Annotated in this window: 46 protein-coding genes and 1 pseudogene; 21 read left to right on the forward strand and 26 right to left on the reverse strand. The window is 44.2% G+C overall.

Translation table 11 applies throughout. The annotated features are described in order from the left end of the window. Positions 1–130: 130 nt before the first annotated feature. Complete coding sequence (locus VHA01S_RS11015) at positions 131–769, reverse strand: 3'-5' exonuclease (protein ID WP_023404453.1); 639 nt, start codon at positions 767–769, stop codon at positions 131–133. A 2-nt stretch (positions 770–771) separates the two neighbouring features. After that, a pseudogene (locus tag VHA01S_RS11020) lies at positions 772–2,582 on the reverse strand (DUF294 nucleotidyltransferase-like domain-containing protein). A 190-nt stretch (positions 2,583–2,772) separates the two neighbouring features. Here VHA01S_RS11020 and VHA01S_RS11025 point away from each other — a divergent pair. Together VHA01S_RS11025 and VHA01S_RS11030 are read left to right on the forward strand one after the other, a co-directional pair. Then, positions 2,773–3,957: a 3-phenylpropionate MFS transporter gene (locus VHA01S_RS11025; RefSeq protein ID WP_023404456.1), complete on the forward strand. Its 1,185-nt coding sequence runs from the start codon at positions 2,773–2,775 to the stop codon at positions 3,955–3,957. 124 nt (positions 3,958–4,081) lie between these two features. Continuing rightward, positions 4,082–7,549, forward strand: coding sequence for a PAS domain-containing hybrid sensor histidine kinase/response regulator (locus VHA01S_RS11030; RefSeq protein WP_023404457.1), 3,468 nt, complete (start codon positions 4,082–4,084; stop codon positions 7,547–7,549). Here VHA01S_RS11030 and VHA01S_RS11035 read toward each other — a convergent pair. The 7 genes from VHA01S_RS11035 to aspA form a co-directional block, all read right to left on the reverse strand. Beyond that, the gene (locus VHA01S_RS11035) at positions 7,519–8,001 is read right to left on the reverse strand and encodes a hypothetical protein (RefSeq protein ID WP_023404458.1); all 483 of its coding nucleotides are present in this window, start codon (positions 7,999–8,001) and stop codon (positions 7,519–7,521) included. The genes VHA01S_RS11030 and VHA01S_RS11035 overlap by 31 nt on opposite strands. Before the next feature lie 141 nt (positions 8,002–8,142). Further along, a complete protein-coding gene (locus VHA01S_RS11040; protein ID WP_023404459.1) occupies positions 8,143–9,870 on the reverse strand; it encodes a sodium:solute symporter family protein in 1,728 nt (575 codons plus the stop codon). Positions 9,871–9,883: 13 nt separating this feature from the next. Further along, positions 9,884–10,147, reverse strand: coding sequence for a DUF4212 domain-containing protein (locus tag VHA01S_RS11045; protein ID WP_023404460.1), 264 nt, complete (start codon positions 10,145–10,147; stop codon positions 9,884–9,886). Between the two features lie 240 nt (positions 10,148–10,387). Further along, positions 10,388–11,023, reverse strand: coding sequence for a response regulator transcription factor (locus VHA01S_RS11050; protein ID WP_023404461.1), 636 nt, complete (start codon positions 11,021–11,023; stop codon positions 10,388–10,390). Positions 11,024–11,211: 188 nt separating this feature from the next. Beyond that, positions 11,212–13,029 (reverse strand): protein-disulfide reductase DsbD, encoded by a 1,818-nt coding sequence (locus VHA01S_RS11055; RefSeq protein ID WP_039970738.1) that lies wholly within the window; start codon positions 13,027–13,029, stop codon positions 11,212–11,214. Between the two features lie 187 nt (positions 13,030–13,216). Continuing rightward, positions 13,217–14,527, reverse strand: a complete 1,311-nt coding sequence (locus VHA01S_RS11060) for an anaerobic C4-dicarboxylate transporter (RefSeq protein ID WP_023404463.1) — start codon at positions 14,525–14,527, stop codon at positions 13,217–13,219. Positions 14,528–14,686: 159 nt separating this feature from the next. Beyond that, positions 14,687–16,123 carry an aspartate ammonia-lyase gene (gene aspA / locus VHA01S_RS11065; RefSeq protein WP_023404464.1) on the reverse strand — a complete coding sequence of 479 codons (1,437 nt, stop codon included), beginning with the start codon at positions 16,121–16,123 and terminating at the stop codon, positions 14,687–14,689. A 329-nt stretch (positions 16,124–16,452) separates the two neighbouring features. Between aspA and VHA01S_RS11070 the strand changes: the two genes are divergently transcribed. Continuing rightward, the gene (locus VHA01S_RS11070) at positions 16,453–16,941 is read left to right on the forward strand and encodes an FxsA family protein (protein ID WP_023404465.1); all 489 of its coding nucleotides are present in this window, start codon (positions 16,453–16,455) and stop codon (positions 16,939–16,941) included. A 21-nt stretch (positions 16,942–16,962) separates the two neighbouring features. Here the strand turns inward: VHA01S_RS11070 and VHA01S_RS11075 are convergent, their stop codons facing one another. The 3 genes from VHA01S_RS11075 to VHA01S_RS11085 form a co-directional block, all read right to left on the reverse strand. Further along, on the reverse strand, positions 16,963–17,439 hold the full coding sequence (locus tag VHA01S_RS11075; protein ID WP_023404466.1) for a tRNA (cytidine(34)-2'-O)-methyltransferase: 477 nt from the start codon (positions 17,437–17,439) through the stop codon (positions 16,963–16,965). 93 nt (positions 17,440–17,532) lie between these two features. Beyond that, positions 17,533–18,903 (reverse strand): envelope stress sensor histidine kinase CpxA, encoded by a 1,371-nt coding sequence (cpxA, locus tag VHA01S_RS11080; RefSeq protein WP_023404467.1) that lies wholly within the window; start codon positions 18,901–18,903, stop codon positions 17,533–17,535. Further along, the gene (locus VHA01S_RS11085) at positions 18,900–19,586 is read right to left on the reverse strand and encodes a response regulator (RefSeq protein ID WP_023404468.1); all 687 of its coding nucleotides are present in this window, start codon (positions 19,584–19,586) and stop codon (positions 18,900–18,902) included. The genes cpxA and VHA01S_RS11085 overlap by 4 nt, the downstream gene beginning before the upstream one ends. A 182-nt stretch (positions 19,587–19,768) precedes the next feature. On the opposite strand from VHA01S_RS11085, the gene VHA01S_RS11090 reads away from it, so the two are divergent. Further along, positions 19,769–20,281, forward strand: a complete 513-nt coding sequence (locus tag VHA01S_RS11090; protein ID WP_023404469.1) for a Spy/CpxP family protein refolding chaperone — start codon at positions 19,769–19,771, stop codon at positions 20,279–20,281. Positions 20,282–20,346: 65 nt separating this feature from the next. Here the strand turns inward: VHA01S_RS11090 and VHA01S_RS18485 are convergent, their stop codons facing one another. Continuing rightward, entirely contained in the window at positions 20,347–20,499 is a 153-nt protein-coding gene (locus VHA01S_RS18485) for a DUF5363 family protein (protein WP_023404470.1), read from the reverse strand. Positions 20,500–20,589: 90 nt separating this feature from the next. Between VHA01S_RS18485 and fieF the strand changes: the two genes are divergently transcribed. Together fieF and pfkA are read left to right on the forward strand one after the other, a co-directional pair. Beyond that, positions 20,590–21,486: a CDF family cation-efflux transporter FieF gene (fieF, locus tag VHA01S_RS11095; protein ID WP_039970742.1), complete on the forward strand. Its 897-nt coding sequence runs from the start codon at positions 20,590–20,592 to the stop codon at positions 21,484–21,486. Positions 21,487–21,747: 261 nt separating this feature from the next. Continuing rightward, positions 21,748–22,710 carry a 6-phosphofructokinase gene (gene pfkA / locus VHA01S_RS11100; protein ID WP_023404472.1) on the forward strand — a complete coding sequence of 321 codons (963 nt, stop codon included), beginning with the start codon at positions 21,748–21,750 and terminating at the stop codon, positions 22,708–22,710. A 152-nt stretch (positions 22,711–22,862) separates the two neighbouring features. Here pfkA and tpiA read toward each other — a convergent pair whose 3' ends face one another. Next, the gene (gene tpiA, locus VHA01S_RS11105) at positions 22,863–23,636 is read right to left on the reverse strand and encodes a triose-phosphate isomerase (RefSeq protein ID WP_023404473.1); all 774 of its coding nucleotides are present in this window, start codon (positions 23,634–23,636) and stop codon (positions 22,863–22,865) included. A gap of 228 nt (positions 23,637–23,864) precedes the next feature. On the opposite strand from tpiA, the gene VHA01S_RS11110 reads away from it, so the two are divergent. Continuing rightward, positions 23,865–24,215 carry a 5-carboxymethyl-2-hydroxymuconate Delta-isomerase gene (locus VHA01S_RS11110; RefSeq protein WP_023404474.1) on the forward strand — a complete coding sequence of 117 codons (351 nt, stop codon included), beginning with the start codon at positions 23,865–23,867 and terminating at the stop codon, positions 24,213–24,215. A 9-nt stretch (positions 24,216–24,224) separates the two neighbouring features. Then, entirely contained in the window at positions 24,225–24,644 is a 420-nt protein-coding gene (locus VHA01S_RS11115) for a DUF805 domain-containing protein (protein WP_023404475.1), read from the forward strand. Positions 24,645–24,688: 44 nt separating this feature from the next. Here the strand turns inward: VHA01S_RS11115 and glpX are convergent, their stop codons facing one another. Beyond that, a complete protein-coding gene (glpX, locus tag VHA01S_RS11120; protein WP_023404476.1) occupies positions 24,689–25,696 on the reverse strand; it encodes a class II fructose-bisphosphatase in 1,008 nt (335 codons plus the stop codon). A gap of 311 nt (positions 25,697–26,007) precedes the next feature. On the opposite strand from glpX, the gene zapB reads away from it, so the two are divergent. Continuing rightward, on the forward strand, positions 26,008–26,250 hold the full coding sequence (gene zapB, locus VHA01S_RS11125; protein ID WP_021714597.1) for a cell division protein ZapB: 243 nt from the start codon (positions 26,008–26,010) through the stop codon (positions 26,248–26,250). 59 nt (positions 26,251–26,309) lie between these two features. Here zapB and VHA01S_RS11130 read toward each other — a convergent pair whose 3' ends face one another. Together VHA01S_RS11130 and gpmM are read right to left on the reverse strand one after the other, a co-directional pair. Next, the gene (locus VHA01S_RS11130; protein ID WP_023404477.1) at positions 26,310–27,470 is read right to left on the reverse strand and encodes a murein hydrolase activator EnvC family protein; all 1,161 of its coding nucleotides are present in this window, start codon (positions 27,468–27,470) and stop codon (positions 26,310–26,312) included. Between the two features lie 65 nt (positions 27,471–27,535). Beyond that, on the reverse strand, positions 27,536–29,074 hold the full coding sequence (gene gpmM / locus VHA01S_RS11135; RefSeq protein WP_023404478.1) for a 2,3-bisphosphoglycerate-independent phosphoglycerate mutase: 1,539 nt from the start codon (positions 29,072–29,074) through the stop codon (positions 27,536–27,538). Positions 29,075–29,431: 357 nt separating this feature from the next. On the opposite strand from gpmM, the gene VHA01S_RS11140 reads away from it, so the two are divergent. The 4 genes from VHA01S_RS11140 (at position 29,432) to cysE (ending at position 32,488) form a co-directional block, all read left to right on the forward strand. Beyond that, complete coding sequence (locus VHA01S_RS11140; protein ID WP_023404479.1) at positions 29,432–29,905, forward strand: rhodanese-like domain-containing protein; 474 nt, start codon at positions 29,432–29,434, stop codon at positions 29,903–29,905. A gap of 62 nt (positions 29,906–29,967) precedes the next feature. Beyond that, positions 29,968–30,444 carry a protein-export chaperone SecB gene (gene secB, locus VHA01S_RS11145; RefSeq protein WP_023404480.1) on the forward strand — a complete coding sequence of 159 codons (477 nt, stop codon included), beginning with the start codon at positions 29,968–29,970 and terminating at the stop codon, positions 30,442–30,444. A gap of 169 nt (positions 30,445–30,613) precedes the next feature. Next, positions 30,614–31,639 carry an NAD(P)H-dependent glycerol-3-phosphate dehydrogenase gene (gene gpsA, locus VHA01S_RS11150; protein ID WP_023404481.1) on the forward strand — a complete coding sequence of 342 codons (1,026 nt, stop codon included), beginning with the start codon at positions 30,614–30,616 and terminating at the stop codon, positions 31,637–31,639. Positions 31,640–31,666: 27 nt separating this feature from the next. Then, a complete protein-coding gene (cysE, locus tag VHA01S_RS11155; RefSeq protein ID WP_023404482.1) occupies positions 31,667–32,488 on the forward strand; it encodes a serine O-acetyltransferase in 822 nt (273 codons plus the stop codon). Between the two features lie 42 nt (positions 32,489–32,530). On the opposite strand, the gene VHA01S_RS11160 is transcribed toward cysE, so the two are convergent. Then, positions 32,531–33,886, reverse strand: coding sequence for an MATE family efflux transporter (locus VHA01S_RS11160; RefSeq protein ID WP_023404483.1), 1,356 nt, complete (start codon positions 33,884–33,886; stop codon positions 32,531–32,533). A gap of 228 nt (positions 33,887–34,114) precedes the next feature. Here VHA01S_RS11160 and VHA01S_RS11165 point away from each other — a divergent pair, with 228 nt between their 5' ends. The 6 genes from VHA01S_RS11165 to VHA01S_RS11190 all read left to right on the forward strand — a co-directional run bounded on the left by VHA01S_RS11165 (position 34,115) and on the right by VHA01S_RS11190 (position 44,525). Beyond that, a complete protein-coding gene (locus VHA01S_RS11165) occupies positions 34,115–34,405 on the forward strand; it encodes a co-chaperone GroES (protein ID WP_021714589.1) in 291 nt (96 codons plus the stop codon). Positions 34,406–34,465: 60 nt separating this feature from the next. After that, positions 34,466–36,112, forward strand: coding sequence for a chaperonin GroEL (groL, locus tag VHA01S_RS11170; RefSeq protein WP_023404484.1), 1,647 nt, complete (start codon positions 34,466–34,468; stop codon positions 36,110–36,112). Between the two features lie 361 nt (positions 36,113–36,473). Further along, positions 36,474–40,385, forward strand: coding sequence for a pullulanase-type alpha-1,6-glucosidase (gene pulA, locus VHA01S_RS11175; protein WP_023404485.1), 3,912 nt, complete (start codon positions 36,474–36,476; stop codon positions 40,383–40,385). A gap of 145 nt (positions 40,386–40,530) precedes the next feature. After that, positions 40,531–41,967: an ATP-binding cassette domain-containing protein gene (locus VHA01S_RS11180; protein WP_023404486.1), complete on the forward strand. Its 1,437-nt coding sequence runs from the start codon at positions 40,531–40,533 to the stop codon at positions 41,965–41,967. Positions 41,968–42,182: 215 nt separating this feature from the next. Continuing rightward, positions 42,183–43,775: an ABC-F family ATPase gene (locus tag VHA01S_RS11185; RefSeq protein WP_023404487.1), complete on the forward strand. Its 1,593-nt coding sequence runs from the start codon at positions 42,183–42,185 to the stop codon at positions 43,773–43,775. A gap of 186 nt (positions 43,776–43,961) precedes the next feature. Further along, a complete protein-coding gene (locus VHA01S_RS11190; RefSeq protein ID WP_039970747.1) occupies positions 43,962–44,525 on the forward strand; it encodes a VC2662 family protein in 564 nt (187 codons plus the stop codon). Between the two features lie 69 nt (positions 44,526–44,594). On the opposite strand, the gene epmB is transcribed toward VHA01S_RS11190, so the two are convergent. Further along, positions 44,595–45,617: an EF-P beta-lysylation protein EpmB gene (gene epmB, locus VHA01S_RS11195; RefSeq protein WP_023404489.1), complete on the reverse strand. Its 1,023-nt coding sequence runs from the start codon at positions 45,615–45,617 to the stop codon at positions 44,595–44,597. Positions 45,618–45,650: 33 nt separating this feature from the next. Here epmB and efp point away from each other — a divergent pair, with 33 nt between their 5' ends. Next, positions 45,651–46,217, forward strand: coding sequence for an elongation factor P (efp, locus tag VHA01S_RS11200; RefSeq protein WP_023404490.1), 567 nt, complete (start codon positions 45,651–45,653; stop codon positions 46,215–46,217). A gap of 76 nt (positions 46,218–46,293) precedes the next feature. Here the strand turns inward: efp and frdD are convergent, their stop codons facing one another. From frdD to frdA, 4 genes are read right to left on the reverse strand one after another with little or no spacing between them, the layout of a single operon-like run. After that, positions 46,294–46,656, reverse strand: coding sequence for a fumarate reductase subunit FrdD (frdD, locus tag VHA01S_RS11205; protein ID WP_023404491.1), 363 nt, complete (start codon positions 46,654–46,656; stop codon positions 46,294–46,296). A gap of 10 nt (positions 46,657–46,666) precedes the next feature. Further along, a complete protein-coding gene (frdC, locus tag VHA01S_RS11210; RefSeq protein WP_023404492.1) occupies positions 46,667–47,050 on the reverse strand; it encodes a fumarate reductase subunit FrdC in 384 nt (127 codons plus the stop codon). Further along, the gene (locus VHA01S_RS11215; RefSeq protein ID WP_023404493.1) at positions 47,050–47,787 is read right to left on the reverse strand and encodes a succinate dehydrogenase/fumarate reductase iron-sulfur subunit; all 738 of its coding nucleotides are present in this window, start codon (positions 47,785–47,787) and stop codon (positions 47,050–47,052) included. Before VHA01S_RS11215 ends, frdC begins: the two co-directional genes overlap by 1 nt. Beyond that, positions 47,787–49,610, reverse strand: a complete 1,824-nt coding sequence (gene frdA / locus VHA01S_RS11220; protein ID WP_023404494.1) for a fumarate reductase (quinol) flavoprotein subunit — start codon at positions 49,608–49,610, stop codon at positions 47,787–47,789. Before frdA ends, VHA01S_RS11215 begins: the two co-directional genes overlap by 1 nt. Before the next feature lie 227 nt (positions 49,611–49,837). Here frdA and epmA point away from each other — a divergent pair, with 227 nt between their 5' ends. Then, positions 49,838–50,812 (forward strand): elongation factor P--(R)-beta-lysine ligase, encoded by a 975-nt coding sequence (epmA, locus tag VHA01S_RS11225; protein ID WP_023404496.1) that lies wholly within the window; start codon positions 49,838–49,840, stop codon positions 50,810–50,812. A gap of 7 nt (positions 50,813–50,819) precedes the next feature. Here the strand turns inward: epmA and VHA01S_RS11230 are convergent, their stop codons facing one another. The 3 genes from VHA01S_RS11230 to VHA01S_RS11240 all read right to left on the reverse strand — a co-directional run. Further along, a complete protein-coding gene (locus tag VHA01S_RS11230) occupies positions 50,820–51,707 on the reverse strand; it encodes a DMT family transporter (protein ID WP_039970751.1) in 888 nt (295 codons plus the stop codon). Positions 51,708–51,797: 90 nt separating this feature from the next. After that, a complete protein-coding gene (locus VHA01S_RS11235; RefSeq protein ID WP_023404498.1) occupies positions 51,798–52,517 on the reverse strand; it encodes a glycerophosphodiester phosphodiesterase in 720 nt (239 codons plus the stop codon). A gap of 12 nt (positions 52,518–52,529) precedes the next feature. Next, the coding region (locus tag VHA01S_RS11240; protein WP_023404499.1) for an SLC13 family permease at positions 52,530–53,011 on the reverse strand (482 nt) is incomplete at its 5' end.

Below are 53,011 nucleotides of genomic sequence, written 5' to 3' on the forward strand. Positions count from 1 at the left end.
AGTGTGATTGGTATAAGTAATAGATATCACTTTCTATCACCTAGGCTATTTCCACAATTAGACTTTAGGATGAGATGGCCGTTATCACCGTGAAAATTAACCGTTATTTTGTAAGTTGAGAGGCTGATCTTTACTTGATATGAGGCATGTTGAGGCTAGGTAGATCACCTTTGGTGAGGCGCACAAAAACCAAGGCGGCGGTGATCGCATCTTGCAGTGCATTGTGATGATCTCGTATAGGCAATTCTAAATGACGGCAAATGGCTTCAAGGCTTAAATCGAAGTAGGCGTTTTGCAGGTGTCGTTCGAGCTTTTGTTGGTAGATGTGGCTGACTTCAATAATGTTGTTGGGCAACGGAAAGCCAAAATGCTTTTTAAACGCGATATCCAGAATGCGTTTATCGTAACGAATGTGATAGCCCACAATAGGGCGCTGGCCAATAAAATCGAGCAACTGCTGTAGCGCTTCTTTTTCGTCTAAGCCATCACCAAGGTCTTGGTGGCGTATTTGATGCACCTTTATTGAACTTTCGTCTAATGACTGCGGGGCTTTGAGTTTGATGTGTAAAGGGGCGCTAGTGATGACTCGATTATCAATGATCTTAGTGGCGGCAATAGTGACAAGCTCCGCTCGGGTGGGCTCTAAGCTGGTGGTCTCACAATCAATGGAGACATATTCGTTATTGTCACTATCGCTGTGTGCAAATAATGACTGAAAAGGGGAGCCTTGCAGTTTCCAATGCCAGTATTGTTTCAGTAAGCAGTTCATAATTAATCCCTTATCTGATAGTGGTAGCTAAGGAATTGCTTAAATTTTTTCACCACATGCAAGCTGTGCCTGAGCAGGTCTCGCTCGGTTCTATCTAAGGCGTTAAGGTCGAGGTTATTTGACGCATCTTGATGTGCCAGTTGTTGAGCTAGACGCAGTTTACAAAAGAGTTTTAGGGCTTCACTGAGGTTATCGGCAGTGTCACTTTCAAGGCAACCGAGTTGGTGCAGAGCTTGGATCCGGTCAAAGGTATTACGCTGACGAATATCATGTTCTAACGCTAGCGCTCGAATGCCATGCACAATAGAAAAAATGCCACCTTGCTTGATATCTAAGCCATCTTTGCGTGCTTTTACTTTGCCAAATAAGGTTAGTGGAACTGAGAATTGCAGTGCCGGTCTGACAAAGTCTGACAGGGTGAGCATTCGCCCTTTTAGGCTAGTATGTAAGGCGTCTAAAACTGGCTCAACAAGCTGTTTATTGCCTGCTACAGGCAGAGCATCGGAGAATATGGCAAGCTGCATCACCGAGTCGGCATTACTCATTGCTATCCATTGCGTTACTTTGTGTTGCCATTGGCTTTGGGTTGCCACCCAAAGCGGGTTATTCACCATGACTTGACCGGGGCACAGTGGGTAGCCAAGTTGTAATAAGGTTTCGGTGAGTTCATTCATTATCGATTGGCACTGCGGCCATTCATAACCCTCTTCTATAATCAGAGCATTGTCTTGATCAGTTTTTAGCACCTGTTCACCGCGCCCCTCAGAGCCTAATACCAGTAGACAGCAGTGAGGCTGAATTTCTTTAGGCACAATGAGCTGAAAGGCTTTCTCAATAATCTGCTCATTGAGTACTGAAATAAGCTCCATGATGAATCGAGTGCGTATGCCATTCACCAATAAGCTTTTTACAAAGTCATTTTGGCGTTGCGAAGTTTGCGCCAGCTCTGCGATGCTTTTTGCTCGGGCAATACTCAGGCTTAAAACGTGAGAGTGCGAAGAGAATGAGCTGAGTATTTGGGTTAAATCCAACATGCCAACCGCTTGTTTGTCTTTAACCACCATCACTCGCTTCATTTTGTGACGAGTCATGGTGAGCATAGCGTTAAATACAAAGTCACCTTGCTTGATTTCATAAACCGGGAAGGTAGAGATATCCGCCACCGGCGTGCTCATCGTTAGCTGTTGTAACACAACAGATTGGTGCGGGTAACTATGGCATACGGAGAGGCGCTAGGTGCTTGCTGCACGCGGGGATCGTCTGCGGCAAGTTCAACTAATGCGGCATCAATATCATCATTGTTGAGTAGCATCGTCGCCTGTTGGATACTGGTGTCTGGCGTTAAAATTAACGGAGGATGATAGATAGATTCATCCACTTTAGTCAGAATAAATTCGGCAAGGTTTTGCTGTTTTTTTGCTTCGGTAATGAGTTGTTGGCGCTTAGATAAACGGCTATCAAAATAGTCAGCAAAGGATTGGTTCTTGTTGAACAGCTCAAGAAAAACCTCACTGGGTAGTAGGTAACACAATACATCTTCGAGGGCGACGTATTGATGGCGAACTTTACCCTCGAACAGTGAGCGCACATCAAAGAGATCATCGTGCCCGTAGTGAGCAAACACTTCGCTTTGCTGCCTTTCTTCTACTGCGCCCTTAATTAGCACATATAAGTGGGTGCTGGATTGCCCGCTGTCTATCAAAATATCGCCAGCGCGAAAGTAGGCAATGTCTAACGAAGCCTTCAACTGCTTTATTTGCTGCGAGTTGAGGCGGTCAAAAGGGGGATGTTGGGTATTAAATTTCTCAGGCATGCAGACTTCATCCTTTGGCGACAAACCTTAATAGTGACTAGTGTGCCAAATTTTCCAATAAGCTCCAGACGACTTTGGTCTAATAGGAGATTGTCCTAATAGGGAAAAGGTGAAATAACAGTTATCCCTTTTTATTCCACAAGGTTCACTTCATAATTGCGCCCTAAATCAGTTTATTGTTGGATTATGAATGTTGAAGCCGTCACCTTATGCGTGGATTTCCCAGTATTTCTTGGGGTTCTTTTTTGCCTATGGCGTGTATCTGCCTTTTTGGGCGCTATGGTTTAAAGACCAAGGTATCTCTGCATCTGACATTGGCTTGTTGCTCGGTGTTGCTTTTGCTACGCGCTGTGTTGCCAACCTAGTGATTACGCCTCGTATCCATAAGGTTGAACATTTAATTCCGACCTTGCGTGTATTGAGTCTGGCCTCGCTGGCATTTATCGCCTTTCACTTTTTTACCGGTGGCAGTTTTTGGCTCATGGCGGTGGCGACCATTTTGTTTAACCTATGTTGCGGGCCGATAGTGCCGCTGTCTGATGCGATGGCGAATCACTATGCACGCTTAAAAATGCTCGACTATGGTCGAACTCGTCTGTGGGGTTCGATTGCCTTTATTGTCGGTTCGACGGTGGTGGGTTTTTTGGTGGCGCACTTTGGCGTAGATTTCATTGTGTATACCGCTTTAGCCGGGATCGCATTTTCTATCCTAGTGTCGATGCGTAATCCTACGCCGATGCCAGTGACACAAGGCAATACTGAATCGAAGCGACCAAAGCTGAGCCAGTTATTGCGTGAGTGGCCAGTGATTAAGTTCATTGCTTTGATTGCGCTGATTCAGGGCAGTCACGCTGCTTACTATGGATTTAGCTCTATTCACTGGAAAGAAGCCGGCTACACTGCTGACATTATTGGTTATCTGTGGAGCTTAGGCGTGATTGCCGAGGTAGCGATTTTTGCCTTTAGCAATCGTTGGTTTGGTAAGTGGTCACTGCGCGCTCTGTTTTTAGTCGCTTCGGCCGGTGTGATCGTGCGTTGGGGCTTAACCGCTTCGACCACTATGTTGTTTGCGCTAGTGTTAATACAACTACTCCACGGCATCACTTTTGCTTTGGCGCATATTGCCGCTATTCGTTATATCCAAAACTCGCCAACAAACAAAATGGTGGCGCTGCAGGCGTTATACAATGCGATTCCGCTTGGGGTGGTAATGGCTGCCATGACCGCCTTGAGTGGTTGGGGTTATGAGTTGTGGGGAGCGAATGTATTTTGGGCGATGTCGGCGATGGGGCTTCTGGCGATGTTCATCAAACTGGATGCACCAGCGAGCAATATTGAAGAAGTGAGCATTGAACCACAAAAACAAGCTAACTAACTGAACTATAAAGCGATCCTTGACTAGTCTTATAGCAATAAATCTACTTGCCGACGTTGTCGGTATTATTCAATGCAGTGGATTTGCTGATGAGATGAACGTTGATACGAGTTAAGGATGACTTATGCAAGGATGGGTGATTGTCCCCGCATCACTGCTTTATTTGGTGTTGCTCTTTTTAATCGCATGGTATGGGGATAAGCGACCACAATGGCTAGCCAATTGGCGTCCGTGGATTTATAGCCTGTCGATTGCGGTTTACTGCACCTCTTGGACCTTTTTTGGTACGGTAGGCCAAGCCGCCAATAACCCTTGGGCATTCCTGCCTGTTTATCTCGCTCCTATCATCGTCTTTGTGTTTTTCTGGCGCGTATTAGCGCGCATGATTTTGGTGGCAAAGCGAGAACACATCAGTTCCATTGCCGATTTTATCGCAGCTCGCTATGGCAAAGCGCAAGGCTTAGCCGTCTTTGTTACCTTGATTTCTGTAGTTGGTATCTTGCCTTATATCGCCTTACAAATGCGCGGTATTATGATGGGCATTGAGTTGGCAGTACCTGAAATACTGGGTGAAGACGGTGCGAATAAATTCTATGTTTCTTGGTTAATGGTGATTGCATTAGCTGCGTTTACTGCCTTGTTTGGTACGCGCCATATTGATAATACTGAGCATCACCGCGGCATGATGATGGCGATTGCGTTTGAGTCTATCGTCAAGTTAGTGGCTTTTTTGTTTGTCGGTTTGTTTGTGGTGATGGTGGTACTGCAACGCACAGACATTCAACTGTGGGAGGTGGCAAAGCAAACCTACGCTGCCCCCAATATTCCTACCTTATTGATTCACACCTTACTGACCATGATGGCGATTTTTTGTTTGCCTAGACAGTTTCATACCATGGTGGTGGAAAACGAAAGAGCGCACGATTTACACACCGCGCGCCGCGTATTTCCGGCTTACTTAGGTCTGATGGGCTTGTTTGTATTGCCGATTGCGTGGGTTGGCTCCAGTTTGTTGCCGGGCAGTTCAGCCGACAGTTATGTGATTAGTCTCCCCCTTGCCATGGGCGCAGATGGGGTGGCGTTACTGGCGTTTATTGGTGGTGTGTCGGCGGCCAGTGGCATGGTGATTGTATCGACTATTGCACTGGCGATTATGGTGTCTAATGATTTAGTCATGCCACTGCTATTGCGCAGAATGAAACTGTCGCAACATAACTTCCGCCATTTCTCTGGGCGCCTCTTGGTGATTCGCCGCATCTTGATTGTGCTACTGATTGTTGGGGCGTGGTTCTTTTATCAGGTGCTCGATAGCATTGGTAGTTTGTCGGCGATTGGCTTTCTCTCTTTTGCCGCCGTGACTCAATTTGCTCCGGCATTGCTCGGGGGTATGTATTGGCGACACGGCAATCGCAATGGTGTGTATGTGGGCCTAGTGGTGGGTTTTGTATTGTGGCTAGTAACGCTGATGAGCCAAACCGGTATTTTGGCCGGAGATGCACAAACCAATATCCTGATTTGGATTATTTCCCCGCCAGAGTTATTGGCGAATTTGCAGATCAAAAACTCCGATTGGGGCATGTTGCTCAGCATTAGCGCCAATAGTGCCTGCTATGTGTTGGTCTCGATATTAACCCGCTCAAACATTAGTGAGCGCTTACAATCGGCGGCTTTTGTCGGTTCGCCACTTCCCGAATCGGATAATACCAGCCTTTACCAAAGCCGAGTCACAGTGGCAGAGCTGGAGTTGGTGGCGTCCAAATTTGTTGGCAGACAAAGAGTGCGCAGTGCCTTTAACCAATTTTGGAGTCAACAAGAACAAGTGCTGATGCCGAATCAATACGCGCCTTCAACCTTGATACGACATACCGAGCGAGTATTGGCGGGCGTATTTGGTGCCTCTTCAGCAAAGTTAGTACTCACTTCTGCTTTGCAGGGTAAGAACATGCAGTTGGAAGAAGTGGCTACCATAGTGGATGAAGCCTCCGAGCTGTACGATTTTAGCCGTAGTTTATTGCAAGGAGCGATTGAACACATAGAACAAGGCATTGCGGTAGTGGATAAGCAGCTTAGGCTGGTGGCTTGGAATCAGCGCTATATTGAGCTGTTTGATTTTCCGGTGGGCTTGATTCAGGTAGGCAGACCGATTGCCGATATTATTCGCCATAACGCCGAACAAGGGCTTTGTGGCCCCGGTGATCCCGAGGTTCATGTGCAGCGCCGAATCGAGCACTTACAGCGCGGCAGCCACCATACCTCTTCTCGTCAAAGAGCCGATGGGCGAGTGATTGAAGTACAAGGCAACCCGATGCCAAGCGGCGGTTTTGCGATGAGCTTTAGCGATATTACTGTGTATCGTCAGGCGGAGCAGGCGTTAAAAGATGCCAATGTGACTCTTGAGGAAAGAGTGCAAGAGCGAACCTATGAGCTAGAGCAATTAAACCGTCAGTTGACGATTGCCACGCAACGCTCTGAGCAAGAGTCACAATCTAAATCTCGCTTTTTAGCCGCAGTGAGTCATGACTTGATGCAACCTCTTAATGCAGCGCGATTGTTTACCTCTTCATTATCAGAAATAGCCAAAGATGATGAAACTCAGCGCGTGGCTCGGCATATTGAAAGCGCCATGGAAGCGGCGGAAGAGCTGATTAGTGATTTATTGGATATCTCACGCTTAGAGTCGGGCAAGTTACCGACCAAAGTGCAGGCTTTTGCTTTGAGCGAAATGCTATTAAATCTAGACGCCGAATTTGGCGTGATTGCAGAACAGCAAGGCATCAATTTTAGAACCATTCCTACCCAACAATTTGTCGAGTCTGACCCTAAGTTACTGCGTCGAGTGCTACAAAATTTCTTAACTAATGCCTTTCGTTATAGTCCGCAAGGTAAAGTGCTATTGGGCGTACGACGAGAAGGTAACTCTCTTTCTATTCAAGTGTGGGACAACGGCGTTGGGGTTGAAGAAGACAAACAGCAACTGATATTTGAAGAGTTTACTCGCACCAATCAAATTCGCTCAGACAAAGGGTTGGGCTTAGGGCTTGCCATCTCGAAAGGGATTGCGCAGTTATTGGGGCATCGCATCTCATTGCGCTCTTGGCCGAGCAAAGGAAGTGTCTTCTCAGTGACGGTTCCTCTTGCAGAAAAAGCACTGTTATCCACGCCCTCATCCACACCTATTGCGCCGATAGCGACTCCTTTAAGCGGTTTGCGCGTGTTATGTGTTGATGATGAAACCTCGATATTGGAAGGCATGGAAAACCTATTACAGCGTTGGGGCTGTGATGTCAGGTTAGCCACTGATTTGCAGTTGAGTTTGCTTAGATTAGAGCATGATTGGCAACCGGATGTGATTTTATCAGATTATCGATTAGAAGATGGCAAGACAGGATTACAAGTGCTGCAACGTTTTCGTCAGCTATTAGGCGGCAGTTTTCATGGGGTGATCATCAGTGCTGATCGCACCCCAGATATTATTGAACAAGTGAAAAACGAAGGCTTTGATTTTCTGGCAAAACCGGTCAAGCCATTAAAACTTCGAACTCTTTTGAATAACGCTGAACGTTATTTGTCTTCGGTAAATAACGTTTCATAAACCACGAAGGTAGTGTCGGTTTCGCCAAAGTAATAGGTGTTATCAGCTTGAGCGACTACGCGCAGCTGTTTAGTGTCGAGATCACTTGCAGGCAATGAGACAGCCCAGTTGCGTTTATCTGCACTGGTAGCGGTCATGTTTATTGGTTTAGTATCGCCGTTTTCATCTAGTGAGACTTTTATGCCTTGCAGAGGAAATTTCGCTTTTAGAGTGAGATCTAAGGTATTTTCAGTGAGCTTTTCTGAACGAAATTGAATCTTGAATTCACCGTTTTCAAAGTCACATAGACCACTGGTGTAACGGCAATTTGATTTACTGATCAGCTTGTAGCTTTCGCCTTGTTTAGCCGCGTGAGGTTTCTCACTGACGGCCATATCGATGCCAAAATAGGTAATTACAGCCAAGATGGGTGCAACTATTAAAGCAACGATAAAGTGTTTGTTTTTGAACATTTTTGCATCCTAGCGTCAATGTAAAAGAGTTGGTATAAAGTATAGGGATGATATTGCATATCCATCTTCTTACCATACTCGACTTATGCTATTAAAAAAGCCCCCTAAGGGGCTTTTGTGGACTAGATTGGATAGAATCTATTAATGGTCTTGAGCAGAGCCAGCTCCTGCTGGAACTCGTACATGCTCTACAAGGTCTTTTACCTCTTGCGGTGTTTCTGCTGTAACTTTAGACACAGCAAATGCCACGATGAAGTTAAACAGTGCACCAATCGCACCGAATGCATTTGGTTCAATACCTAGGAACCAGTTGCTTCCCCAGCTTTGCAAGTAGGTCCAATCTGCGACAAACAAGATGCCTTTGTGTTGGAATACATAGAACAAAGTAATACTGATACCTGCGATCATCCCTGCAATCGCGCCTTCTTTGTTAATGCCTTTACTAAAGATACCCATCATCAAGGCCGGGAAGATGGAGGAGGCGGCGAGACCAAAGGCTAGGGCCACCGTCCCCGCAGCAAAGCCCGGTGGATTGAGTCCCAGATACCCCGCGACCCCAATTGCCACAGCCATGGCTATCCGACTGGAAAGTAACTCTTTTTTCTCCGATATGTTGGGGTTTATGACCCCTTTGATTAAGTCATGGGATATGGCGGAGGAGATGGCCAGTAGTAACCCCGCTGCGGTAGAAAGTGCCGCTGCCAGTCCACCCGCTGCCACTAAGGCAATCACCCAGTTCGGTAGTTTCGCAATTTCAGGGTTGGCCAATACCATGATGTCTCTATCTACTTTTAACTCATTAGTTTCAGCGCTAGAGGTGTACTGAATTTGTCCATCAGCGTTTTTATCATCAAAGCCAAGTAAGCCGGTTTTTTCCCAGTTTTTAAACCATGCAGGACGTTCGTCATACACCAAGTGTTGCCCAGATGCAGGATTAACCGTGTCCATTAGATTCAAGCGAGCCATTGCCGCAACAGCAGGTGCTGTAGTGTAAAGGATTGCGATAAAGACCAGAGCCCAACCGGCTGAGGTTCGTGCATCACGCACTTTTGGTACAGTGAAGAAACGAATAATTACGTGTGGCAGACCTGCGGTACCGATCATCAGTGACATGGTGTACACGAACATATTGAGCGTATCTCCCCGCACATGGGTCGTGTATTCACTGAAACCGAGTTCGGTCACCACTTGGTCAAGCCGATCCAGTAGATAGACATCGGTTCCGGTCATGGTGCTCCCTAAGCCAATTTGCGGAAGGGCGTGACCTGTGAGTTGAAGTGAAATAAATACTGCTGGAATAGTGTATGCAAGAATGAGGACGCAGTATTGAGCTATCTGAGTGTAAGTAATGCCTTTCATTCCACCCATAACGGCGTAGATGAATACGATACACATACCTATGCCAAGCCCGGTGGCATAATCCACTTCAAGGAAACGACCAAACGCAACACCAACGCCTTTCATCTGACCTATAACATAAGTGACCGAGGCGATGATAAGACAGGCAACCGCCACCACTCGTGCTGTTTTTGAGTAGAAGCGTTCGCCAACAAACTCAGGAACAGTGAATTTACCAAACTTACGTAGGTAAGGGGCTAATAATAAGGCCAGTAGTACATAACCGCCGGTCCAACCCATTAGGAATACAGAACCGCCGTATCCCATAAAGGCGATAAGCCCTGCCATTGAGATAAATGACGCGGCAGACATCCAGTCGGCAGCGGTTGCCATACCGTTTGCGATAGGGTGTACGCCACCACCCGCGACATAAAATTCCTTGGTCGTGCCTGCGCGCGCCCAGATTGCGATACCTATGTAGAGCAAGAATGTTGCCCCCACTACTAGGTAGGTAATTGTCTTAAGTTCCATCTTTAATTACTCCCTATTCTTCTACGTTAAATTCGCGGTCGATTCGACGCATTTTCCACGCATAGTAGAAAATAATGCCCAAGAAACAGTAGATGGAACCTTGTTGTGCAAACCAGAATCCGAGTTTGTAACCACCAAGTTGAAATTGATTGAGTTCGTCTACAAATAAAATACCGCAGCCAAATGACACAACAAACCAGATCACCATTAGGCTGACCATGAGTCGAACATTCTTGCTCCAGTAGGCTTTGGCTCGTTCTTCATTTTCAAACGCCATTGCCGTCTCCTTACGTATGTTTGTTAATAAAATGTTTCAAACATACGATAGCAGTGAGGTGTTAATAACTCATTTGAACTTTGGTCTTGAGTGCGAATGATTAAAAAGCGATAAAAATCAATGGTTTGTTTTGGTGTGCTAGGAAAGTGTGAACTGGGTTTTGCTGGATATTAGCCAAAGGTCTAATAAGGGGAGAGATTAGGAAACAGATTTATTTCCTAATCAAAGAGATATAAGCGCTTAGGATTCAATTTCAGATTGTTGTAATAAGATCACCGCTTGCGTGCGGTTAGTGACACCTAGTTTGCGAAAAATAGCCGTCATGTGGGCTTTGATTGTAGCAACGGATACATCGAGTTCGTAGGCAATTTGTTTATTGAGCAGACCGTCGGCAAGCATCGCCAATACTTTATATTGTTGTGGGGTAAGCGAAGCCAGTTTATCGGTAATATCACTATAACGTTCTGCTTGCTTTGCTAATCCTTCCGGGAAAAACTGATCGCCATTTAATACTTGATTTAGGGCACTGATCAGGCTGCGCATATCGCTAGATTTTGGGATGAAACCAAAGGCGCCGTGGCTTTTTACTTGGCTCACCACTGAAGGCTCTTCACTGGCCGATATGACTACCACTGCGATGTCTGGAAATTCACTGCGCAATTGCATTAAGCCAGACATGCCATTCGCGCCTGGCATTTTTAGGTCTAACAGAATCAGATCCACATCGTCTTGTTTACGCAGTATATCGAGCAGGCTATTGAGAGAGTCCGCTTCCAGAAGGTTTGCGCCACTAATAGCCATGTGTACCGACTGAAATAATGCATTTCGGAAGAGGGGATGATCGTCAGCAATAACAATCGTGTAAGTGGCATCCATATCACTTGTACTCATGTATAAAATGGGAGTCTTAGTGATTATTGATAGTTTTATATTGTTCAACAAGAATCGGTCATTAAAACTCTGGCTTACCTCTATATTTATTTGCTGTAGAAGTAACAACGCCCACTAAATTAGTTAGTGGGCGTCTCTTTTTGAGTGGGTAGTCCGTTTATAGACTAAAGCGTTTATAGATTAAAACGTTGCAGATGACTTAGGAAAGGTTCGGCCTTAACAAAACCGGTCAATCTAGCCGCTGGTAGGTGCTGACCTTGCGCATCCCAAAACTCGATAGTTGGCAAACCTAGCACGCGCATATGTTTTAATAGCTCGATGTCTTGCGGCTGATTTTTGGTGACATCGGCTTGCAGTAGTACAAATCCGCTGAGCTTTTGTTCCACATTTGCTTCGTGGAAAGTGTATTTTTCAAATTCTTTACAGGCCACACACCAATCTGCGTAGAAGTCGAATAATACAGGCTTACCCGCCAGTTTCGCCTTGGCTAATTCTTGTTGCAGGTCTTGAACTGTGGTGACGCGAATAAACTCAATTTGCGCTTTCGGCGCTTCAACTTGGCTCTCAAGCCCTAGCAGTTTGTTCCATACCGGTTGTGCTGAGCCAACTAAGCCAAGTACCGCAATAATGCCGATAAGGCTTTGCTTCCAACTGCCAAACGGTAGATGATTTTTAGAATGATACAGCCAAGCAAAGAAGCTAATACCTAAAATAGACCAAAGTGCTGTGATCCATTGTTCAGCTAAGATTCGCTCTAAGAAAAACAGTGGCGCGGCCAATAGCACAAAGCCAAATAGCACTTTAACTTTATCCATCCATAGACCAGCTTTTGGCAAGAAGCGATTGCCAAATACCGCCAGACCAATCAGAGGTATGCCCATACCTAATGCCAGCGCATACAAGGTGATGGCTCCGGTGAACAAATCGCCCGTTTGTGCCACATACAATAGCGCACCAGAAAGCGGGGCGGTGGTGCAAGGTGAGCACACTAAGCCGGATATTACGCCCATTGCAAATGCACCCAACCAACGTCCACCCGTTTGTTTATTGCTGATTTCGTTGAGCTTGGTTTGCAGGCTACTTGGTAGTTGCAGGTTGTATAAGCCGAACATAGATAACGACAGCAATACAAACAGCACACTAATGGTGACAAGCACCGCTGGGTGTTGCAATGCCGCTTGAAACTGCATGCCAGCGGAGGCGACGACCAGCCCGAGTAAGGTATAAGTTAGAGCCATCCCTTGTACGTAAACAAAAGACAACGACAGTGCTCTGGCAGGAGACAGTTTCCCGTTGCCTAATACGATACTGGTTAAAATTGGATACATAGGCAGTACGCACGGCGTAAAGGCCAAGCCAATGCCGAGCACTAAGAAGATAAGCGGCGTCCAGATTGAGTCGCCAAGCATTGCTGCCATATCACTTTCGCTTTTAGGCTGAGCATTTTGAGAGACGCTCTGTGATGTGGCTGTTGTATTTGTCGCTAGCTTAGAAGAGTCGAGTGTTGCGAGGTTATCGATAGTTTGCAGATCGATGACTTTAGTTTCTGGCGGGTAGCAAAAACCGGCTTTGGCACAGCCTTGATATTGCACTATGAGTTGTGAGTGTTCGCCTTGCCCAGTAATAGGCACAGTGATAGTGACAGGTTCTGTGTAGATATTGACTAAGCCAAAAAATTCATCTTGGTAAGGTGTGCCGTCTCGCAGTGATAGCTCACCTAAAGTGGCATTTTCTGCGCTGACATTAAATCGAGATTGATACAGGTAGTAACCATCAGTGACTTGCCAAGTTAACTTAACTTGATTGCCTTGCTGAATAAAATCGAACGGAAAGGCTTGATCAACTCGCACAAAGCTAGGTTGCCCAAAACTGGCTTGATCGAAGTTGTTAGCTGGCGCAGGACTTGATGGCGAGTTTGATTCGCTATTGAAAGCGGCCAAGGTTGTCTGCGAGAAACAAAGTAACAAGAGTGAGATAAAAACAGCGCGCATAGTATTTGTATCAATTAGGTTCAGATAACTAGTAGACCCGATAGTAGCGGATTAAGTTTCGTTCGCCTACTGACTATCATGCGCTTGTTATTTTTCTGCGTTGTTTGGCAGGCTTTTACAATTTGCTGAGTAGGATAAAAGAAAAAGGGGCACTTAAATGTACCCCTAAATAATCCCGCTAGAGAGGTTAGATAAGCAAGCTACCAAACATAAAGCCTAACGCAACTGAGGTTGAGATTGTCGCAACGCCTGGGATAAAGAATGGGTGGTTGAAGACGTACTTACCAATGCGTGTTGAGCCAGTATCATCCATTTCTACTGCAGCTAACAGTGTTGGGTAAGTCGGCAATACAAATAGCGCACTTACTGCAGCAAAAGAGGCCACTGCGGTGAGTGGTGCGACACCAATAGCCAATGCCGCTGGCATTAACGCCACTGTGGTGGCACCTTGTGAATACAACAACATAGACGCAAAGAACAATATTAGCGCTAGCATCCATGGGTGATCAGATAGGAGAGCACTAGAGAACTCTTTGATGTCATTTACGTGCGCATTAACAAAGGTCGAGCCAAGCCACGCAACACCCAATACACAAACACAAGCTGTCATACCTGAGCGGAAGGTGGCGGCCGCAGGAATCATTGCTGCATCAATTTTAGTGGTCAGTACGATGACGGCTGCAGCGCCTAGCATTACTGCCATAATGGCTTCGTTACGCCCGATGGCTGGATTTTCAATTAAGCCGACCGAGCCAGAAATTGCCGCCGCGTATGACACAACCAGCACGATAGCACCTAAGAAAATATAGGTGGCACGTTTTGCTGTTGGCAGGATCTCACGCTTATGCTCAGCGGTATTGAGCTTAATCAGCCCTTGTTCAAGACGCTCTTGATACACAGGGTCGTCTTTAAGCGGGCAACCAATAAAGTTTGCGACAAACGCACCTACCATACAGGCAATAAAAGTAGTAGGTATGCAAATGGCGAGCAAGGTTAGGTAGTGAACGCCTTGAGGTTCTAGCATGGTAGAGAAAGCCACCACAGCCGCTGAAATAGGTGAAGCTGTGATAGCAATTTGAGAGGCGACAACGGCAATTGAAAGTGGTCTTGAAGGGCGTATGCCTTGGCCTTTTGCTACTTCAGCAATAACAGGGAGTGTGGAGAATGCGGTATGTCCAGTACCTGCCATAACGGTCATTAGGAAGGTAACGATAGGAGCATAAAACGTAATGCGCTCTGGGTTTTTGCGTAAAAAGTTTTCTGCAATTTGTACTAACCAGTCCATACCACCGGCAACCTGCATAGCTGCAATGGCGGTAATCACCGACATGATAATTAAAATAACGTCGATAGGGATATAGCTTTGGCTGGTGGGAACACCTAGCCCGATGGACAGAGCAATGACACCTAAGCCACCAGCAAGGCCGATTCCAATTCCTCCAATTCTGGCACCTAGGTATATGAATACCAAGACGACCAGAAGTTCTACTATTAACATTGTTGTTTTCCTTTGAGTGAGTTGATTGTAAGAAAGAAAAGCCCAAAGTCGAAACTTTGAGCTCTAGAAATATGTATTTGAATTGTTGTAAGTATAGAAGTGAGTGTCATCTAGACAAGCATAGGCTCACTTCTATTCACGTTGAGTGATTGTTCGGTGCTAATCGAAGCGTTTTGCTCGATACTGTGGCGTCATTAGGTTCTCTACAGAGAAAATATCTTCCAGTTCAGCTTCGGTAAGCAGTCCTCGTTCCAGTACAACTTCACGGACGTTCTTGCCTGTTTCAGCACAGATTTTGCCGACAATATCCCCTTCATGGTGCCCAATGTATGGGTTTAGATAGGTCACAATACCGATTGAATTAAATACGTGGCTTTCACACACTTCTTTGTTCACGGTAATGCCGTCAATACACTTATCGCGTAGGTTCACGCAAGCATTGCTAAGAATATCTAAAGACTCAAACATACTTTGTGCGATAACAGGTTCCATCACGTTAAGTTGTAGCTGACCGCCTTCTGCTGCAAAAGAGATGGTGTTGTCGTTACCTAATACTTTAAAGCAAACTTGGTTAACCACTTCTGGTACAACTGGATTTACTTTGGCTGGCATAATTGAAGAACCGGCTTGCAGCTCAGGTAAGTTGATTTCGTTTAGACCTGCGCGAGGGCCAGATGACAGTAAGCGTAAGTCATTACAGATTTTCGATAGTTTTACTGCTAGGCGTTTAAGTGCGCCGTGCATCATTACGTAAGCACCACAGTCGGATGTGGCTTCAATTAAATCTTCTGCAGGTACACAGTCTAGGCCAGTAACATCAGCCAATGCTTGTACAGCAAGCTCTTGATAGCCTTCAGCCGCGTTTAAGCCGGTGCCGATAGCGGTTGCGCCTAAGTTTACTTCTAACAATAATTTTGCGGTATATTGCAGGTTACGAATTTCTTCTGAAAGCGTCACAGACCAAGCTCTAAACTCTTGCCCTACTGTCATAGGCACAGCGTCTTGTAGCTGGGTGCGGCCCATTTTTAGAATGCTATTGAACTCGGTGCTTTTAGCGTCAAATGCCCCTTTAAGGTACTCAATAGAGGTAATGAGCTTGATAACACTGTTGTACACCGCAATACGGAAGCCCGTAGGGTATGAACAGTTGGTGGATTGACTTTTATTGACGTCATCATTTGGGTTGATGATGTCGTATTGACCTTTTTCTTTACCCATCAATTCCAATGCTAGGTTGGCAATTACTTCATTGGCATTCATATTTACCGAAGTGCCCGCACCGCCTTGGAATACATCGGAAGGGAATTGATCCATACAGCGCCCTGTATCAAGAATCACATCACAGGCTTTAATGATGTATTCCGCCACTTCAGGTTTAAGTACGCTAAGTTTATTGTTGGCGATAGCTGCCGCTTTTTTCGTCATGACCATACCACGAACAAACTCGGGTACATCAGAGATGGTCATACTAGAAATATTAAAGTTTTCAATCGCACGTAAAGTATGGATGCCATAATAAGCCTCGGCAGGAACATGACGTTGGCCAAGGAGATCTTCTTCTATACGAGTTGCTGACTGAGTAGGAGTTGTCGTCATAGCATGGACCTTTATTTTTCTTAGTGATATTGAATGTTTGATAGCGCGATTAGGGTGCGCTAAACAATAAGTGATGAGTCCATTCGGCAGTTTATTTTGGTGTAAAAATCAGACTAGATTTTGTGAAGCTCAATAATACTAAACTGTGTCTAAAAAACTCATGAATGGATCACCTTTGGCACCTAAAAATAGACAAGTTTATTAGAGATTGTGAGTGAAATGCTCTAGGAGTGAGGTGACTCACATATGAGATGTGCTCAGCGTTATATAACAATTGAGCTTACCCCCTTTTTGAGCTTAAACTGAGCACCTAATTTTGAGGAGGATACGTGTTTCCTATTTTATTGTTGTTATTTATATTGGTGCCAATAGTGGAAATTGGCCTATTTATTCAAGTAGGTGGATTTCTTGGTGTTTGGACGACAATATTCCTTGTCATCTTTACTGCTTTGATTGGTGCTTCTTTGGTGCGGAGTCAAGGTATTGCGACTTTGCTTTCGGTGCAATCGCGTTTACAACAAGGTGAACTACCTGCTCAGCAAATCGTTGAAGGTGTAATGTTAGCGGTCGCAGGTGTGCTTTTACTGACGCCTGGATTTATGACCGATACCTTAGGGATGATCGTTCTATTACCTAAACCAAGAGCCATTATTGCTAAGCAATTAATGAAAAGAGTGCAAGTCAATGGCATGCATTCTGGTTTTCATACTAACGCCGGACAGGGCAATCCATTTCAAAACCAAGATAAAGGTGACGGAAATGTGTTTGAGGGCGAGTTTGAGAAAAAAGACGACCAAGATAAAGATCGTCTAAATTAATGCTTTTTAAGGAGGCGCTGTTTATTCAGCGCCGCCAAAGTCCATTTGACGCCATGCTTCAAAAGCAATAATGGCAACCGCATTGGATAAGTTGAGTGAACGGCTATCTGCCATCATAGGAATGCGAATGCGCTGTTCCATCGGCATAGACTCAATTAACTCAGCAGGAAGTCCGCGAGTTTCTGGTCCAAATAACAGTACATCACCTGCTTGATACTGAGGGTCGATATGATGACCTATGGTTTTAGTCGTACAGGCAAAAATTCGGTAATCCCCATCTCTTTCATTTAAAAAATCGATAAAAGCTTGATAGTTCTTGTGGCGAGTAACGCGTGCAAGATCGTGGTAATCAAGGCCAGCACGTCTTACTTTCTTCTCTTCTAAATCAAAACCTAAAGGTTCAATTAGGTGCAAGTTGGCACCACAATTGGCACTCAGTCGAATGATGTTACCTGTGTTAGGCGCAATTTCTGGTTCGTATAAAGCGATATCAAACATAAGTGGTCACGTAGTTAAAATATATTGGGGCAGTATATACCCAAATCGGCTTTGGGTGCACCGCCTCCAATCGTCACTTATTTTGTTGCGCTGTTATGTTTGAATAGGTAGGTGTACCGTCATTTTGAGTCCACCTAAGGTTGAGCCTTTGCTAGCTTCAATCATACCGTTGTGTTGTAAAATAGCATTTTCAGTGATTGCTAAGCCTAAGCCCGTGCCACCGCTGTCTCTATCTCGCGCGGTAGAAACGCGATAGAAAGGACGGAATATGCTTTCTAGCTCATCGTTTGGTACACCGGGGCCGTCATCTTCAACGATAAAGGTCACTTGGTCAGCGGTCACTGAAAACAATACGCTCACTTGTGAGTGACCATAACGAATCGCGTTACGTACTATGTTTTCAAAGGCGCTGGTTAATAGCTTTTTATTGCCAACTAAAAATACTTCCGGCACTGCTTCAAAGGTCAGGTTAATTTGGTTTTGTTCTGCCTCAAATTGCGCATCAGATAAAATATCATCCCACAGTGAGGGCGCATCAATGCGAATACGGTTGTGGTGACTGTCAATTTGCATGCGGGATAAGTCCAAAAGATCTTTGATCATTTGTTCTAATCTTTCGGCTTCTGTTTCAATACGCTCCAGCTCTTTTGATGTGCCTTGTTTTCGGGTGGCTAGCGCATTCGCCATTCGCAGACGAGTTAATGGTGAGCGCAGTTCATGTGAGATATCCGAAAGTAACTTTTGTTGACCAGAAACCATTTGGTTGATGGATAGCACCATCTGATTAAAGCTGGCCCCAGTTTGTTTAAATTCGTTAGTTCCTTGCTCAAGGCTAGGGTCAACTTCAAATTCACCATGTGTCACGCGTTTGGCGGCATGTTCTAGTCGGCGAGCAGGTCGGCTTAAACTCCATGCGCTGAGCAGCAGTAACGGAGTACTGATGATCATAATAAATAGCATTAATTTAAACGGTGCATCTAACAGCAGATATAAGAGGGGAGGCGATCGTTTAGCGGTAAAGCCGGCGTAGATTCGATAATTTTCACCATTTACAAAAATAGGGAAAGGCCCTGCCACCATATAGCGTCCATATAACTTTTGACTGGGTTCTTGGGTATTACTGTATTCTGCCGCCATCGCTTGCAGAGCTTGGCGTTTAGCACCGTGTTCTCTGCTGATTAAACTCCCCTCAGAATTGACCAGATACAAACGAAAATCTTTGCTACCAAAGCGGCGACGTTCTAGTGTTTTCAGGGCGCGGGAAGGGCTAGAGCTGTGGTTTAATTCCAACTCTACAGTATTGACCAGATGAGTGATTTTATGCAGCGCAGAGCTATTGATGGAGTGCGATTTACGTGGGTCAAGTTTTTGTAAGCCAAGTACTGCTAGTAGCACCATTAAAATGGTGAACCAAAAAATGGCAAAGATGCGCCCATAAAAGCTGTTGAATTTAGGCAACTTCATTTGCTGGTCTCGACAAACAGATAGCCTTTGCCACGCAGTGTTTTGATGCGCGGTTTACCATCTTCTCTTTCAGGCAGCTTTTTACGTAAATTAGAGACGTGCATATCCACCGCTCTATCAAATGCGGCAAGGCGTTTACCGAGTACTTCGACACTGATGCTCTCTTTGGTGAGAACGGTTCCAGGGTGACGTAAGAACAGCTCTAATAATGCAAATTCTGTGCTAGTGAGATCAAGTAACTTATCTTGGCAGTAAGCTTCTTGAGCACCGATATTCAGCTCAATATCGTTGGTGTTGTCATCGTCTGTTTGCGCGGATGTAGTGCCTTGAGTGCGGCGTAAAATCGCTCTGATGCGAGCCAATAATTCTCGGTCACTAAATGGTTTCGGTAAAAAGTCATCAGCGCCAAGTTCTAAACCTATCACTCGATCGACTTCTTCCCCTTTGGCGGTCAGAAATAAAACTGGTGTCTGCCATTTTTCACGCAGGTGTTTGAGCATTTCCATGCCACTCATTTTAGGCATCATGATATCAAGCAGTATGAGATCAATACTGTCATTGATAGCCGCTAGTCCTTCTAAGCCGTTGTTGGCTTGGGAAACCGTAAACCCTTCATAGGTCAATATATCTTCCAACAGAGCGGTTAGTTCGGTGTCGTCATCGACTAGTAAAATGTGTGGCATAAAATTCAATCTCACTGTGCTGGATATCTGTTGATGCATAGATTGTACGAGCATTGTAAAGGAGGGTGGAAGTGATTTACTTATCTTTACGTTTTGCATACCGCACTTTACAAACAGACTATTATTCTAAAGTCATCTACTAAAAACAGTAGTGAATAATTTTAATTATCGAGGTAGATCTCATGACAATGAATAAAAAATGGTTAGCGGTAGCAATGATGGTTCCTTTGGCATTTGCGAGCACTGCTGTACTGGCTAACGGTAAAAAAGGTGGCGATAAAGGCGCTAAAGAGTGTAGCGGTCAAATGCACGGTAAAAACATGTTTCGTGGACTTGATTTAACCGATGCACAAAAAACAGAGCTAAAAACCATTCGTGATGAAGTGCGTGCCTCGAAACAAGCCCAAGGTGAGAGCAAGCATGAGCAAATGAAAGCGATGAAAGACCAAGAGCAACAATTGGTTCTTGCCGCTGATTTTGACGAAGCAAAAGCCAAAGAGCTAGCGTCTTCAATGGTGGCTGAGCGTACGGCAATGAAAGTAGAAAAAATGCGCACTACGCACCGCATGATGAGTGTTCTTACTGCTGAGCAAAAGCAACAGCTAGTAGAGAAGAGAGCAGAAAAAGCACAAAAATGTGAACAAAAAATGCAAAAGAGAATGGAAAAGAAAATGGCTAACAAAGACAGCCAATAAGCGAATGATGAGATAGCCTAGATTATCTTAAGCACATAGATTTTCTGAGTATAAAAACGCAGCCGTTATTGGCTGCGTTTTTTGTTGTTATTTTCGGCTTTATTTGTTGTAGGATCTTGACGATAAGGTACACAGCTACGCTTATGTTCAGGGGTGAGACCTAGGTTTTCACACCATGCATCGTATTGTTTTATTAGATTAAGTAACCACTTCTTCATATTTTCTACCTCTGACTTATCCACTCTCTGGGATTACATCGATGTTATATTTCGGTGTATACTTTGCATAAATTTACTGCAATAAAGATTATGAACTCAAGATATAAAAAATTAGTGACTATTGCTGCGTGGTCAGCCACATTGGTTGCAACTTTATTATTAATAGTAAAGATAGCAATTTGGTGGGTAACAGGCTCTGTGAGTTTATTGGCTTCAGTGGTGGATTCGTTACTTGATATCGCCGCTTCTTCAATCAATTTAGTGGTATTAAAGTATGCCCTGCAACCTGCCGATGATGAGCATACATTTGGCCATGGTAAGGCTGAGTCGTTAGCCGCGCTAGCGCAATCTATGTTTATATCAGGTTCAGCATTTTTCTTGATTTTGAGTGGTTTTGAACGTTTTTTCCGTCCAGAAGCACTCAATCAACCTGAGTTAGGCATTTATGTTAGTTTGTTTGCCATGCTCATAACCTTTGGTCTGGTTACTTTTCAAAAGTACGTAGTGCGTCAAACAGGTAGCCAAGCCATCGCAGCAGACTCTCTGCATTATCAAACTGACCTTTATATGAATGGCGCAATTTTAGTGGCATTGATATTGAGCATGTATGGATTTACTCAAGCGGATGCTATTTTTGCAATAGGTATTGGTGTATTCATCTTAATAAGTGCTTTTAAAATGATCGTCGAGGCAGTGCAGTCATTGTTGGACCGCCAGTTGCCAGATTCAGAGCTACTTGAGATTACAGAAATCGCCAGTTCAGTTGATAGAGTTTATGGTATCCATGACCTAAGAACACGTCAGTCCGGACCTACTCGTTTTATACAGTTACATCTAGAACTTGATGATCAGCTTCCTTTAATAGATGCTCATAACATTGCTGATGAAGTAGAAGATAAACTAAGACAGCATTTTGAAGGTTGTGATGTACTTATTCATCAAGATCCACTTTCAGTGATTGCTAAATACGAGGCGCAGGACAAATAACAGGGTTAACCTGCAATGAATTGTTTATGAAATTTAGCTAAAATTAGCTATCTTGAAGGGTGAAAGTTAAGTTTTCGGATTCTGATTTGAATCAACCTTAACTTTGCAGGAAACTGTAATACTCTAATTAAGAGAAAGATTTGTAGTTTTGCTCAATACAGCCAGAAGGGGGCTTGAGCGAGACTGATAGAATTCTTGCCGATGACAAGGCACTTAAAATTAAAATATAAATTAGATCTATCCCAATAATTGAGGGGCAACATGATTAAAAAAATTGGTGTACTAACAAGTGGTGGTGACGCACCAGGTATGAATGCTGCGGTACGAGGGGTTGTGCGTACAGCGTTGTCAAAAGGTGTTGAGGTTTATGGCATCTATGATGGCTACCAAGGCTTGTATGAAAACCGCATCGAAAAATTAGATCGTTCGAGTGTATCGGATGTGATTAATAAAGGCGGTACATTCCTAGGTTCAGCTCGTTTTCCTGAGTTTAAAGACGAAGAAGTGCGTGCTAAAGCTATCGAAAACCTAAAAGAACACGGCATCGAAGCTCTAGTGGTTGTTGGTGGTGATGGTTCTTACATGGGGGCGAAGAAGCTTACTGAAATGGGCTACCCATGTATCGGTCTGCCGGGCACTATCGATAATGATATTGCTGGTACAGACTATACCATTGGTTACTTAACGGCGCTTAATACCGTTATCGATGCCATTGACCGTTTACGTGATACCTCATCTTCTCACCAACGTATCTCTATCGTTGAAATCATGGGTCGTCACTGTGGTGACCTTACTCTAATGTCTGCTATTGCGGGTGGTTGTGAATACATCATCACTCCTGAGCGTCAATGGAGTAAAGAAGAGCTGATTGCTAACATTGAAGAAGGCATCAAAAAAGGCAAGAAGCACGCAATCATTGCTTTGACTGAATTGATGTTTGATGCCAATGATTTGGCAAAAGATATTGAAGCGGCGACTGGACGTGAGACTCGTGCTACTGTTCTTGGTCACATCCAACGTGGTGGTCGTCCTACGGCATTTGACCGCATCTTGGCCTCTCGCATGGGTAACTACGCTGTACACCTTCTTCTAGAAGGTCATGGTGGACGTTGTGTGGGTATTCAAAAAGAAGAGTTAGTTCATCATGATATTATCGATGCAATTGAAAATATGCGTCGTCCGGTTCGTAATGATCTATACACGGTTGCGGATGAGCTTTTCTAAGCTAACCACATAGAAATTATTTAGTGAAAAACGCTGCCTTTGGTAGCGTTTTTTTTGTTTTGTATGGTACAAAAATGAAAAAGGCCAGCCGAAGCTGACCTTTGTACTTTTGCCAATTAAGACTGCCAAGCAAGACAGTCCATTAAGACTGATTATTGCGCTTTAGCAACTGCCGCTGCTTTAGCGATAGCAGCAAAGCTTTTCGCATCTAGTGCAGCGCCGCCAACTAGAGCACCATCGATGTCTGGTTGAGCAAAGTAAGCTGCAGCATTTTCTGGTTTCACAGAGCCGCCGTATTGAATCACGATGTTTTTAGCAACATCTGCGTTCTTTTCAGCAATGTGAGCACGGATAGAAGCGTGGATGCGTTGTGCATCATCAGCTGTAGCTGCTTTACCTGTGCCGATAGCCCAGATTGGTTCATAAGCAATGATTGCACCGTTAAGTGCTTCTGCGCCTAGTAGGTTAATAACAGCGTCAATTTGACGTGCACATACAGATTCAGTTTCGCCTGCTTCGTTTTGAGCTTCAGTCTCACCGATACATAGAACAGGAGTTAAGCCATTTTCTTTTAGGAAAGCGAATTTTTTTGCTACGAACTCGTCTGACTCTTTGTGGTATTCACGACGCTCTGAGTGACCAATGATGATATGAGTTGCCCCAAACTCTTTTAGCATCGCTGGTGAAGTGTCGCCCGTGAAAGCACCTTGGTTATTAATATCTGTGTTTTGTGCACCAAGGATGATTGCACTACCTGCATCCGTTAAAGTACGTTCTGCAAGGTCAATGAATAGCGCTGGCGGAGCCACTGCTACATCAACACCTGTTACGCCTTCAAGTTCAGCATTCAAGCCAGTTAGTAGATCTACTACCATTTCTTTGGAACCGTTTAGTTTCCAGTTTCCCATAACTACAGGATGACGCATAAAATACTCCCTTCTAAATTAGTAAAAAATATACGCTGTGGATCAATATAACAGATAAAGGTCTATAGATCATGGAAGCAATGATTTCTTATTAAACTCAGTTTGAAAGCCAACAGTACGAGGTGATCTCATTGGCAAAAATAAAGGGAAATTGACGGCCGTAGGTGACGTTTAGTGTATGGTTTATACCTCATCAGGATGAGGTTTTATTTCAAGGAAGTGTTTGTTATGCCTAATTTAGTTATGGAGTACAGTGATGCTCTAGAGGGGCGGTTGAATATTCATAGTGTGTTGCAAGATATGCATCAAATTATGATTGATAGTGAACTGTTTGAGTGTAATTCCATTCGTTCGCGCACCTTACGAACGCATTTATGGTTGATTGGCGAGAGTGAAGACCAACATAACTTTATCCATGTCAGTATCGAACTCCTTGAAGGACGTAACAACGAACAAAAAAAAGCATTGTCAGAGAGCATTTTTCAATTATTAGTCGACCAAGCCAGTTGGGTAGGCAGTTTGAGTGTCAATGTGCGTGAGATGGACAAAGAGTGCTTCCATAAACAATGTAATCTTTAGGAATGAGCAATGGACTATAAATTTTTCTTATTTTCGTTTGATGGGCGTATAGGGCGAAAGCAGTTTTGGATTTGGAATATCAGCTATTATTTATTCCTTTCTGCTGTTGGATCTATGTTAGCCCATATATCACCGGGGATGGCGCTGTATGCGATTCCAGTTTTATCACTGATCTTATTTTATCCAGATTTAGCTGTAACGGCTAAACGTTGGCACGATCGCAATAAATCAAACCGCTTTTTATTACTGAATATACCATTGATTATTGGCCGCTTATTGGTGCCATTTTCGGCGCAGGCCGAAACTGGTGACGGGGTTTCTCGAATCTTGTCGTTGATTGCTCTGATATGTGGCGTTTGGATTTTGGTGGAGTGTGGCTTGTTAAAGGGCAGTGATGGTAAGAATGATTACGGGGAAGCTTACCGGTAATAAAAAACGCAGCCGAGGCTGCGTTTTTTGCGAGTAGGTGCGAGTTATAGGATGTGACCTTTAACTTCGTCGTCTTTACGCTCAAGGTAATGAATAGACTTTATGCGACGGATTGTACGACAACGGCCTCTAATCAATAGTGTTTCTGTAGTAGCGATATTGCCTTGACGAGTAATGCCTTCTAGCAAGTCACCTTTGGTGATACCAGTAGCAGCAAAAAGTACATTGTCACTGCTTGCCATATCAGACAAAGCCAATACCACATTAGCTTCAACGCCCATTTCAGCGCAGCGTTTTAACTCTTCTTCACCGTGAGCACGAGTTTCTGCATCATCACCTTTCACTTCATGACGAGGAAGAAGACGACCTTGCATGTCACCGTCTAGAGCGCGGATAACTGCGGCTGAAACAACACCTTCTGGTGCGCCGCCAATGCAGTACATCATGTCTACTTCACTGTCTGGCATACAGGTTAAAATAGAAGCCGCTACATCGCCATCTGGCACAGCAAATACACGCACGCCCATCTCTTGCATCTCTTTAATCACTTTATCGTGACGAGGTTTTGCCAGAGTAATCACTGTCAGCTCATGCAGAGATTTATCTAATGCTTTTGCTACATTGACTAGGTTTTCAGCAAGTGGTTTAGTCAGGTCAATGTGGCCTTTTGCGCCAGGGCCGACAACCAGTTTTTCCATGTACATATCCGGTGCTTTTAGGAAGCTGCCTTTTTCGCCTGCCGCAAGTACTGCTAAGGCATTGGATTGCCCCATAGCCGTCATGCGAGTTCCCTCTATCGGATCAACTGCGATATCTACTGCATCGCCGCCAATACCGACCATCTCGCCAATGTATAGCATCGGCGCGTCATCGATTTCACCTTCGCCAATAACAATTTCACCGCTAATTTCAGTTTTATTCAGTAGGGTACGCATAACTTCCACAGCCGCGCCGTCTGCTGCGTTTTTGTCTCCGCGTCCAAGCCATTTATAACCGGCTAGAGCTGCGCCTTCTGTTACACGAGAAAATGCTATTGCTAAATCGCGTTTCATATCGACTCCAATTGAGGGGGGTTCACATAAAGGGTTCAAAAAATCGCCGAGATTCTACCATATCTTCACGTAAACGTTTGCGTGATTTGCTCAAGTTTACTCGCCTTCTTGAATATTTATCGGTTTTGCCTCATCGACAACAGCAAGAATGGTGAGGAAAGGTTTGTGATTGTCAAAATTTGATTAGAATCGTGTTTTTTTTGGCCATTTAAACCAGAATTAAATTTTTAGGTGTGTTTATATACATGCGTGTGGGTAGAATGGTTGAGAAGTCAGTCTTTATATATGGATAACGAATTAGGTAGGCCAACATGTCTTTAGAAGTGTTAGAAAAACTAGAAGCCAAAGTGCAGACAGCAGTAGATACAATTACTCTGTTACAAATGGAAGTTGAAGAACTGAAAGAGCAGAAGCAAAGCCTTGCTAATGAAGCTGAGCAACTACGCAACGAGAAAGTTGAAACTGAACAGCGTGCACAACAAGTTCAAGCTGAGCATGATGCGTGGCAAGAACGCATTCGCAGCATGCTAGGCAAAATGGAAGAAGTAGAATAAGTTTTACTTTTCCAGTTGCTAAAGACAGAAACGCCAGCTTTAAGCTGGCGTTTCTGTCTTTAGTGTTTCAACCAATAGCGCGGGTTTTGGGTTTTACTGTTGCGCCTTAATTCAAAGTAGAGGGAAGGAGTCGAACGTCCACCTGTATCTCCGGCCAGAGCGATGGTCTCTCCTGCTGTCACCTTATCGCCTTCTTTCTTGGTCAATACTTGGTTGTAACCGTAGAGCGTCATATCGCCTTTACCGTGGTCAAGTAGCAACACTAAGCCGTAACCACGTAAATAATCTGCAAATACCACAGTACCCGGATAAACCGCTTTTACTGGCTGTTCATATTGGGCGCTGATAACTACGCCTTTCCAATACACTTGGCCGCTTTGTCTAGTGCCGTAGCTGTGCAGTACCTTACCTTTGATTGGCCACGGTAGGTGGCCTTTGCGTCGTGCTAAACCATCCATAGGAACAGAATTACGCTTAGCGGCTTTGGCAATTTCGGCTTTGAGTCGAGATTCGTTACGTTTTAGCTCATTGAGGTAGGCGTGATCGCCTGCGATACCGCGCTTAATTTTCGCTACCGTGTTTTTTCTGTTGGCTTGTGAAGTGCGCAGTTTCTTAAGTTGTTGGGTTTGTTTGCTTAGCAGGGCTTCGATTTGTTGTTGTTCGGCCACTAACTGTTGGTTTTTTTGTTCCAACTGAGCGTTGGTTTTTTGCAGTTCAGTGATAGTTGCGGTGCGCTGTTTAGCAAGATGTTGGTAATACTGGCTGATGCGGTCTTTTTCTTCAGGGCTTTCATGACTAAGAAAGCTCTCTATTTTGGCACTGGTGTGCATCATGTAGTAAGGCTTAACCAGCTTTTGTAGCGCTTCAGCTTGTGACTGAGTTTTATCTAATAATTCTTGATGCTGTTTATCATAAACTTTCAGATTGGCTTCTGAGCGTTTTAATGATGAACGAGTCTGGGTCAAGCTTTTGCTTGCGTTGGCAATTGAGAGTTCGTCAGTCTTTAGGCGTTTTTGCAGCTTATCCAGTTCTTTCTGCTGATGAGAAAGACTTTTTTGCTGACGAGTTATCTCACCTTTAACCCCTTTTAATTCTTCAGGGTTGGCGTTTGCGTTTGGCGAGAAAAATAGCGCAGACGACAGGTATAACAAAACGCCAGCGCATAGCACACTGGCGTTTAATTTTTTCGAAAATGGTACTTTCTGAGGAATGAGATTCATCCTAAATCTTTAACTTGGCTTTCTTTGCTACAGTGTACACTGTAGCAAAGCGTTCTTAGCAAAGATTATTTCAGATTTACAAGAACCTGACCAGACATCTCTGCTGGGATTTCGATGTCAGATAGCTCAAGCATAGTTGGTGCTAGATCTGAAAGCTTACCGTTTTCTTTGAATTCTAGATCTTTGTTACCAACGTAGATCAAAGGAACAGGAAGGTTAGTGTGTGCAGTGTGGATACCACCTGTTTCAGGGTTAACCATCATTTCTGCGTTACCGTGGTCTGCGGTAATTAGCAATTGACCATCTACTTCATTGATTGCTTCAACTACGCGACCGATACACTCATCTAGAGCTTCACTTGCTTTAACTGCTGCATCGTAAACGCCAGTGTGACCAACCATGTCACAGTTAGGGTAGTTACAAACAATCGCATCGTATTTGCCAGATTTAATCGCAGCCACAAGCTTGTCAGTCAATTCTAATGAGCTCATTTCAGGCTGTAGGTCGTAAGTTGCTACTTTTGGAGAAGCAACAAGTTGACGCTCTTCACCTTCAAACTCGTTTTCAATGCCACCATTGAAGAAGAAAGTAACGTGTGCGTATTTCTCTGTTTCAGAGATACGTAACTGAGTTTTACCTTCTTTAGATAACCACTCACCGTAAGTGTTTTCTAGAGATGCTGGTGGGAATGCACATAGTAGAGGGATGTCTGCTGCGTATTGAGTTAGCATAACAAAGTCTACTTGTGGGAATACGTTACGTTCGAAGTTATCGAATGAAGGTACGAAAGTGCGAGTAATTTCACGAGCACGGTCAGCACGGTAGTTCATGAAGATAACAGCATCGCCATCAACGATAGCGGCTGATTCTTCTGTTGCTGTTTTGATTTCAGTTGGTTTAACAAATTCATCGTTTTCATCACGAGAATAAGCAGCTTCAAGACCCGCAACAGCGTTATCAAAAGTAAAGTCAGATTTAGCTTCACTTAATAGGTCATAAGCTTGTTGAACGCGATCCCAGTTGTTATCACGATCCATTGCGTAGTAACGGCCTACAAGAGAGGCGATACGACCTTTACCTAGTTTAGTAAATAGAGCTTGGAAACGTTGTAGTGAACCTTCAGCAGAGCGAGGTGGAGTATCGCGTCCGTCTAGGAAACAGTGTAGGTAGATTTTTTCTGCGCCACGTTCTGCTGCCATTTCAACAGCGGCATAAATGTGGTCTTCATGGCTGTGAACGCCACCTGGAGACATTAGACCTAGAATGTGAACAGCGTTACCAGACTTGATAGCTTTATCCATTGCGTTAACTAGAGTTTCATTTTGTTGGAACTCTTTGTCAGCAATTGACTTAGTAATACGAGTTAGATCTTGGTAAACCACACGACCAGCACCAATGTTGGTGTGACCTACTTCAGAGTTACCCATTTGACCATCAGGTAGGCCAACGTCAATGCCAGAAGCAGAGATAAGCGTATTTGGCTGAGTAGCAATTAGGTTGTCTAGGATGGGTGTGTTTGCATTTGCGATAGCGTTATCGGCTTTATCTTTGCGGTATCCGTAACCGTCAAGGATCACTAGAGCCATAGGCTTCTTAGCTGACATAGTTTGACCTCGTTGTTTAATTTTAAATAACTTTAACTCACGTGATTTTACTACAGATTACCTCAATTGAAGCACTTTAAGGTTAAATAAATTTTTCAATGCTGACTTCTAATGGGTAAATCCGGATGATTTTTATACAGCAAGAGTAATTAAATTTCAAAGAAGGTGTGAATTTACGATCAATTAGGTTGCGTTCACGTTTCATTTATAAAACTAAGCAGTGAATAGTGCTGTATTCGTGATCTATGTTTCCTTTTTAAAAAGCAATCACCCCAGGCTCAATCTCGCATCCTACGTTTGTAATGGTATACTGCCTGCTAAATTTTTCGGTTTATGAATTAAAAAGAGTATCTGACGATGCAAGAAATTTTCGATTTTGCTCACCAGAATATGATTCTGTGTGTTGTTTGGGTTGGTATTATTGTCGCCCTAGTGATGAATATCTTCAAATCTTCCACCGCTGGATATACTGAAGTTGATACTCAGGCGATGACCATGCTAATCAACCGTGAAAACGGTGTCGTAGTGGACGTTCGTACTAATGATGACTTCAAAAAAGGTCATATTACTGACTCAGTTCACATTTTACCTTCTGAAATCAAAGAAGGTACATTAGGTTCGCTTGAAAACAGAAAAAGCGACCCAATCATTGTTGTATGTAAGACAGGTCAAACTGCAATTGAGAATGCCAACGTACTAGCTAAAGCTGGTTTTGAAAAAGTATTCGTGTTGAAACATGGCTTATCTTCTTGGAGTGATGCAAATCTACCTTTAGTGCGTGCTAAAAAAGAACCACGTAAGAAGAAAAAGCAAAAAGCTCTAGCTGAATAAAAATAATCATAGGGCAGCAGATGCGTGCCCTATACCAAGATATACAAATTAAGGATTAAAAAATGTCTGAAGCAGCAGCGACTCAAACACCACAACAGAACTTCACAATTCAACGTATCTTCTTGAAAGATCTTTCTTTCGAAGCGCCAAACTCTCCAGCAATGTTTCAAAAAGAGTGGCAACCAGATGTAAACCTAGACCTAGACACTAAAAGTGCTCAACTAGGTGAAGGCGTTTATGAAGTTGTTCTTCGTCTAACAGTAACTGTTAAAAATGCTGACGAAACAGCTTTCCTATGTGAAGTTCAACAAGGTGGTATTTTCACAGCTGAAGATATGGAACCAGGTCAACTTGCACATTGCCTAGGTGCATTCTGCCCGAACATCTTGTTCCCATACGCTCGCGAAACTATTTCAAGCCTAGTTGTTAAGGGTACATTCCCTCAACTAAACCTTGCTCCTGTAAACTTTGATGCGTTGTTCATGAACTACCTACAAAGCCAACAGCAACAAGAAGAACAGCCACAAGCTGACGCATAATTAGAGTTTAATTTAATCTTTTTGATTAAATTCACTTGAAAATATCAATGCACACCGCATCTAATCATTTGATACGGTGTGCATTTTTTATTTACACTATCTTTTAAAATTCAGTAGATTTTAATTTCAAGGGTCTTTAGACCTTTCACCACATATAATGGATTTGAATATGGCAGCATCAAATTGTGAGTTTCAAGGCACATCAATGACAGTGATTGGCGCCGGTTCTTATGGCACTTCATTGGCTATCTCGCTCGCTCGTAATGGCGCAGAAGTCATTATTTGGGGCCATGAGCGCGAACACATGCAGAAGCTACAAGCGGATAGAATGAACAAAGAGTTCTTACCGGATGTGCCTTTTCCTGATTCACTGATTGTGGAATGTGATTTAGAAAAAGCCGTTGCCGCTAGTCGAGATCTACTGGTTGTCGTACCAAGCCATGTTTTTGGCATTGTATTAGACAGCTTAAAACCACATTTAAAAGCAGATTCACGTATTTGTTGGGCAACGAAAGGCTTAGAGCCTGAAACAGGTCGTCTATTAAAAGATGTTGCGCAAGAGAAACTCGGTGATCAGTATCCGTTGGCGGTATTGTCTGGCCCGACATTTGCCAAAGAATTGGCCATGGGTTTACCGACTGCGATTGCGGTAGCGTCTTCTGAGTCACAATTTGCCACTGAACTACAAAATAAAATTCACTGCAGTAAGTCTTTCCGCGTGTATGCCAATGATGATTTCATCGGTATGCAATTGGGCGGCGCGGTGAAAAATGTCATTGCCATTGGCGCCGGTATGTCTGATGGCATTGGTTTTGGTGCTAACGCTCGTACCGCATTGATTACTCGTGGCCTTGCTGAAATGACTCGCTTAGGCGTAGCATTAGGCGCCAAACCGGAAACCTTTATGGGTATGGCAGGTCTTGGTGATTTAGTGCTAACGTGTACTGATAACCAATCGCGCAATCGTCGTTTTGGATTGGCATTGGGTAAAGGTCAAGACGTAGACACTGCACAGCAAGAGATTGGGCAAGTGGTTGAAGGCTACCGCAACACCAAAGAAGTATGGCTACTGGCCGATCGTGAAGGCATCGAAATGCCAATCGTGGAGCAAATTTACCAAGTACTTTATCAAGGTAAAGATGCCAATGCTGCTGCGCAGGACTTGTTAGCCCGCGATAAAAAAGCAGAACGATAAGAATATTAGTAAAAAAGGATAGTTGAGATGGATGAGTGTGAAGCTAACGATGTATGGCAATGCATTGTCAATGAGGCTCGTAAACAAGCAGAGCAAGAGCCTATGCTGGCTAGCTTCTATCATGCGACCATTATTAATCACGACAGCTTTGCGGCGGCATTGAGTTACATCCTTGCCAATAAGTTAAAAACCGCCAGTATGCCTGCCATGGGTGTACGCGATGTGATTGAAGAAGCATTAACCGCAGATCCCAGTATCACGGACTCAGCAGCCTGTGACATTTGTGCCACTGTTAACCGAGACCCTGCGGTTGCGATGTACTCAGCTCCTTTGCTGTACCTAAAGGGCTATCATGCTTTACAAGGCTACCGCATTGCTAACTGGCTTTGGAAACAAGGCCGAGTGGCGTTAGCCACTTATCTGCAAAACCAAATCTCAGTGGCTTGCCAGGTTGATATTCATCCAGCCGCTAAAATTGGTAAGGGCATTATGCTCGACCATGCCACGGGGATTGTTATTGGCGAAACAGCCGTGGTAGAAAATGATGTGTCTATTTTACAAGATGTCACGCTAGGCGGTACTGGTAAAGAGAGTGGCGATCGTCACCCTAAAATCCGTGAAGGCGTTATGATTGGCGCGGGTGCTAAAGTACTGGGTAATATCGAAGTGGGACAAGGCGCGAAAATCGGCTCATGTTCTGTGGTATTGCAAAACGTCGCTCCGCATACCACTGTGGCGGGCGTTCCGGCTAAAATTACCGGCAAACCAAAATCGGATAAACCTGCGGAAGATATGGATCAAAACTTTAATGGTCGTTCACAGAACTTTATCCATGGTGACGGGATCTAGTGGTTTCTTAGAAATGCAGTAAATCGTTATTTAATAATAAGCTCAACCTAGTGTTGGGCTTATTTCGTTTAAGGTGTTACGGCGCAGTGCATACGCGTACAAGTAGCCACTGATCCCGCCTAAAACATTGCCTATTGCCACTCCAATAAATAGCCCCTGAATCCCCAAGTATCGGCTACCTAACCATGCGCAAGGTAAAGTAAATACAAACAAGCGCAAACAGCTCCAGATGAACGCCGACATAGGTTTATGCATAGCATTCAAACTGCTGATCAGTAACATTACTACACCTTGAAAGCCGTAGCTGATTGGCACGCATACTAGATATAACCATAACAAGTGACGCACGCTCTCTTCTTGGCTAAATAAGCTGGCAAAAGGTGCGCTAAGTGGCACCATCACAATAAAGACCAACAGCTGAAATAGAACAGAGAAACGCATACACATAAACAGTGCTTTGAAACTTCGTTGTGGGTTATTTGCGCCGAGGTTTTGCGACATAAAGGGTGTTAAAACTGAGGTCAGTGCCATGAGCACGATTAATAACAAAGACTCAATTCTTTGCGCTGCGCCATAGGCGGCAACCGCCGCTGTACCGTGACTGGCCAGTATCATCATTAAAATAGCGGCGCTGATCGGATTAAGCGCATTTGATAATGCAGCCGGAGTACCGATTTTAAGAATGTTTTTCCAGTCACTGAGCAGTTGTTTTGGCTTGGGCTTAGCCAGTAATTTAACGCGCACTACTAGAATATAAAATGAGGCTAGCATAGCGACAAACCAACTGATCCCAGTCGCAATTGCCGCCCCTTGAATACCAAGCTCAGGAAACGGGCCAATACCGAAAATAAGAAGTGGGTCTAATACGCCATTAATTACCCCTGCGGTAATCATGATTTTGGCGGGGGTTTTGGTGTCTCCACAGGCTCGAATAGCGGCGTTACCACTCATCGGGATAACCAATAATGGGATTGCCAGATACCAGACCGCCATATATTGATCGATAAGAGGCAATAGCTTCGGTTCAGCTCCAAGACGAGTAAACAAAGGCTCAATGGTGTGCAGGCCAATGAGCGAGGTGATGCTAATTATGAGCACCGCCAACAAAATACCGTGACTGGAAAATCGCGCCGCTTGCTCTGGTTGCTTTTGCCCTAAGAAACGCCCCACATGAGTGGATAGCCCCATGCCAATACCCATAGTGATGCAGTTCATGGCAAAGGTAACTGGGAAGGTAAAACTGATCGCCGCTAACGCATCGGTGCCAAGCAGCGAGATAAAGAAAGTATCCACTAGATTAAACATTAAAATGGCGACGATACCCAGCACCATAGGTAGCGTCATTTGACGCAACACTTTGTCGATGGGGTCGGTTAATAGTCCGTGTTTATCGTGCATCTAGATTCTGCTGGTTTGGATGGAAGCATAGAATAACCTGTAAGCGTGCTTTCAACCAGAGGGGCAAACAAAGCACTTAAGTAATCAAAGTGCACATTAATATGAAGTTTTTGTAAAAAACTCAGCTTCTACCCTTGGGATCATCCGGATTGCCCCCAACATATTCTTCACTAGCCAAGAAACGGCATTTTATCATTTGTTAGAAATACAATTTAGGAGAATCAATCGATGAATATTCGTCCATTACATGATCGAGTTATCGTTGAGCGTCAAGAAGTTGAATCAAAATCTGCTGGCGGCATCGTTTTAACTGGTTCTGCTGCTGAGAAATCTACTCGCGGTAAAATCCTTGCTGTCGGTAAAGGTCGCATCCTAGAGAACGGCACAGTGCAACCTCTAGACGTTCAAGTTGGTGACACAGTAATCTTCGCTGAAGGCTACGGCACTAAAACTGAAAAGATTGATGGCAAAGAAGTGCTCATCATGTCTGAAAACGACATCATGGCAATTGTTGAATAAGTAACCATTATCTGAATCAACAACTAAAAAATAGAATCGAATTTAGAAAGGAATATAAAAATGGCTGCTAAAGACGTTAAATTTGGTAATGACGCACGAATCAAAATGCTAGAAGGTGTCAACGTTCTAGCTGACGCAGTAAAAGTAACGCTAGGTCCTAAAGGCCGTAACGTAGTATTAGACAAATCTTTTGGTGCACCAACAATCACTAAAGATGGTGTATCTGTAGCGCGTGAAATTGAGCTTGAAGACAAGTTCCAAAACATGGGCGCGCAAATGGTTAAAGAAGTGGCTTCTCAAGCAAACGATGCTGCGGGCGACGGAACAACCACAGCGACAGTGCTAGCACAATCTATCATCACTGAAGGTCTTAAAGCGGTAGCTGCGGGTATGAACCCAATGGATCTTAAGCGCGGTATCGACAAAGCGGTTATCGCGGCTGTTGAAGAGCTTAAAGGTTTATCTCAACCATGTGCTGATACTAAAGCTATCGCACAAGTGGGTACTATCTCTGCAAACTCTGATGCGACTGTAGGTAACATCATTGCTGAAGCAATGGAAAAAGTAGGCCGTGACGGCGTTATCACTGTTGAAGAAGGTCAGGCTCTACAAGACGAGCTAGACGTAGTTGAAGGTATGCAGTTTGACCGCGGCTACCTATCTCCTTACTTCATCAACAACCAAGAAGCAGGCAGTGTTGACCTAGATAGCCCATTCATCCTTCTTATCGATAAGAAAGTATCAAACATTCGTGAGCTACTTCCTACTCTAGAAGCGGTTGCTAAAGCATCTCGTCCACTGCTTATCATTGCAGAAGACGTTGAAGGTGAAGCACTAGCAACTCTAGTTGTGAACAACATGCGCGGTATCGTTAAAGTTGCTGCTGTTAAAGCACCTGGCTTTGGTGACCGTCGTAAAGCAATGCTACAAGACATCGCTATCTTAACTGGCGGTACTGTGATTTCTGAAGAAATCGGTCTAGACCTTGAAAAAGTGACTCTAGAAGACCTGGGTCAAGCGAAACGTGTGACAGTAACCAAAGAAAACTCAACCATCATCGATGGTGCGGGTGATGAAGTGGCTATCAACGGTCGCGTTACGCAAATTCGTCAACAAGTTGAAGACGCAACGTCTGACTACGACAAAGAAAAACTTCAAGAGCGCGTAGCAAAACTTGCTGGCGGTGTTGCAGTAATCAAAGTTGGCGCAGCTACTGAAATTGAAATGAAAGAGAAAAAAGACCGTGTAGAAGATGCTCTACAAGCGACTCGCGCCGCGGTTGAAGAAGGTGTTGTTGCAGGTGGTGGTGTTGCACTAATCCGCGCTGCTTCAAAACTAACGTCTCTAACTGGCGACAACGAAGAGCAAAACGTCGGTATCCGCGTAGCTCTACGTGCAATGGAATCACCAATTCGTCAAATCACGACTAACGCAGGTGACGAAGAGTCTGTTGTGGCAAATAACGTTAAAGCAGGCGAAGGCAGCTACGGCTACAACGCAGCTACTGGCGAATACGGCGACATGCTAGAGATGGGTATCCTTGATCCAACTAAAGTAACTCGTAGTGCACTTCAGTTTGCAGCCTCTGTAGCCGGTCTTATGATCACTACCGAAGCTATGGTAACTGACAAACCACAAGGCGATGCTCCTGCAATGCCTGATATGGGCGGCATGGGTGGAATGGGCGGCATGCCTGGCATGATGTAATTACATCAATCCCTTTTAAATACTGAAACGAGAGCTTAAGCTCTCGTTTTTTTTGTCTTGAAATTGGGCTTTCTGATTCTAAAGCCACAAATTACACATAGTGGAATAGGAGTATACAAAGAGGCGTATAACGCATATTTAGGGGCGTAGGGGCTCAGCGTACAAATATCGATCGGGACAATACTTTGTATGCCTGCAATATGTGACAGTACTCGTAACGCTATCTATCTTATTGTTTTTGTTGGTTTTATCTGGTTTGTGTCACGTTATGTAGTTTTCACTTCTCACTAGTATATGGTCAATCAAGAGCAACTTCTCTTGAGGTATTAATCATATTTAGATTGACCTAGAGGAAACTACAATGAGTTTTAAGGTGAATATATTAGCAAAGGCAACAATGCCTATGTTAGTGGCAGCGGTACTGTTTGGGTGTGGAGGAGGAGACTCCTCTTCAATTGATGATCCTAATGTTCCTGACAATACTCCAGGAAACGAAGCGCTTTATCCTGCGCAACCTGATGAAGTGGTCATTTACTATAAACGTGATGGCGCTTTAGAAAGTGAATACCAAGGTTGGGGATTACACCTTTGGAATGGTGAAGGCTGTACTAGTACCGACCTTGAAAGCATGGGAATTAGCAGTTCAGGTACCAACTGGGCTGAACCTTATTTAGCGACAGGCTTTAATCGCACTTATGGCGCTTATTATGTTCTCAAAGTGGATACCCTAGCTTCCGACCCTCATAAGTGCATGAACTTTATTTTGCATAAAGGTGATGAGAAAGGTTTTGGTAGTGCAAACCACAAAGTACAACTCGATCAATTAGGGGCAACTCGCAGTCTCTTTGGCTTTCATGGCAGTAGCGAAATTTACTATGAGCCAATCGCTGATCGTCCTGTGGCAATTAATGGGCAGAAAGCACACTGGTTGGATAGAGAGACGATAGCGTTAGAAGTTGCAGCGAATGTGGATAAAGTGGTTCTTTACTACTCTCCGAGCAATGAGATTGTATTAGATAGTGATAAAAAAGATATTGTTGGTGGAACACAGATTGAATTGCCGATAGAAGGCAACTTGAACGATGAGCAAAAATCTCGCTTCCCACATCTTGCTGGCTTAACGGCCACTCACGTTAATCTTGACGATGCCGAATTGGGATTGGTACTGAAAAGCCAGATCGTACTGGCGACTTATAATAGTGATGAGCAACTCATTAGCTCTACAGAAGTACAAAAGGCCGGTGTTTTAGATGACGTCTTTGTAAAAAAAGACAGCGGTAATGCTATTTCTGAGCAGTTAGGGGCTATTGTTCAGGGGACAAATACAGAGTTTAAATTATGGGCACCGACAGCAAAAAATGTCGTACTTTATCTGTATGACTCTAACAAGGTACAGATCCAACAGGTACAAATGAGTGAAAATACTCACAATGGCGTGTGGGAGTCTGATTCTATATCTGATGTTGTGGGTAAGTATTATCGATATGAAATCACGGTATACCATCCAACGACGAAACAGATTGAAACGGTTATGGTCACAGACCCGTATTCTTTAAGCCTTTCAACTAATTCTACATATTCTCAAGTTGTTGATTTAGAGAATGACGCATCGTTAAAGCCGGCTAATTGGGATAATTATGAAAGGCCAGAAACCCCGCAAAACAGTCATGGCGAGTATATCGATGAATATCATGTCTTATATGAATCTCATTTAAGAGATTTTAGTTTTAGTGACTCCCAAGGTACACCTTCCCTTAACGGAAAATACCTTGCAATTACTGAGCCACAACGAGAATCGGTTTCTCACCTAAAAGAGCTTCAAGCAGCCGGGCTAAATACTTTACATATTCTTCCTGCCTTTGATATAGCCACTGTAAATGAAGCGAATACTATAGATATCAATGACACAGTCGCAGACCTTTGTGCTGTTCGAGAAAGTGCCGTTGTGTGTGGAGTAGAGGATCCAAACCAGACCTTAGAAAGCGTCATGCAAGGTTACGATCCAACGACAGATCAAGTTCAGCTTCTAATGAACGATCTGCGTGATCTAGACAGCTTTAACTGGGGTTACGACCCATACCATTACACTGTGCCTGAAGGCAGTTTTGCTACCAATGCAGAGGGTACTGTTCGCATTAAAGAATTTCGTGAGATGGTGAAAGCGACTCATGATATGGATTTAAAGCTAATCATGGATGTGGTTTACAACCATACTAATGCATCGGGAACCAATGAAAAGTCAGTCTTAGATAAAATAGTCCCTGGGTATTATCATCGCCTGAATGTGAATACGGGTGGCGTAGAGAACTCAACATGTTGTGACAATACCGCCACTGAGAACTTAATGATGGGTAAGCTAATGATTGATTCATTAGTGACTTGGTCGAAAGAATATAACGTAGATGGTTTCCGTTTCGATCTTATGGCTCACCAGCCGAAAGCTTTGATGATTGAAGCATTGGAAGAGGTACGTAAAATTCGCCCCGATACTCTATTTTACGGGGAAGGATGGGACTTTGGCGAAGTAGCCAACAATGCGCGCTTTGAACAAGCCACACAAATCAATATGGCAGGTACTGGCATAGGTACTTTCTCTGATCGCCTGCGTGATGCAGTGCGTGGCGGTAGCCCTTTTGATGGTGACGGTTCTGGCTTGCGTAGAAATCAGGGTTTTGCAAACGCCGCTTATCCTAATGAACGTCGTGAAATGACCGAGACAGAAAGCCAAGATTTGCTGCACAACCAAGATTTAGTGCGTTTGGGCATGGCGGGTAATTTAGCTGATTTTGTTCTTGTCGATTATGAAGGCACAACTCAGCAAGGTAAGCATATTGACTATAATGGTGCTCCTGCGGGATACACTAAAGATCCTTCAGAAAACATTTCATATGTGTCTAAACATGATAACCAAACGTTCTGGGATAACAATGCTTACAAGAGTGCGACAGGAGTTAACTCTGATGAGCGTGCTCGTATGCAAAGTTTGGGACTGTCTGTAGTAATGATGGGGCAAGGTATTCCTTTTATCCATATGGGCTCTGAGCTACTACGTTCTAAGTCAATGCAGCGAGATTCTTATGATTCTGGTGATTGGTTTAACCGAGTGAAGTTTGATGGTTCAGATAACAACTGGAATGTTGGATTACCTCGCCAAGATAAAGACGGGGCAAACTGGAATTTAATCTCACAAATTATCTCTGACAGCACCAATAAACCGACTGAACAAGATATTGATTTGGCTAAGAATCAATTTTTAGAATTGTTAAAAATTCGCAGTTCGAGTGCACTTTTCCAACTTAGTTCAGCACAAGAGGTTATGGCGCGTGTCGATTTCCACAATGTTGGGGAAGGACAAACGCAAGGTCTCATCGTTATGTCGATTGATGATGGTGTGAGTGCCGGTGACGATCTTGATTCAAACAATGACGCTATTGTTGTTGTCATTAATGCCTCTAATGTGGTGCAGCATTTCGCCATTGAAGGAGCAACTGATTTTCAACTTCATGACGTGCAGGCTATCTCGGCAGATTCAATAGTACGTACAGCGGCATTTGCCGATGGCACCTTCTCTGTACCAGCATTGACTACAGCGGTATTTGTTCAACCACAAAATGGCGTGCAAGGTAGCGGTTTACCTGTGGCTGAAAAAGACCAAGATTTACCACCATTTGGCGCATCACCTGTATACATTGCCGGCAGCTTTGCACAAGCTTCATGGGAGCCAGCAACTATCGAAGTGCCGTACTTTACTGGTGGCGTATATAGCACCAAGTTGGGTTTAAGTGAGAGTGCTGAATACAAGTTTACTTTGGGGGATTGGGACAGTGCGATTGATTGCGATGGTGGAAATTGTGCCGTTGATTTCACAGAAATAGGCATGTACGAATTTGCATTAGACGCCAGTGATACTTCTGCTTTAAAAGTCATTGAAGCTAAGTTAGTTGAAAGTTATTTGGATAAAGAGTGGTATATTCCTGGCTCAATCTCAGGTGCCTGGGATCATTCTGCAGAGCGAAAAATGGCCTTAACCGATACAGCCGGACAAGTGTTGTTTAATACTGGAGAGCTTGAGTCTGGCACTTCTTACGAGTTTAAACTGACCTGTGGTGATTGGGGTCAATGTGAACATGGTTTCAACGATGTTATTGCCGCTGAAGGTTCTTTACCTATTCATGAGGCTAGTGGCAATATCGCGTTTACTCCTGATGCAAGCGCAAGCTATGAAGTGGTTTTTGATTTTCTTGCTAAAACGGTGCTTATCCGTCAGTTATAAGCAAATGTAGTGAACACTTTATGATTCAGCGCCACTCATTTTAGTGGCGCTTTTTTATGGTCGTAATATCTGCAAAATCAGTTCCACTAGTGTTCTTTGTCAATATCTTGCACACTAAGTTCATCTGAACAGTTAGAGAAAGAAGATGCACATACAAAAATTGAAGTACAAAGACGGCATGGCGGAGCTGTCTATCGCTGATTGGCACATTGAAGCCGGCCAACATTGGGGAATATTTTCTTCACAAAGTCAGTGTTCAGCGCTAATTGTTCAGTTGTTAAGTGGCGAACTCGAAGCGAACTCAGGTGAGGTATTGGATAGCCCGCAACGTATCGCGTGTGTCTCTTTGCTTCATCAGCAACGCTTGTTAGAAGAAGAGATTGCTAAAGACGAAACCGACTTTCAAGACCGCATTGATTACGGTTCAACGGTTGAGCAACTGATCTTAAACATGGGTTGTACTCAAGCTGAGCTAGAAGAAGTGATTGAGAAAACGGATCTGGGTGAATTGCGTCAGCGTCCTTTCCGTCAACTTTCTACGGGCGAAACACGTCGCGCTATGCTTGCTCGCGCCTTAGTGACTAAGCCGCAACTGCTGATTCTTGATGAACCTTATACAGGGTTAGATACTGCGCACCGACTGGCTCTAAGTCAGCTACTTAACGTGTGCGCCGAGCAGATGCAACTGATTGTCATTACTTCTCGTGAAGATGAACTGCCAAGTTGTATCAGCCATGTGGCTTTGTTTGACCATCACTCGCTGACCCAAACCATGACCTTAGAAGAGTGGCACAACCATCCTATCAAGCAACACATCAAGAAACTGTCACAACAAAAGAGTGGTGGTGTGTTTGAGCTTCTTGAGTCTTACCATGAGCAAAAGCAGTTGCTTGATCCCTTAATTGATATGCAAAACGTCAAAGTGGAATATCTAGATGGGGTGATTTTCAAAGACTTTACTTGGCAAGCTAAAATTGGTCAGCACTGGCAAATTCGTGGGCCAAATGGCTGTGGTAAAAGCACCTTGTTAGGCTTGATCATGGGTGACCATCCGCAGTGCTACAGCAATGACATTTCTGTGCTAGGTATGAAGCGCGGTTCTGGCGAAAGCATTTGGGATATCAAGAAGCAAATCGGCATAGTCTCGTCTGCACTGCATTTGCAGTATCGCGTGAATTGCAGTGCGCTAGACGTATTACTGTCGGGTTTCTTTGATAGCATCGGCTTGTATGAAAAGCCGAGTAAGAAACAGATTCAGCTTGCTCAGCAATGGCTAAAAGTGCTGGAAATGAGCGAATTTGAGAAGATTGGCTTTAAGAGTTTAGATTACGGACAGCAGCGACTATTACTGATTGGCCGCGCCTTGATTAAGCAACCGGCATTACTCGTGCTAGATGAACCATACCAAGGGCTTGATTACATTAACCGTAAGTTGGTGTTCTTTGTGCTAAATCGCATCGCCAAAACCAACATGAGCCAACTGCTGTACGTGACCCACTACGCAGAAGATGCCCTAGAAGCCATCGACCACTTCATTGACTTTGAACCTGTCGCCGAAGGCCATCAACTGGTGATCAGCTAGTCGTTATTGCCAATACCTTTAAGTAAGGGCTCAGTTTACTGGGCACTTACTTAGAGGGCATAAATGATGTGAATGTGCCTGAATAAGCGATTTCTCCCTTCCTGCGAGTGTTATAACCGAATAAACCTGTGCTCTAGCTCAAACTTTACTGGCTATTTTTCCCGCAAACGAGTACCTTTGCGCGGTTAAAAATATTCAACGCATAAGGGTCTGATTTGATTTCCACAGCTAACATCACTCAACAATTTGGCGCTAAGCCTTTATTTGAAAATATCTCGGTTAAATTTGGCGAAGGCAATCGCTATGGTCTGATCGGAGCAAATGGTTGTGGTAAGTCCACGTTTATGAAGATCTTAAGCGGTGAGCTTGAGCCTTCTGGTGGTAATGTTAGCTACGATCCTAATGAACGCGTGGCTAAACTAAACCAGGATCAGTTTGCTTACGAAGAATTTACCGTAATCGATACTGTGGTTATGGGTTTCAAAGAGCTTTGGGCGGTAAAGCAAGAGCGTGACCGTATTTACTCATTGGCTGAAATGAGTGAAGAAGATGGCATGAAAGTGGCTGACCTTGAGGTTGAGTTCGCAGAAATGGACGGTTACATGGCGGAAGCCAAAGCGGGCGAATTATTGCTTGCGGTAGGTATTCCTGAAGAACAGCATTACGGCCTGATGAGCGAAGTCGCTCCCGGTTGGAAACTGCGTGTGCTATTAGCGCAGGTACTATTTGCTGACCCGCACATCATGCTACTCGATGAACCTACCAACAACTTGGATATGGACACCATCCGTTGGTTGGAAGAGACGTTGAACCAACGTAACTGCACCATGATTATCATCTCGCATGACCGTCACTTCTTAAACTCAGTATGTACTCACATGGCTGACTTAGACTACGGTGAGTTGCGTCTATACCCTGGTAACTACGACGAATACATGACCGCAGCGACTCAAGCTCGTGAGCGTCTATTGTCTGACAACGCTAAGAAAAAAGCGCAAATTGCCGAACTGCAAACTTTCGTTTCTCGCTTCTCTGCGAATGCTTCAAAAGCGAAACAAGCCACTTCTCGTGCTAAGCAGATTGATAAAATCCAACTGGATGAAGTTAAAGCATCAAGCCGTCAAAACCCATTCATTCGTTTTGAGCAATCTAAAGAGTTGTTCCGTAATGCCTTGGTGATTGAAAACCTAACTCAAGGTTTTGAAGACGATTTATATGCTGACTTTAATGCCATTTTTGAAGTGGGCGAGCGCGTTGCTATTATCGGTGAAAACGGCGTAGGTAAAACAACGCTGTTGAACACATTAGCCGGCTCAATTGCCCCTCGTAGCGGTGAGTACAAGTGGTCTGAAAACTCAAACATTGGTTACTACGCTCAAGATCATGCACACGACTTTGAAGAAGACTTGAAAGTATTTGACTGGATGGCGCAATGGCGTCAAGAAGGCGACGATGAGCAAGTGGTACGTAGCTTCTTAGGCCGTATGTTGTTTGGTCAAGACGATATCAAGAAGCCGGTTAAGGTTCTTTCTGGTGGTGAGCAAGGTCGTATGCTGTTAGGCAAGATCATGATGCACAAGCCAAACATCTTATTGATGGATGAACCGACTAACCACATGGATATGGAATCTATCGAATCGCTAAACTTGGCGCTAGAGAACTACAAGGGCACTTTGTTCTTCGTTTCTCACGACCGTGTATTTGTAGATTCGTTGGCAACACGCATTCTTGAAATTAAAGACGGTAAGATCAACGACTTCCGTGGTACTTACGCTGAGTTCTTGAAAAACCGTGGTATTGAGAGCTAAGTAAAGCTAAGCTTAATTACGTTTTTTGATTGATGATAGCCCTTGCAATTGCAGGGGCTTTTTTATGGATAAATACATGAAATAATTATATTTCATATGCAATCAGTTTGTTTTGTTTTATGCTTAATTGGTGACGGTTTGAGACTCAAACCAAATAGAGTTGTAATCAATAAGATGGATTTTAAAATGAAAAAACGACTATTAGCAGTAACAGCGACACTTGCCCTTGCTTCACCTTTTGCTATGGCTGAAAGTGCGCCGGTAATGTTCTCTTCTCTAAATGGCTTTAATGCGCCAAATGCAGATTCAGTAGGCGGTGTACGTCTGTCTGTATTGCACGGTCAAGTTCGTGAAGTTACAGGGCTAGATATCTCAGTGTTAGGTATGTCCGAGCGCGATAACATGACTGGGCTTAACTTAAGCTTTTTCTTTGGCGGTTCTAAAGTTAATAAACAAATGACCGGTGCGGCATTGGGTCTATTTAACTGGAACCCAGGTAATACAACAGGTGCTAACATTAGTGCGGTTAACATTACCAATAATGTGAAAGGTCTAAACTTGGGGGTGGCTAACATCTCTAAAGGGAAAACTATTGCTGATGTAGCCGTGGTGAGCCTTTCTAAAGAATCTAACTTCCAGCTAGGTATCTTCAACAAAACAGAAAAAATTGATGGCGTACAGATCGGTCTAATTAACTGTGCTGACAATGGCTTCTTTAAATGTTTCCCTATCGTGAACTTTGCTAAGTAATCGACGTTAAAACATTTTACACACCTTATTATTGAACCTCGACGAGACAGTGTCTCGCCGAGGTTTTTTCTATTCTAAATGCAGATCTAACAGCGTTTTGCTGGCTCTACCACCAATTTCTCGGGTAAGCGAAGGCACCAGATAGCCAGAAACTTCTTTCATTAGGTCTGAGATTAAGCTTCGAGCTTGGTCATCGCTGATATAAAAATGCGCTGCGCCTTGTACTTTATCTAATACGTGCATGTAATAAGGTAAAATTCCGGCATCAAAAAGCTTCTCGCTGAGGGCTTTTAATACTGACACTTCATCATTCACGCCTTTTAACATGACCCCTTGATTGAGCAAGGTTACCTGACTTTGTTTTAGCTTAAACATGGCCGCAGCCAACTCAGCATTGATCTCATTCGGGTGATTAATATGAGTGACTAATACCGTGTTTAAAGAGCTTTCTTGTAGCATGCGACAAAGTGAGTCAGTAATTCGGTCAGGAATCACCACTGGCAATCGAGAGTGAATACGCAAAGTGCGTACATGCTCAATTTGCTGTAATTGGGTGATGAACCATTGCAGTTCATGATCTTTGGCCATTAATGGGTCTCCACCTGAGAGAATCACTTCGTTTATCTCTGGGTGCAGGGCAATGTAGTCTATGTTGTTTTGCCAAATAGACTTACTGCCTTTGTTATCTGCGTACGGGAAATGGCGACGGAAACAGTAGCGGCAATTAATAGCGCAACTGCCTTTAAAGACCAATAGCACACGGTTTTTGTATTTGTGCAGTAGGCTTGGCTGTTCATTGTCTTGTTCTTGTAGTGGATCTTTGCTGTATCCAGCCACTTCATTAAATTCGGCATCGACAGGCAAAACTTGTAGCAAAAGAGGGTCGTTGATATTGCCTTTTTCCATTCTCTCAACAAAGCTTACAGGCACTCGCTGTGCGAAAAGTTTGCGAGCTGACAAACTATTTGCCCAATCTTGAGGGTCAATATTAAGCATTGAGAGTAGTTCGGTAGGATCGGAGATCCCATTAGCCAATTGTTGCAACCAGTTTTTTTCAACAGATACCGGTTTTTGGGTTATTATATGCGACATTAAAACTTACTCTAAGAATAAAAAGAGGAAAAAATGGCTACTGTAAGTACCAATGAATTCAAGGGCGGTTTAAAGTTCATGCTCGATAACGAGCCATGTTCAATTCTAGAAAACGAATATGTAAAACCGGGTAAAGGCCAAGCATTTAACCGTGTTAAAGTTCGTAAACTACTATCAGGCAAGGTTCTAGAGAAAACATTTAAGTCTGGTGAATCTGTTGAGCTTGCTGACGTTCTAGATATCGACCTAGATTATCTATATTCAGACGGCGAATTCTACCACTTTATGAACAACGAAACATTCGAGCAAATTGCTGCTGATGTTAAAGCTGTTGGTGATAGCGCTAAATGGCTCGTTGAAAACAACACTTGTATGATCACTCTTTGGAACGGTAACCCGATTGTAGTTACTCCACCAAACTTTGTTGAGCTTGAAGTTGTTGAAACAGATCCAGGTCTGAAAGGTGATACTCAAGGTACAGGCGGTAAGCCAGCAACACTATCAACAGGCGCTGTTGTTCGTGTTCCTTTATTCATCCAGATTGGTGAAATTGTTAAGTGTGATACTCGCTCTGGCGAATACGTTGGACGTGTAAAATAATCCACTGACAAGCAAACATTAAAAAGGCCGCTGTTTTCACAGCGGCCTTTTGTTTGTCTTAAATCTAAGTCTAGGCTTACACCATGAAGACAAATACTACAGCTAAGCCACTAAAGAACGCTGCAATGAAGTAAGCAGCCACTTTACCGGCAACACCAGTGTGCAGTTTAAGGTCGTGCATACCGTGGTGTACACGGTGCATTGCATGCCACATAGGAAGCGCAATAGTTGCGATAACAAACAATGCCCCTATGATGGTTTTTACAAACGCAGACACTCGCTCGTAGCTCATTGCATTAGCATCGATAATGCCAAGTGGTACAAGAATACCAAGCACAAAAATCGTTACAGGAGTGATCATGGCAAACCATGAACCACCGGCACCAAACAGCCCCCACCATACGGGTTCGTCAGAACGCTTTGGATGTTTATTGATCACATTCGACTCCTTATACAATGACGAGAACAATTAGAGAAATAAAGGCCACAACAGCCCACTGTGCTAGTACGATAGCTTTTCCATCGATGGCCTTCCCTTTGAAGCGCATCGGCATTACCTGCGGCATCATGTTGAAGAAGGTAAATGCGTGAAACAAACTGCCTAACAACGCCAAAATATTAATAAGAATGACGATAGGGTTTCTCATAAACTCTAACCAACTTGCCCAAGCTTCTGGTCCTTTAACCAGTGAGCCTAAACCGATAGTGATGAAGAGAGTAAATAGAATTAACGGTAAAACCGTTGCTTCTCGCACCATATAAAAACGATAGAAAGGATGGTTCTTCCACCAAGTACGCTTCATATCACGCACGTAAGGTTTACGATTACTCATTACGCATCCTCCGGTTTCAGCATAGCAATCACAAAGTCTTTTGATGATTCAATCTTACCTTGGTTTACCGCACCTGCAGGATCAACACTCTTCGGACATACCACAGAGCAGTAGCCGACAAATGTACAGCCCCAAGCGCCGTTGTCACCGTTGATAAGTTCCATACGTTCTTGTTTACCGTTATCACGGCTATCTAGGTTGTAGCGATGCGCTAGGGTTAGCGCCGCTGGGCCTAGGAAGTCAGGATTCAAACCAAACTGAGGACATGCTGCATAGCAAAGACCACAGTTGATACAAGCGGCAAACTGCTTATAACGCGCCATTTGCTCAGGAGTTTGCAGGTTAGTGCCATCTTCTGGAGTGCGGTCATTACCAATGATGTAAGGTTTGATAGCTTCTAGGCGCTCAATAAATGGCGTCATATCTACAATCAAATCTTTTTCGATTGGGAAGTTTGCTAGCGGTTCAATGGTGAGCCCATTCGGGTAATCACGTAGGAAGGTTTTACAGGCAAGTTTTGGTACATTATCCACCATGATGCCACATGAACCACAGATCGCCATTCGGCAAGACCAGCGATAGGCTAAGTCTTTGTCTAGGTGGTCTTTGATGTAACCAATCGCATCTAGTACAGACATAGTTTCATCAAACGGCACTTCAAAGGATTGCATGTACGGTTCTGCATCTTTCTCTGGATCGTAACGCAGAATATCTACTTTTTGAATGCGAGCTGGCATTACTGTTGCTCCTTCTCGTTATTCGCTGCTTTGTCTTCTGCTGCTTTTTCTTCCGCAGCAGCTGCTTCAGCTGCCTCACCGTACAGGCGAGCTTTAGGTTGTGATTTGGTGATTTTAACTGGGCTGTAGTCGATACTAGGCCCTTTGTTTGGTGCATAGAATGCGAGAGAGTGCTTCAAGAAGTTCTCATCATCACGCTCTGTACAACCTTCATCAAGGCGTTGGTGAGCACCACGAGACTCTTTACGCAGCAATGCTGAGTGAGCCATAGCTTCTGCGACTTCTAGGCCGTAACCCACTTCGATAGCGTACAGTAGGTCAGTGTTGAACACTTTGCCTTTGTCTTTGATGCTAATTTTCTTATAACGTTCTTTTAGCTCAGTCAGCTTATCAATGGTCTCTTGCATGAGGTCTTCACTGCGGTAGATACCACAGCCAGCTTCCATGGTGTTACCCATTTCAGTACGAATGGTTGCCCAGTTTTCGTCGCCTTCTTGATCCAGTAGAGCTTGAATGCGCGCTTCAACCAACTCTACTTGAGAGTTAATTGCGTCGTCGTCCCAACCTTCAAATTCAGTGGCACGTTTCACTGCGTGTTCACCGGCAACGCGACCAAATACGACAAACTCTGCCAAAGAGTTAGAACCTAAGCGGTTTGCACCGTGCAGACCAACAGAAGCACATTCACCAACCGCGAATAGACCTTTGATGCGTGTTTCACAAGTTTGGTTGGTTTCAATACCACCCATGGTGTAGTGAACCGTAGGGCGGATAGGGATAGGCTCTTTTGCTGGATCAACGTTGACATACGCTTTAGCCAGTTCACAGATGAAAGGTAGGCGCTCTTGCAGATACTCTTCACCTAAGTGACGAAGATCTAGGTGCACTACATCACCCAGTGGGTGCTTGATGGTATTGCCTTTTTGTTGCTCGTGCCAGAATGCTTGCGATACTTTATCGCGAGGGCCAAGCTCCATGTGTTTGTTTTTCGGTTGGCCAACAGGTGTTTCTGGTCCCATACCGTAGTCTTGTAAGTAACGGTAGCCATCTTTGTTGACAATAATGCCACCTTCACCACGACAACCTTCGGTCATCAAGATACCCGTACCCGGTAAACCTGTTGGGTGATATTGAACAAATTCCATGTCACGAAGAGGTACACCATGGCGATAAGCCATTGCCATGCCGTCACCTGTTACGATGCCGCCGTTGGTATTAGTGTGGTAAACACGACCTGCGCCACCAGTTGCAAGTACAACAGATTTTGCTTTGATGGTGACTAATTCACCTTCGGCCATATGAATGGCAATTAAACCTTGAACTTCGTTATCGACAACGAGAAGGTCAACTACAAAGTACTCATCAAAACGTTTGATTTGTGGATATTTAATCGAGGTTTGGAAAAGAGTATGCAACATGTGGAAGCCGGTCTTATCTGCGGCAAACCAAGTGCGTTCAACTTTCATACCACCAAAACGACGAACGTTAATTTCGCCATTTTCTTTGCGGCTCCATGGACAACCCCATTGTTCCATTTGGATCATTTCACGGGTTGAGTTTTCGACAAAGTATTCAACTACGTCTTGCTCACAAAGCCAGTCACCACCACCAACAGTATCATTGAAATGGTTGTCTAAGCTGTCTTCTTCTTTGACTACGGCTGCAGATCCACCCTCAGCCGCTACAGTGTGCGAGCGCATTGGGTAAACTTTGGAAATTAGTGCAACTTCCAATTCAGGGTTTGCTTCTGCTGCTGCGATAGCAGTTCGAAGACCGGCACCCCCTGCGCCGATGACCGCGATATCTGTGTGTAATACTTTCACAGTTATCCTCCAGATTGTAGGCAGTTTTACCTGCTTGTGATTATCGAAATATTAAAAATGTTATCAGCTATTTTAATGGATACGTGTCGTGAAAAAATTGATTTATCTAGTCATTTGGGGGTAGTAGAACATAAAAACCTTAAAAAGAGTGGGGTATGTGATCATAATCATGCAAAAATAAGGGCCGATTCAATGAATAAAATCCCATTTACCGCAAAGGGCGTTATATGACTATTTCCAATTGGCAGCCTTCCGCTAGCATTCAGGCGTTAAAAAGAAGAGCAGAAATCGTAGCTAAAATTAGACAATTCTTTGCCCAGAGAAATGTTTTAGAAGTCGATACGCCGGCTATGAGTCATGCGACAGTCACTGACATTCATTTGCATACCTTTCAAACTGAGTTTGTCGGCCCTGGATATGCTGATGGTAAAAAACTGTACTTCATGACCAGCCCAGAGTTTCATATGAAACGTCTGCTTGCTGCCGGAAGCGGTTGTATTTATCAAATAGCGAAGGCGTTTCGTAATGAAGAAGCAGGTCGTTACCACAACCCTGAATTTACTCTTTTAGAGTGGTATAGAGTGGGGTTTGATCACCATGATCTAATGGATGAAATGGAACAACTGTTGCAATTGGTTCTAGGTTGCAACAAAGCCCATCGCATGACTTATCAACAAGCTTTTCTTTCTGTGCTCAATGTCTGTCCACTAGAAGCGAGTATGTCTGAGTTAAAAGCGGTAGCCGCTTCGTTAGGGTTAGCCGATATAGCCGAGAAAGAATCGGACAGAGATACTTTGCTACAGCTGTTATTTAGTGTGGGAGTAGAAGAGAAAATAGGTCAAGAAGCGCCGGCTTTTGTTTATGACTTCCCTGCATCACAAGCCGCGCTAGCGAAAATCAATGCTGGTGATAAGCGAGTGGCTGATCGTTTTGAAGTGTATTTTAAAGGCATAGAGTTAGCTAATGGCTTCCATGAACTCGATAACCCTGAAGAGCAATTACGCCGCTTTGAAGATGACAATACGAAACGTCAGCAAATGGGGTTAGCGCCGCAACCGATTGATTATCATTTGATTGAAGCACTGCGACATGGCTTGCCGCAGTGTTCTGGTGTTGCATTGGGCATAGATAGATTGATTATGCTGGCGTGTCAGCAACAGCATATCAACGATATTACCGCGTTTACGTTTTCTCGTGCTTAGCGCTCCCCTAACTGACAATCAAGCCAGTACCAACAACGGCTAAAATCGCGCCATACCACGCATAGCGATTTGGTCGTTGTTTGGTAATAAACCATAATAGCGGCAGTATCATAATAGGGGTGGTCGATGAGAGCAGCGCAACCATACCCACATTACCTTCTTGCAACGCATACAAGATCAATGTCATTCCTACTGCCATCGCCAAAAATCCATTTAGCGCCGTAATAGCAAAAATCTTTAAGTTAATACGGTTGACCGCTTTTGCTTGTTTGGCTCCGCAAGCTAAAAATAGAGAGTGGGCAACAAAAGCGGTAATCATGCGAATGGCTGAGGCGGCAATAGGGTCGATATCGGTTTGCATTACCGGTTTAGCAATAATGCCACCTAAGGCTTGGCAAAGTGCGGCCAACAGACCAATGCCAATGCTGATGTTCATTTTTCCCTGTATGGCTTCCCAATCATGTTGTCCTGTTTGTTTGCGCCCAAAAAAGATGGCGATCACCACACCAGAAAACACCAAAATGGCGCCGAGCAGTTCCATCCCTTGCCATTTTTCGTTGAACAGCCAGTAGCCGATCACTGCAGAAAAAACCGCATGGCAAGAAAAGAGTAATCCAGCGCGTCTCGGTCCCATACGGTTCATACAGGCAAATAGTGCGGTATCACCAATAAAGATACCAATTAGCCCTGAGAGGGCCATAGGCGTGACATGCACACTGCTTACCGTGCTCCATCCACCGGTGATAAATGCCATTGCGGTAAGCATGACGGCGGTACAGCCCATTCGCCAGCGACTATAGGCAAAAGGCCCTAAGTGGCGAGCAGGTTTGACAGATATAAGGCTAGATATTGCCCATAAGAAGGCCGCAGCAAGGGCCAACCATTCGTATCCCATGGTCATTATTGAAGTTGCTTAAAAGGTAGCGTCAATATGCCCCATATCGTGTCGATTAGAAACCCTTGCGTTTATGGTATTTTTATCCTTCTAAGGCCAGAATGGACGCTGAACGGTATTAGGGGAGAAGTAGTCAACGGCGTTACTTGGTGCATCACAGAAAACACCATCCACTCCCATGTTGTGCAGACGTTGCCAATCTTGCGGACGATTGACGGTATACACAAACACTTTTAAGCCACGCATTTTAGCGTCCTGCACCATTTCACTGTCCACCACATCGATATCAACATTGATGCTATAGGCATTTAACTGCTCAGCGAACTGGCATAAGCCAATCGGCTTGTTGGCGGTTAGAGCCGCTATTTTGGTTGCAGGACGTAGACGGTTTAACTCGGCTAGCCAATGATGATTAAACGAGGACACAAGCAATTGTTCATTGCTGAACTGACAGTGGGTAATGGCATAATCTAAATGCTCCAGCAAAAGCGCCATATCATCCATGCCTTTGAGTTCGATATTTAAGGCGCAGCGACCGGATAAGCTCTGGAAGGTTTCCTTGAGCGTGGGTATGTGTTCGCCTTGCCCCGCATCGAGTTTTTTGAGTTTCTCTAGCGAAAACCAGTTGAGTGGACCTGAGCCATTAGTGGTCCGGTTGACCCAGCTATCATGAATAACCCATAACTCGCCATGATGCTGGTGGATATCCAATTCAATGGCGGTAGCTCCGCCAGCCAATGCTTGTTCAAAGGCAAGCAAAGTGTTTTCTGGGTGAGTTTCTCTCGCCCCTCGGTGCGCAATCACCAGCATGGTTTTTCCTTTTTAAGTCAGTAGGAACATAGCAATATACACCAGAGCCAAACCTACGATACCCAAAATAACCCCAGTTTTTGCCATATCTTTGCTTTCAATTAAACCGGTTGAATACGCTAGCGAGTTAGGAGGCGTGGACACAGGTAAAATCATACCCAGTGACGCAGAGAAGGCGACGACTACTAATAGCCCTTGCAAACCACCTACCGCCACCAGGCTTGGCATAGAGGCGCCAATGGCGGCTGCAATCGGCATCAATAAGTTAGCGGTTGCGGTGTTGGACATAAAGTTCGCCATCAGCCAGCAAATAATCGATAAGGTGATGACTACTGCAACCGGAGATAGGCTCTGATAATCAATCGAATGCGCTAAAGCACTGGCAAGTCCTGTTTTATCCAAAGCCAAACCAATGGCAATACCACCGGCGACCAACCACAGTACATCCCAGTTGATCTGCTTAATTTCAGCTTTGCCCATAATCCCCGTTAGGG

Origin of the sequence: Vibrio halioticoli NBRC 102217 (assembly GCF_000496695.1) — a bacterium.
Lineage (GTDB): Bacteria > Pseudomonadota > Gammaproteobacteria > Enterobacterales > Vibrionaceae > Vibrio > Vibrio halioticoli.

Excerpts from the sequence above, each read along its gene's own strand:
- VHA01S_RS11015 (WP_023404453.1), bottom strand. The coding sequence starts at position 769 with ATGAACTGCTTACTGAAACAATACTGGCATTGGAAACTGCAAGGCTCC.
- VHA01S_RS11025 (WP_023404456.1), top strand. The coding sequence starts at position 2,773 with ATGTTGAAGCCGTCACCTTATGCGTGGATTTCCCAGTATTTCTTGGGG.
- VHA01S_RS11030 (WP_023404457.1), top strand. The coding sequence starts at position 4,082 with ATGCAAGGATGGGTGATTGTCCCCGCATCACTGCTTTATTTGGTGTTG.
- VHA01S_RS11035 (WP_023404458.1), bottom strand. The coding sequence starts at position 8,001 with ATGTTCAAAAACAAACACTTTATCGTTGCTTTAATAGTTGCACCCATC.
- VHA01S_RS11040 (WP_023404459.1), bottom strand. The coding sequence starts at position 9,870 with ATGGAACTTAAGACAATTACCTACCTAGTAGTGGGGGCAACATTCTTG.
- VHA01S_RS11045 (WP_023404460.1), bottom strand. The coding sequence starts at position 10,147 with ATGGCGTTTGAAAATGAAGAACGAGCCAAAGCCTACTGGAGCAAGAAT.
- VHA01S_RS11050 (WP_023404461.1), bottom strand. The coding sequence starts at position 11,023 with ATGGATGCCACTTACACGATTGTTATTGCTGACGATCATCCCCTCTTC.
- VHA01S_RS11055 (WP_039970738.1), bottom strand. The coding sequence starts at position 13,029 with ATGCGCGCTGTTTTTATCTCACTCTTGTTACTTTGTTTCTCGCAGACA.
- VHA01S_RS11060 (WP_023404463.1), bottom strand. The coding sequence starts at position 14,527 with ATGTTAATAGTAGAACTTCTGGTCGTCTTGGTATTCATATACCTAGGT.
- aspA (WP_023404464.1), bottom strand. The coding sequence starts at position 16,123 with ATGACGACAACTCCTACTCAGTCAGCAACTCGTATAGAAGAAGATCTC.
- VHA01S_RS11075 (WP_023404466.1), bottom strand. The coding sequence starts at position 17,439 with ATGTTTGATATCGCTTTATACGAACCAGAAATTGCGCCTAACACAGGT.
- cpxA (WP_023404467.1), bottom strand. The coding sequence starts at position 18,903 with ATGAAGTTGCCTAAATTCAACAGCTTTTATGGGCGCATCTTTGCCATT.
- VHA01S_RS11085 (WP_023404468.1), bottom strand. The coding sequence starts at position 19,586 with ATGCCACACATTTTACTAGTCGATGACGACACCGAACTAACCGCTCTG.
- VHA01S_RS11090 (WP_023404469.1), top strand. The coding sequence starts at position 19,769 with ATGACAATGAATAAAAAATGGTTAGCGGTAGCAATGATGGTTCCTTTG.
- VHA01S_RS18485 (WP_023404470.1), bottom strand. The coding sequence starts at position 20,499 with ATGAAGAAGTGGTTACTTAATCTAATAAAACAATACGATGCATGGTGT.
- fieF (WP_039970742.1), top strand. The coding sequence starts at position 20,590 with ATGAACTCAAGATATAAAAAATTAGTGACTATTGCTGCGTGGTCAGCC.
- pfkA (WP_023404472.1), top strand. The coding sequence starts at position 21,748 with ATGATTAAAAAAATTGGTGTACTAACAAGTGGTGGTGACGCACCAGGT.
- tpiA (WP_023404473.1), bottom strand. The coding sequence starts at position 23,636 with ATGCGTCATCCTGTAGTTATGGGAAACTGGAAACTAAACGGTTCCAAA.
- VHA01S_RS11110 (WP_023404474.1), top strand. The coding sequence starts at position 23,865 with ATGCCTAATTTAGTTATGGAGTACAGTGATGCTCTAGAGGGGCGGTTG.
- VHA01S_RS11115 (WP_023404475.1), top strand. The coding sequence starts at position 24,225 with ATGGACTATAAATTTTTCTTATTTTCGTTTGATGGGCGTATAGGGCGA.
- glpX (WP_023404476.1), bottom strand. The coding sequence starts at position 25,696 with ATGAAACGCGATTTAGCAATAGCATTTTCTCGTGTAACAGAAGGCGCA.
- zapB (WP_021714597.1), top strand. The coding sequence starts at position 26,008 with ATGTCTTTAGAAGTGTTAGAAAAACTAGAAGCCAAAGTGCAGACAGCA.
- VHA01S_RS11130 (WP_023404477.1), bottom strand. The coding sequence starts at position 27,470 with ATGAATCTCATTCCTCAGAAAGTACCATTTTCGAAAAAATTAAACGCC.
- gpmM (WP_023404478.1), bottom strand. The coding sequence starts at position 29,074 with ATGTCAGCTAAGAAGCCTATGGCTCTAGTGATCCTTGACGGTTACGGA.
- VHA01S_RS11140 (WP_023404479.1), top strand. The coding sequence starts at position 29,432 with ATGCAAGAAATTTTCGATTTTGCTCACCAGAATATGATTCTGTGTGTT.
- secB (WP_023404480.1), top strand. The coding sequence starts at position 29,968 with ATGTCTGAAGCAGCAGCGACTCAAACACCACAACAGAACTTCACAATT.
- gpsA (WP_023404481.1), top strand. The coding sequence starts at position 30,614 with ATGGCAGCATCAAATTGTGAGTTTCAAGGCACATCAATGACAGTGATT.
- cysE (WP_023404482.1), top strand. The coding sequence starts at position 31,667 with ATGGATGAGTGTGAAGCTAACGATGTATGGCAATGCATTGTCAATGAG.
- VHA01S_RS11160 (WP_023404483.1), bottom strand. The coding sequence starts at position 33,886 with ATGCACGATAAACACGGACTATTAACCGACCCCATCGACAAAGTGTTG.
- VHA01S_RS11165 (WP_021714589.1), top strand. The coding sequence starts at position 34,115 with ATGAATATTCGTCCATTACATGATCGAGTTATCGTTGAGCGTCAAGAA.
- groL (WP_023404484.1), top strand. The coding sequence starts at position 34,466 with ATGGCTGCTAAAGACGTTAAATTTGGTAATGACGCACGAATCAAAATG.
- pulA (WP_023404485.1), top strand. The coding sequence starts at position 36,474 with ATGAGTTTTAAGGTGAATATATTAGCAAAGGCAACAATGCCTATGTTA.
- VHA01S_RS11180 (WP_023404486.1), top strand. The coding sequence starts at position 40,531 with ATGCACATACAAAAATTGAAGTACAAAGACGGCATGGCGGAGCTGTCT.
- VHA01S_RS11190 (WP_039970747.1), top strand. The coding sequence starts at position 43,962 with ATGAAAAAACGACTATTAGCAGTAACAGCGACACTTGCCCTTGCTTCA.
- epmB (WP_023404489.1), bottom strand. The coding sequence starts at position 45,617 with ATGTCGCATATAATAACCCAAAAACCGGTATCTGTTGAAAAAAACTGG.
- efp (WP_023404490.1), top strand. The coding sequence starts at position 45,651 with ATGGCTACTGTAAGTACCAATGAATTCAAGGGCGGTTTAAAGTTCATG.
- frdC (WP_023404492.1), bottom strand. The coding sequence starts at position 47,050 with ATGAGTAATCGTAAACCTTACGTGCGTGATATGAAGCGTACTTGGTGG.
- VHA01S_RS11215 (WP_023404493.1), bottom strand. The coding sequence starts at position 47,787 with ATGCCAGCTCGCATTCAAAAAGTAGATATTCTGCGTTACGATCCAGAG.
- epmA (WP_023404496.1), top strand. The coding sequence starts at position 49,838 with ATGACTATTTCCAATTGGCAGCCTTCCGCTAGCATTCAGGCGTTAAAA.
- VHA01S_RS11230 (WP_039970751.1), bottom strand. The coding sequence starts at position 51,707 with ATGGGATACGAATGGTTGGCCCTTGCTGCGGCCTTCTTATGGGCAATA.
- VHA01S_RS11235 (WP_023404498.1), bottom strand. The coding sequence starts at position 52,517 with ATGCTGGTGATTGCGCACCGAGGGGCGAGAGAAACTCACCCAGAAAAC.